The sequence below is a fragment of the Pseudoglutamicibacter albus genome, from assembly GCF_022346425.1.
Taxonomy (GTDB): Bacteria; Actinomycetota; Actinomycetes; order Actinomycetales; family Micrococcaceae; genus Pseudoglutamicibacter; species Pseudoglutamicibacter albus.
The window spans coordinates 1-40,891 of the sequence record NZ_JAKRCW010000016.1 but is presented as its reverse complement, the minus strand read 5'-3'; the positions used below and the strand labels follow the sequence as shown (position 1 = coordinate 40,891).

Annotated in this window: 38 protein-coding genes; 7 read left to right on the top strand and 31 right to left on the bottom strand. The window is 58.6% G+C overall.

From position 1 onward, the window contains the following. Positions 1-277: 277 nt before the first annotated feature. From qcrB to ctaE, 4 genes are all read right to left on the bottom strand, one after another. A complete protein-coding gene (qcrB, locus tag MHJ63_RS09175; protein WP_035755241.1) occupies positions 278-1,945 on the bottom strand; it encodes a cytochrome bc1 complex cytochrome b subunit in 1,668 nt (555 codons plus the stop codon). A 5-nt stretch (positions 1,946-1,950) separates the two neighbouring features. Beyond that, positions 1,951-3,006: a cytochrome bc1 complex Rieske iron-sulfur subunit gene (gene qcrA, locus MHJ63_RS09170; RefSeq protein ID WP_035755244.1), complete on the bottom strand. Its 1,056-nt coding sequence runs from the start codon at positions 3,004-3,006 to the stop codon at positions 1,951-1,953. Positions 3,007-3,088: 82 nt separating this feature from the next. Continuing rightward, positions 3,089-3,889, bottom strand: coding sequence for a cytochrome bc1 complex diheme cytochrome c subunit (qcrC, locus tag MHJ63_RS09165; protein ID WP_035755245.1), 801 nt, complete (start codon positions 3,887-3,889; stop codon positions 3,089-3,091). A 58-nt stretch (positions 3,890-3,947) separates the two neighbouring features. Further along, on the bottom strand, positions 3,948-4,598 hold the full coding sequence (ctaE, locus tag MHJ63_RS09160) for an aa3-type cytochrome oxidase subunit III (protein WP_035755248.1): 651 nt from the start codon (positions 4,596-4,598) through the stop codon (positions 3,948-3,950). Positions 4,599-4,829: 231 nt separating this feature from the next. Here ctaE and trpD point away from each other — a divergent pair, with 231 nt between their 5' ends. Continuing rightward, positions 4,830-5,873: an anthranilate phosphoribosyltransferase gene (trpD, locus tag MHJ63_RS09155; protein ID WP_239447241.1), complete on the top strand. Its 1,044-nt coding sequence runs from the start codon at positions 4,830-4,832 to the stop codon at positions 5,871-5,873. Positions 5,874-5,951: 78 nt separating this feature from the next. Here trpD and MHJ63_RS09150 read toward each other — a convergent pair whose 3' ends face one another. Then, on the bottom strand, positions 5,952-6,233 hold the full coding sequence (locus MHJ63_RS09150) for an Lrp/AsnC family transcriptional regulator (RefSeq protein ID WP_070492119.1): 282 nt from the start codon (positions 6,231-6,233) through the stop codon (positions 5,952-5,954). A gap of 163 nt (positions 6,234-6,396) precedes the next feature. Beyond that, the gene (locus MHJ63_RS09145) at positions 6,397-6,762 is read right to left on the bottom strand and encodes a DUF3054 domain-containing protein (RefSeq protein ID WP_052048320.1); all 366 of its coding nucleotides are present in this window, start codon (positions 6,760-6,762) and stop codon (positions 6,397-6,399) included. 172 nt (positions 6,763-6,934) lie between these two features. On the opposite strand from MHJ63_RS09145, the gene MHJ63_RS09140 reads away from it, so the two are divergent. The 5 genes from MHJ63_RS09140 to MHJ63_RS09120 all read left to right on the top strand — a co-directional run bounded on the left by MHJ63_RS09140 (position 6,935) and on the right by MHJ63_RS09120 (position 10,631). Beyond that, positions 6,935-7,588, top strand: coding sequence for a peptide deformylase (locus MHJ63_RS09140; RefSeq protein ID WP_239447240.1), 654 nt, complete (start codon positions 6,935-6,937; stop codon positions 7,586-7,588). A gap of 50 nt (positions 7,589-7,638) precedes the next feature. Then, on the top strand, positions 7,639-8,610 hold the full coding sequence (locus MHJ63_RS09135) for a methyltransferase domain-containing protein (protein WP_420876152.1): 972 nt from the start codon (positions 7,639-7,641) through the stop codon (positions 8,608-8,610). Positions 8,611-8,721: 111 nt separating this feature from the next. Next, positions 8,722-9,183: an NfeD family protein gene (locus MHJ63_RS09130; protein ID WP_035755257.1), complete on the top strand. Its 462-nt coding sequence runs from the start codon at positions 8,722-8,724 to the stop codon at positions 9,181-9,183. Positions 9,184-9,186: 3 nt separating this feature from the next. Beyond that, a complete protein-coding gene (locus MHJ63_RS09125) occupies positions 9,187-10,161 on the top strand; it encodes an SPFH domain-containing protein (protein WP_035755260.1) in 975 nt (324 codons plus the stop codon). 122 nt (positions 10,162-10,283) lie between these two features. Further along, positions 10,284-10,631: an RNA polymerase-binding protein RbpA gene (locus MHJ63_RS09120; RefSeq protein ID WP_035755262.1), complete on the top strand. Its 348-nt coding sequence runs from the start codon at positions 10,284-10,286 to the stop codon at positions 10,629-10,631. 116 nt (positions 10,632-10,747) lie between these two features. Here the strand turns inward: MHJ63_RS09120 and MHJ63_RS09115 are convergent, their stop codons facing one another. The 15 genes from MHJ63_RS09115 to MHJ63_RS09045 all read right to left on the bottom strand — a co-directional run bounded on the left by MHJ63_RS09115 (position 10,748) and on the right by MHJ63_RS09045 (position 29,251). After that, on the bottom strand, positions 10,748-11,482 hold the full coding sequence (locus MHJ63_RS09115; protein WP_035755266.1) for a polyprenol monophosphomannose synthase: 735 nt from the start codon (positions 11,480-11,482) through the stop codon (positions 10,748-10,750). Between the two features lie 82 nt (positions 11,483-11,564). Then, entirely contained in the window at positions 11,565-13,250 is a 1,686-nt protein-coding gene (locus MHJ63_RS09110) for an amidohydrolase (RefSeq protein ID WP_239447238.1), read from the bottom strand. Next, the gene (locus tag MHJ63_RS09105) at positions 13,243-16,245 is read right to left on the bottom strand and encodes a DEAD/DEAH box helicase (protein WP_239447237.1); all 3,003 of its coding nucleotides are present in this window, start codon (positions 16,243-16,245) and stop codon (positions 13,243-13,245) included. The genes MHJ63_RS09110 and MHJ63_RS09105 overlap by 8 nt, the downstream gene beginning before the upstream one ends. Positions 16,246-16,317: 72 nt before the next feature. Continuing rightward, positions 16,318-17,103 carry a twin-arginine translocase subunit TatC gene (gene tatC, locus MHJ63_RS09100; protein ID WP_070492097.1) on the bottom strand — a complete coding sequence of 262 codons (786 nt, stop codon included), beginning with the start codon at positions 17,101-17,103 and terminating at the stop codon, positions 16,318-16,320. Positions 17,104-17,149: 46 nt separating this feature from the next. After that, complete coding sequence (gene tatA / locus MHJ63_RS09095) at positions 17,150-17,422, bottom strand: Sec-independent protein translocase subunit TatA (RefSeq protein WP_239447236.1); 273 nt, start codon at positions 17,420-17,422, stop codon at positions 17,150-17,152. A gap of 229 nt (positions 17,423-17,651) precedes the next feature. Further along, positions 17,652-18,023: a hypothetical protein gene (locus MHJ63_RS09090; RefSeq protein ID WP_239447235.1), complete on the bottom strand. Its 372-nt coding sequence runs from the start codon at positions 18,021-18,023 to the stop codon at positions 17,652-17,654. A 58-nt stretch (positions 18,024-18,081) separates the two neighbouring features. Further along, entirely contained in the window at positions 18,082-20,196 is a 2,115-nt protein-coding gene (locus MHJ63_RS09085) for a helix-turn-helix transcriptional regulator (RefSeq protein ID WP_239447234.1), read from the bottom strand. 55 nt (positions 20,197-20,251) lie between these two features. Then, entirely contained in the window at positions 20,252-20,653 is a 402-nt protein-coding gene (locus MHJ63_RS09080) for an FKBP-type peptidyl-prolyl cis-trans isomerase (RefSeq protein WP_035755282.1), read from the bottom strand. 62 nt (positions 20,654-20,715) lie between these two features. Then, positions 20,716-21,531, bottom strand: coding sequence for an FKBP-type peptidyl-prolyl cis-trans isomerase (locus tag MHJ63_RS10075; RefSeq protein ID WP_141739764.1), 816 nt, complete (start codon positions 21,529-21,531; stop codon positions 20,716-20,718). 228 nt (positions 21,532-21,759) lie between these two features. Continuing rightward, positions 21,760-23,271 (bottom strand): proteasome accessory factor PafA2 family protein, encoded by a 1,512-nt coding sequence (locus tag MHJ63_RS09070; RefSeq protein WP_239447233.1) that lies wholly within the window; start codon positions 23,269-23,271, stop codon positions 21,760-21,762. Further along, complete coding sequence (locus MHJ63_RS09065; RefSeq protein ID WP_035755288.1) at positions 23,268-23,459, bottom strand: ubiquitin-like protein Pup; 192 nt, start codon at positions 23,457-23,459, stop codon at positions 23,268-23,270. The genes MHJ63_RS09070 and MHJ63_RS09065 overlap by 4 nt, the downstream gene beginning before the upstream one ends. Positions 23,460-23,548: 89 nt before the next feature. Then, positions 23,549-25,213, bottom strand: a complete 1,665-nt coding sequence (gene dop, locus MHJ63_RS09060; RefSeq protein WP_239447232.1) for a depupylase/deamidase Dop — start codon at positions 25,211-25,213, stop codon at positions 23,549-23,551. Positions 25,214-25,239: 26 nt separating this feature from the next. Next, positions 25,240-26,931: a proteasome ATPase gene (gene arc, locus MHJ63_RS09055; protein WP_239447231.1), complete on the bottom strand. Its 1,692-nt coding sequence runs from the start codon at positions 26,929-26,931 to the stop codon at positions 25,240-25,242. Positions 26,932-27,020: 89 nt separating this feature from the next. Beyond that, entirely contained in the window at positions 27,021-28,094 is a 1,074-nt protein-coding gene (locus MHJ63_RS09050; RefSeq protein WP_070492080.1) for a tRNA (adenine-N1)-methyltransferase, read from the bottom strand. Between the two features lie 14 nt (positions 28,095-28,108). Beyond that, a complete protein-coding gene (locus tag MHJ63_RS09045; protein WP_052048325.1) occupies positions 28,109-29,251 on the bottom strand; it encodes a site-2 protease family protein in 1,143 nt (380 codons plus the stop codon). A 112-nt stretch (positions 29,252-29,363) separates the two neighbouring features. Between MHJ63_RS09045 and MHJ63_RS09040 the strand changes: the two genes are divergently transcribed. After that, positions 29,364-30,317, top strand: coding sequence for a PAC2 family protein (locus tag MHJ63_RS09040; RefSeq protein ID WP_239447230.1), 954 nt, complete (start codon positions 29,364-29,366; stop codon positions 30,315-30,317). A gap of 6 nt (positions 30,318-30,323) precedes the next feature. Here the strand turns inward: MHJ63_RS09040 and mshC are convergent, their stop codons facing one another. From mshC to MHJ63_RS08990, 10 genes are all read right to left on the bottom strand, one after another. Next, on the bottom strand, positions 30,324-31,598 hold the full coding sequence (gene mshC / locus MHJ63_RS09035) for a cysteine--1-D-myo-inosityl 2-amino-2-deoxy-alpha-D-glucopyranoside ligase (protein WP_239447229.1): 1,275 nt from the start codon (positions 31,596-31,598) through the stop codon (positions 30,324-30,326). A 74-nt stretch (positions 31,599-31,672) separates the two neighbouring features. Then, the gene (locus MHJ63_RS09030) at positions 31,673-32,509 is read right to left on the bottom strand and encodes an undecaprenyl-diphosphate phosphatase (protein WP_035755390.1); all 837 of its coding nucleotides are present in this window, start codon (positions 32,507-32,509) and stop codon (positions 31,673-31,675) included. Positions 32,510-32,541: 32 nt separating this feature from the next. After that, positions 32,542-33,693 (bottom strand): acyl-CoA dehydrogenase family protein, encoded by a 1,152-nt coding sequence (locus tag MHJ63_RS09025; protein WP_239447228.1) that lies wholly within the window; start codon positions 33,691-33,693, stop codon positions 32,542-32,544. 47 nt (positions 33,694-33,740) lie between these two features. Further along, complete coding sequence (locus tag MHJ63_RS09020; protein WP_083289535.1) at positions 33,741-35,117, bottom strand: M20/M25/M40 family metallo-hydrolase; 1,377 nt, start codon at positions 35,115-35,117, stop codon at positions 33,741-33,743. 134 nt (positions 35,118-35,251) lie between these two features. Beyond that, positions 35,252-35,680, bottom strand: coding sequence for a hypothetical protein (locus tag MHJ63_RS09015; protein WP_141739762.1), 429 nt, complete (start codon positions 35,678-35,680; stop codon positions 35,252-35,254). Positions 35,681-37,229: 1,549 nt separating this feature from the next. After that, positions 37,230-37,658, bottom strand: coding sequence for a hypothetical protein (locus MHJ63_RS09010; RefSeq protein WP_239447227.1), 429 nt, complete (start codon positions 37,656-37,658; stop codon positions 37,230-37,232). A 20-nt stretch (positions 37,659-37,678) separates the two neighbouring features. Further along, complete coding sequence (locus tag MHJ63_RS09005; protein ID WP_239447226.1) at positions 37,679-38,272, bottom strand: hypothetical protein; 594 nt, start codon at positions 38,270-38,272, stop codon at positions 37,679-37,681. A 191-nt stretch (positions 38,273-38,463) separates the two neighbouring features. Beyond that, a complete protein-coding gene (locus MHJ63_RS09000; RefSeq protein ID WP_070492061.1) occupies positions 38,464-38,967 on the bottom strand; it encodes a hypothetical protein in 504 nt (167 codons plus the stop codon). A gap of 103 nt (positions 38,968-39,070) precedes the next feature. Next, positions 39,071-40,381, bottom strand: coding sequence for a hypothetical protein (locus tag MHJ63_RS08995; protein WP_239447242.1), 1,311 nt, complete (start codon positions 40,379-40,381; stop codon positions 39,071-39,073). Positions 40,382-40,386: 5 nt separating this feature from the next. Then, a complete protein-coding gene (locus tag MHJ63_RS08990; RefSeq protein ID WP_070492055.1) occupies positions 40,387-40,710 on the bottom strand; it encodes a hypothetical protein in 324 nt (107 codons plus the stop codon). Positions 40,711-40,891: the final 181 nt, after the last annotated feature.

Below are 40,891 nucleotides of genomic sequence, written 5' to 3'. Positions count from 1 at the left end.
CATCACCAAAGCCAGTTGGAAGACTGAGGTCCTCACAGCTGAGGTCGAAGACGCGAAACAGAACCGACGGAAACGACAAACCGGTGGGGTGAAACTCCATACTGCCTAAGCAGGGCTACGCAATCAATCTCTGTGAGGCACGACTAGGGCTACGCGATCAACTTGACATGAGGCACTACGGGCTACAAGGATGCTGTCGAAAGAACCGGGTAACGCAAAAGGGTGGGTCCGAAACTTTCGTTTCGAACCCACCCTCAGCTGTTGTGTGGAGTGAAGCTTACTTCTCTACCGAACGGTGATCAGATCCTTCGATCTCATCGTGGTGTTCGTGAGCTGCTTCGAGTTCTGCCGGGGTGACCGGTGCAACACGGTCCTCGAGGAAGAACTTGGCCCACTTGGCGCGGCGGCGCTCCTTCTTGGAGATCTTGCCGTCTTCATCCGGCTGGGCCGGGATGTAGGCAGGGGAGTTGTAGGAGACCAAGCGCCAACGGTCGTATTCGCTGAGCTCGTTGTGCTTCTCGTGGAAACCACCGTCTGGGCTCATCAGAACGATGCCGGATTCGCTACCGTGCAGGACGGTCTCGCGGTCCTTACGCTGAAGCGCGATGCAGATTCGGCGGGTAATGATGAAACCGAGGATTGGGCCCAGGAAGAACAGGACACGCAACCAGTAGGTGACGTCGTTGAGCGAAACCTTGAAGTGCGTTGCTACGAGGTCAGAGGACGCTGCAGCCCACATGACGCAGTAGAAGATCACACCTGCAACACCAACGGCCGTACGGAACGGAGCGTTACGTGGACGGTCGAGGATGTGGTGCTCGCGGTTATCCTTGGTGATCCAGCGTTCGATCCATGGCCAGCCGAACATCAGCGCGAACAGGAACAGAGCCGGGCCAAGCGCTGGCAAGAGCACTGCGAATGCGAAGGTGTTGTCACCCCATGGGAGCGATACGACGCGCTCGAACGAGAAGTCGCCGAGCATACCTGGCATGAGACGCAACGCGCCGTCAACCCAACCGATGTACCAGTCAGGCTGAGTACCCGCGGAGACCGGCGATGGGTCGTATGGGCCGTAGTGCCAGATCGCGTTGATCTGGAAGACACCCGAGATGAATGCCAAGGCACCGAAGACGACGAAGAAGAAGCCGCCAGCCTTAGCTGCGTAGACAGGACCAACCGGGTAGCCGACCACGTTGTTGTTGGTGCGGCCCGGGCCAGGGTACTGGGTGTGCTTGTGAACGACGACCATCATCAAGTGGACGACAATCATCGCGAGGATCATCGCTGGAACCACGAGGATGTGGAGCACGTAGAGGCGAGGAATAATGTGCTCGCCTGGGAACTCGCCGCCGAACAGGAACATCGAGATGTACGTGCCAACGATCGGGATGGCCTTGATAACGCCATCGATAATGCGCAGACCGTTACCGGAAAGCAGATCGTCTGGTAGCGAGTAGCCGGTGAAGCCAGCTGCGAGACCAAGGATCAACAGGACGCAACCGACAACCCAGTTGAGTTCACGTGGACGGCGGAACGCGCCGGTGAAGAACACGCGCAACATGTGCACGGACATCGCTGCTACAAACAGCAGTGCAGACCAGTGGTGTAGCTGACGCATGAACAGGCCGCCACGCACATCGAAGGAAAGGTCCAACGCGGTGTGGTAGGCAGCGGACATTCCGATTCCCTGGAGACCAGGGTAGGAGCCATCGTAAGTGACGTGCGTCATCGACGGATCGAAGAAGAACGTCAGGAACGTACCGGACAGAAGGAGGATCACGAACGAGTAGAGGGCTACCTCACCGAACATGAACGACCAGTGGTCAGGGAAGACCTTGCGGCCGAACTCCTTGACGAGCGACTGAGCGCCCGTGCGGGTGTTCACAAAGTTGGCAATACGACCAGTTTTGGTCTTTGCCTCGTATTCAGTGACCGTATTAGTCATAGTGATCAACCACGCTCCCAGTAGCTCGGGCCAACAGGCTCCTGGAAGTCGCTACGCGCAACAAGGAAGCCTTCGTCGTCAACGGTGATTGGAAGCTGCGGCAGAGCGTGCGACGCTGGGCCGAAGACAACCTTGCACTCCTGCGTGAGGTCGAACGTCGACTGGTGGCATGGGCACAGCAAGTGGTGCGTGTGCTGCTCGTACAGTGCGATAGGGCAACCAACGTGGGTGCAAATCTTGGAGTATGCAACGATGCCGTTGACATGCCAGTCTTCACGACCAGGGGAGATGTGCATCCGGTCTTCAGACAGGCGCATGACAAGCACAACAGCCTTGGCTTTCTCATTGAGCTTGTCTTCCTTGAGCTCATTGAGGCCCTCAGGAATAACGTGCACTGCAGAACCGATCTGGATATCGGATGCCTTAATCGGCAGACCTGAAGGGTCACGAACGAGGCGGACACCTTCGTGCCACATAGTGTGACGCAGAGAGTCAACCATCTGGTTCGCGGTCTTCTTGGTGCGATCAAGGTCGCGGAACATGAAGATTGCTGGAAGCGGCGCGATAGCAGCTGCGCCGATGAGCGTGCCGGTGAGGACCTTACGGCGGCTCATGCCGGACTCTTCGATGATCTCCTCGATCATCTGCTGAGCTTCAGCTCGGCCAGCCTCAGGAGCGATCTCGTGGCGCTCTTCAACAACTTCATGGTCTGGCATCAGGGACTTAGCCCAGTGGATGACGCCAAGACCGATACCGAGCATCGCGAATGCGGTACCCAGACCGATCAGCGTGTTCTGCAAGCGCAGCTTGGTGCCGATTTCGATGCCGGTGTGGCCGACTCCGAAGTAACCGAAGAAGAACAGGATTGTTCCCAAGATGGAGATCAGGAACAAGACGAAGACTTGACGAGAAGCGCGCTTCTCGGCCTTCGGATCTACGTCGGTGATACGCGGGGTGTGCGGCGGTAGACCGGGGTTCTGGAACTCCTTAGGAGTTCCCCCCTGACCGACCGGATCGACGGCACCCGACGTGTGCGGGTTGCCGTGACGTTCGTCGCTCATAGTGGCTTACTACCTTCTCTTAGATGTGCAAGTGGAGATGACATGATGCGTCCCCAACATTAGTTGGGGAGCACGTGGATCATTAGGCGCGACGCGACGTGATCCAGATGGTGAACGAAATGATCAGGGCGAGACCTGCAGTCCAGATGAACAGACCTTCAGCCACCGGACCCAAACCACCGAGCGGGAAGCCGCCTGGGTTGCCCTCGTTCTCAAGCATCTTGAGGTAGCCGAGAACCTGGCGCTTCTGATCAGGTGGGAGGTTGGTGTCGTTGAAGACTGGCATGTTCTGAGGACCAGTGACCATGGCCTCATAGATGTGCTTTTCAGAAACACCGTGAATGGTTGGCGCGAACTTACCACGGGTCAGAGCACCACCAGATGCACCGGCGTTGTGGCACATAGCGCAGTTAACGCGGAAGATCGTGCCGCCGTCAGCGATCTCTTCTGGAGTCAGGTTGGAGTGATCCAGGGTCTCCTTGGATGGGACAGCTGGTCCTGCACCGAGGGATGCAACATATGCCGCAAGGTCAGCGGTCTGCTGCTCGGAGAACTGCTTCGGTTTGATCTGAGCCTGTGGGCCCTGCATCTGCATAGGCATGCGGCCGGTACCGACCTGGAAGTCAACCGATGCAGCGCCAACACCAATCAGGCTTGGGCCAGCAGGGGAGCCTTCAGCGTTAGCACCGTGGCAGGTTGCGCAGTTGGCGGAGAAAAGCTTGCTGCCGTTTTCTACGTCGCCCTCGGCGGTTGCCTGAGCTTCAGCATTGGCGGAAGTTACGGAACCGGCAACTGTATATACGCCACCAGTCACAACCAAGCCGAGCACAAGCAGGGCGAGGAGTGCTAGCGGGGAGCGCCGGCGCTGGGACAAAGCCTTCACGTGCGGATCCTCAATTCGGGTTTATGGGCAATGAAGTGATGACGGTGGGAGCCGTTGACTACTTCAGGATGTAAATGATGATGAACAGGGCCACCCACACTACGTCGACGAAGTGCCAGTAGTAGGAGACGACCATGGCAGAGGACGCTTCATGGGCACCGAAGTTGCGTGCCATGTAGGTACGTCCAATGACGATCAGGAAGGCAATCAGACCGCCGATCACGTGCAGGCCGTGGAAGCCTGTGGTGATGAAGAATGCGGAACCGAAGGCCGAGGACGAGAACGTCACGCCTGCCTGTACCAATTCGGTGTATTCGAAGGCCTGGACGGCAACGAAGATGGCACCCATCAGGAACGAGAGGATGAACCATTCCGCCAGCCCCCACTTGCCAATCTCGAAGATGCCGCCGGTACGCCGCGGAACCGCAGGCTTACCGTGCGCTTCGACCTTGTTCACGCCGATCTGGCAGGTGAAGGACGAAAGCACAAGGATCGTCGAGTTGATCAAGGCAAGAGGGAAGGCCAAATGCTGGGTATCCGCTGCCCAGACGTCTGGCCTTGTGGCCTTGAGGGAGAAATACATGGCGAATAGAGCCGCGAAGAACATCAGTTCGGACGACAACCAAACGATGGTTCCGACGGCCACCATGTTGGGGCGGCGAGGAATGGCCTGCCCCTGCTTGCTGAGTGATGAAGTCGCAGTGGTCACAGACCCATTATCCCTATTTCGACCCGTTTTGCCCAACGGCACGCCGCCTCTGGTGTCGTACATGCCCTATTAACCGCTTGCTCTCGGGGTTCTCGTGGTTACGAAACAAACAACCAGGCAAGGCGGTGTCCGTCTCAGAGAATCCGAGTTCAGTGTGAGGAACAGAGTTACGTGCTTAGCGTCACGTTCACCGATTGTTTCGCTTCGACCTTGTAACCTGGCCACGTGACGATGACTAGTGAAGTTTTTACCTGGCCCCAGATCCTCGCGCCCCTCATGGAGGGTCGTGACATCACGACAAGCCAAGCAGCGTGGGCGATGCGTGAGATTATGCAGGGATCTGCAACCGATGCGCAGGTTGCCGGCTTCCTCATCGCGTTGCGCACCAAAGGTGAGACTGTCGATGAGTTCACTGGGCTTGTGGATTCGATGGTCGCCGCGGCCCGACCGCTCAACGTGGAGGGGGAGACCCTCGACATCGTAGGTACGGGCGGTGACCGCCAGAACACAGTCAACATTTCAACGATGGCCTCGCTTGTGTGCGCGGGTGCTGGCGCGCGTGTGGTGAAGCACGGCAACCGGGCCGCGTCGAGCTCTTCAGGTTCAGCTGACGTGATCGGCGCGCTTGGCGTTCGGCTGGATGTTCAGCCTGAGCATTTGCTTCCGGTTCTTGAAAAGGCTGGCCTCACGTTCTGTTTCGCGCAAGTTTTTCACCCCTCGATGCGGTTCGCGGCTCCAGCACGTGCACAACTAGGGGTGCCTACGGCTTTCAACTTCATGGGTCCTCTCACAAACCCGTCTGACCCGAGCGCTTCGGTTATTGGTTGCGCGATCGCCCCGATGGCTCCGATCATGGCTGGTGTTCTTGCCAAGCGAGGCAAGCGTGGGCTGGTTTTCCGTGGCGAGGATGGCCTTGATGAGTTCACGACCACCACTTCAAACAAAGTATGGGAGGTCCGTGACGGCAACATCGAAACCTTCATGTTTGATGCCCAAGACATCGGTGTTCCACGAGCTACCTTGGATGATCTGCGCGGAGCTGACGCCGAACACAACGCACAGGTGGTTCGCGAGGTTTTGGCGGGGGAGAAGGGGCCTATCAGGGATGCAGTCCTGCTCAACGCAGCCGCTGCGTTGGTCGCCTTTGACAAGGAAGCCTCAGGCTCTTTCAAAGAGCGAATTGCCGCGAAGTACGCAGTAGCCGAGCAATCGACTGATTCGGGTGCCGCTCAGAAGGTTCTCGAAGCCTGGGTTGCCGCGACACAAGAGGCATAAAGAGGAAATCCTTAAACGCGTGAGGCGTACCTGGTCTGGCCAACGGCTAGGTACGCCTCACGCGTATATAGGGATCTATTATTCGAGACCCAGCGAAAACGCTGCCTCAAGATCGTGTTGAGAGAAGGCTCGAAAAGCGATGTTGGTGGTCGTGGAGACCACACCTTCGACCTTATTGAGATGGTTTGGGATAACCTCAGCAAGGTCTTCGTGATTCATGACACGCACGATAGCGATGAGGTCCCATTCACCACCAGCAACCGAGTACACCTCAGCCACGCCATCGAGCTCTGAAATCTCCTGGGCGGTTTCCGGGATCCGTTCGGCCTCAACATCGATCATCACAAAAGCGGTAATCATGACCCTCCTTATCCGTGGCAACTTATTCAGGGCATCTAGACAGGGCAACCTAGACAGGGCATCTAGGACTCGCAGACCACTGTACGCGCGGGGGAGTCACACAACCTATATGCCCATACATTTTTAGACAAACATGAACACTGAAGTGGCACACCAATGGTGTTCAGACGCGGTGGCGCATGAAGAGGCCGCTGATCATGCGGCGGCCAATCAAGAACAGGAACAGCACACCGGCTGTCACGAGAATGAACGGCAGTGCTGCAGTGGCTCCGCCGACGATCCGTAGCAGAACGCCAATCACGACGACCAACGCCCAATAGATGAAACCGTGCGGCCAGATCTTCCAGTAGGTTTGCCATCCGCGGGTCACTGCGAATGCGATCAGGACCGCAACCATGAACGGCCACGCGACCTGGAAGATCCCGCCGGCGCTGAGTTCTTCATTATGAGAGCTACGCCCTGTAGTTGCGAAGACAAGCATGAGGGCGAGATCGACGATGAGCCACAGGATCCACACGAAACGTTGCATACACATCAGTCTATGCCGGGCAGAGCCCGGTGGGGCGTGGGCACCACAACATTACTTGACATAATGTAGATTATCGGCGCTTTTTATATAGGTGCCGCGACGACGCCGCAATACAGTCCATCCAGTCCATGCAGCCCATCGTGAACCATTTCCCAGTGCGATAATGATGCACATGTCCTCTGAGTCAAACAATCACTCCAGCACCCACTCCAACGAGCCCCAAGCTGACGCCCCAGAACGCGCGCCGTTTTCTTCAGAGCCTCTGCCGCTTGTGCATGTTGGCGACCCTGTCTTGCGTCAGGTCTGCGATGACTGGGATGGATCTGATACGCCTGAGTTACGCGAACTCGTTGAACGCATGGTCGCCACAATGCACGACGCGCCGGGCGTCGGCGTTGCCGCACCCCAGGTCGGCGTGAATCTTCGCTTGGCGGTGCTCGAGGATCTCTACGAAATACCGGCTAGCTTCGCCGAGGCACGTGAACGGGAAAAGCTCGAGCTCATGGTCGTACTCAATCCGTCCTATGAACCGATCGGCGATCGAACGGCTACGCATTACGAGGGCTGCCTTTCGATGCCAGGCTATACGGCTGCAGTCGAGCGCCCTGCTGACATCCGCGCAACATGGCAAGACCTTGACGGGAATCTACACACTCGCGATCTTTCAGGTTGGCAGGCTCGCATCTTCCAGCATGAGGCCGACCACTTGGCCGGCATCATCTATATCGACAAAGCCCACATCCGTAGCATCTGCACCGATGAGAACTACGCGGGGCTGTGGGCCGAGCCGACACCTCATGAAGTCCGCGAGGCGTTGCAGTTTTGAGTCGCCCTTCACCGCACCTCTCCCCTGCTGACAACAACACTAGCATAACAATGCATGATACAAAAGAGGTCGCCCCTCAAGATTCACACGGATTTTCGTGGACCTTGACCTGCCCTGTATGTGGCATCGAGCCCTCGCCATTGACCATCGAGTACAAGGGCAATGGGAAGCCAGCTACCGCATCGTGTGCTTCAGGCCACCGCTTCGATGCCGCCCGCCAAGGACACATCAATCTACTGACCGGCCGCGGCACCTCGTTCACACCGGATAGCCGCGACATGGTGGCCTCACGCATTCAGTTCCTTGAAGCGGGGCACTACGAACCGATCGCGCGCACCATCCGGGAGGCCATAACAAAGCACGCCAGCCTTGACCACACAAGCGATACGAAAGAGAGAGCGGATCATTGCTCCGCTCCCCTTGTGCTCGATGCCGGATGCGGCACAGGCTATTACCTCGCCCACGCAATCGCCGGGCTGGGCGCTGGCGCACGCGGCATCGGGTTCGACATTTCTCCCGCCGCAGCGCAGCGTGCCGCGCACATCGACAATGTTTTGGCCCTCGTGTGGGATGTGTGGCGCACTTGGCCTATCCCCACACATTCAGCCGATGCAATCCTCAATGTATTTGCTCCTCGCAACTGGGAGGAATTCGACCGAGCACTCAAACCATCCGGCGCGCTGATCGTGGTGACTCCCCTACCTGAGCATCTGGCTGAGATACGCGATCTCGCAGGCCTCTTAGCGATCCAAGAAGGAAAACAGGAATACCTGCTCGCTGATGCCGCTCGCCACGGTTTCCGTCTTGTGGGCGAACACAGCCTCAAAGAAACGATGCTGCTAGAGCCTCAGGCGGTATCGGCTCTAGCGCACATGGGTCCAGCCGGGCATCATCACAGCCGCGATGAGATCCGTGCGCGCGTCGAAAGCGAATGGGACAGGCACGTTCCCGAAACGGCCCAGACCCATTCAGCCTTGCAGGTCACATGCAACGTCATGATCAGCGCCTTCAAGAAACAGTGAACATTCTTTTCAAACTGATCATTCTGCTCAAACAGTGAGCGTCCCCAGCGAACCAGCAGCCATGAGACCAGTGAAATCCACTAATTCCCTAACTCATGCGAAGATAGGGTCATGATGCATTGGATCATGGAAAACGGTTGGGCGTTTTGGCTCATCGTGATGCTCGTCATGCTCGGAATCGAGATGCTCTCGCTCGATTTATGGTTCGCGATGCTCGCAGGTGGGGCCCTCGCCGCTACCCTCACATCGCTGGCCGACGCTGAATTTTGGTTGCAGCTCATCGTGTTCAGTGTGGTTTCTTTGATCCTGATGACAACGTTGCGGCCCTTCGCGATGCGGATGTTGCGCAAACGAACCACAGACGCCCGCTCCAACGTTTCCCGGCTCATCAACAGTGAAGCCCTCGTCCTTGAACGAGTCACTAAGCAGACCGGGCTCATCCGCGTTGAAGGCGACGAATGGAGCGCCCGCACCAATCTTGCTCAAGGCATCGCACCAGGTGAATACGTCACGATTGACAGCATCCAGGGTGCAACGGCCTACATCTCCCCTGTCCGGACACACGAAAGCTAACCTATGTCATCAGTAGACTCCTCGGAGCCGTTCCTCTCCCCGGCGCTCGTTGTGGCGCTCGTGGTTGTGGTGATTGCGCTCATCGTTTTAGTCAAGTCCATCCACATCATCCCGCAGGCTCGTGAACGCATCGTTGAACGTTTGGGCCGTTACCACCGCACCGCGAAAGCGGGCCTGACCCTGGTGGTGCCGTTCATCGACCGTCTCGGCCCGGTCATCGACTTGCGTGAACAGGTTCAGACCTTCCCGCCGCAGCCGGTGATTACCGAAGATAACCTCGTGGTCAACATTGACACCGTTGTCTACTACCAAGTCACTAACGCGAAGGATGCCACCTACGAGATCGCGAACTATATTCGCGCCGTTGAGCAGCTGACCACCACGACGCTACGTAACGTGGTCGGCGGCATGAACCTTGAAGAAGCCCTGACTTCGCGTGACCGCATCAACGGTCAGCTGCGCGGTGTTCTCGATGAGGCGACCGGCCGCTGGGGTATCCGCGTATCCCGCGTTGAGCTCAAGGCGATTGATCCGCCGATGTCCATCCAGGACTCGATGGAAAAGCAGATGCGTGCTGAACGTGACCGCCGTGCCGCGATCCTCACCGCAGAAGGCGTCAAGCAGTCCCAGATTCTGACTGCTGAGGGTGAACGCCAGGCTCAGATCCTCAAGGCTGAGGGTGAAGCGAAGGCCGCTGTTTTGCGTGCACAAGGTGAAGCTGAAGCGATCCGCAACGTCTTCGAAGCGGTCCACACAGCTGACGCCTCCCCTAAGCTGCTGGCGTACCAGTACCTGCAGCAGCTACCAAAGATCGCCGAAGGTGAATCGAACAAGCTCTGGTTCATCCCGACCGATGTCACTGATGCAATGAAGGGCCTCGGCAACGCCTTCGGCAGCCCTGGCGCTTCATTCGGTAGCGCTTTCGCCTCGGATTCCTCCGAAGCCAGCGGGACGGCTGGAACGGACGCGAAGAACTAACCTGCCTGGCTCGCAGGGTGCACCATGATGTGCGGGAATAATTCCGCCGGCATCGTTGTTGCACCCTGCGAATCATTTTTCACTGGAATTAAACAACGACAAGCAAACACTGAGGAGAATGTGTGAGCGATCGCAGCCTACGCGGTATGCGTCTTGGATCTCAGTCGATGGAGTCTGAGGCAGGTGTCGAGCCTGCAGCTCGTCAGACCGTAACCTACGAGACTGAAGACGGCGAACGCATGGATGTCGTTTTCGCCCTCGAAGCCGACGTCCCGACCGTTTGGTACACCAAGACCGGCAAGAAGGCTAAGCGGATTGACGGTGGCGAAGAGGAACCAACCAAGGAAAAACCGGTTCGAACCCACTGGGACATGCTGCTGGAGCGTCGCTCTTTCGACGAACTCGAAGTTATCCTCAAAGACCGCTTGAACCAGTTGCGTGAGGCCCGCGGAGAAAAGCCGAAGAAATAAGGCTCACCCGACCGGCTGAACGCTAGAAGGCCGAGTACATACACGGTGAGGGGCGGTACCGAGAACATCGGTACCGCCCCTCACCGTGTATGTTGGGTTGCTCAGCAGATTTACGCTTAGCCCTTGAACAAGCTAACGAGCTTTTTCGCCCGAGCCTTCAGGCCCCATCGAACAACGTTGAGCAACGCTTCGACGATGATGTTGCCGCTCATCTTCGATTCGCCCAGCTCACGGTCGATGAAGGTCACGGGAACCTCAACGATCTTGTGTCCAGCCAGTGCTATCTGGAAGGTCATGTCGATCTGGAAACCGTAGCCGACAGACTCAATCGAGCCGAGCAGCTCATCCGTGAGAATCTCCACCCTATATGCGCGCAAGCCAGCCGTGATGTCTTTCAAGTTCAGGCCCAAGAAGAAGCGGGAGACGAACGATCCGGCCTTCGAAAGCAGCTTGCGGGACGCCGGCCAGTTCTTGACCTCGCCCCCAGGAACCCAACGGGAACCAATCACGGCATCCGCGCCGCGTTCGATCGCACGCAGCAAGCGAGGCAACTGCTCTGGCTGATGCGAGCCGTCAGCGTCCATCTCCACCAAGACGTCATAGCCGCGCTCTTTACCCCACCCGAAACCAGCGAGGTATGCGGCACCCAAGCCCTGCTTACCCGGACGGTGCAGAACGAAAACCTGCTCATCGTGCTCGGCGATCTCGTCAGCGAGCTTGCCGGTACCGTCAGGAGAGTTGTCATCGGCGATCAAAACGTCCACGTGTGGAACCGCGGCACGAACACGCTTAACGATGCTTTCGAGCGTCTCAATCTCGTTGTATGTAGGGATGATAGTCAATACACGCACAGTGTTTAGTCTAACCTTTCACGATCCTCATCCACGCTTAGGCGGCCGTTGCACAGCACTGACTGCGCAACGGCCCACACCATTATGGGTGCAAACCTTGAGCGTCCCATAAAACTTCGCCATGCCGCAGCGTCGCCCAGCACTCCGGCAGCTTCTCACCGTCAAGGTCCGGAAGCATCGGGGTCCGTGCCCGCGCATCCGTTGAGAAACTGGTTCGCGACTGATCAGCAGAACCGACCACGAGCTCGCTCGGTTCCCAGATCGCAAACGTGGCTGAAGCTCCCCAACGCAAGACGCCCGCCGTAGGGTCAGGACTATTCAAGGCGCGGTAGCCGGCGCGCGTATGAGCGAGGAATCCCGCGCGTGCAGGCAGAGTCTGTTGCGCATCGTGGTGATGCATCGCCGCACGAATCGCCTTCCACGGATGAGCCTGGGTCACCGGGGCATCCGAGCCGAACACGAGCGGAACCCCCGCCGCAGAGAGCGAACCGAACGGGTTCATACCGCCAGCCCGCTCGACGCCTAGGCGGGCCTCATACATGTCGCCTGTATGACCCCACAACTCATCGAAGCGCGGCTGAACACTCGCGGTGAGGCCGTAGTCCAGCATCGTCTCAATGTGTGCAGCATCCAGCATTTCAGCATGTTCGATGCGGTGCCGTTGCTGCCGGATCGCACGGGCACCCACCACATCAGCGGCGAGCCGATACCCTTCCAGGAGCGCGTCCAGCGCCACATCGCCGATCGCGTGGAAGCCTGTCGAGACGCCCGCGGTAACGCACGCGATCACGTGCGCCGCTACCTGCCGAGGGGTTAGCAGCAACTGCCCCTTCTCCCCCGGCGCGTCCGCATAATCCTGGCGAAGCGCCGCGGTATAGGCGCCAATCGAACCATCCATCGACAAATCCCCGCCGATGCCAGCTAAACGCCTGTAACGGCTGTTGGAGCTGAAAGACGCCACGAGCTCGCGCGCCTGCTCTTCAGTCTCGACAAGCTGCGCCCAGAACGCATCCACCGAAGGGAAAGCCCGAGCCTCTTGTTCGCACGTTGCCAGAAGAACCTCGAGGTCACGCCCGCCCGAAACGTGCGGTGCCGCCATCTCCGTCACCAGCGCATGCCCCGTCTGAGCGAAACTGCTCAAAGCTCTCCGTTGCCAATCACGCAGTTCATCATCGCTAGCTGTGAGCGCCCATTCTCGCAACGCATGATGCTCTTGTTCACTCATCCACGCACCATCAAGATCACCCGATGGAACGTCCAGGCCAGCCGCGGTGAGTGCCGCACTCGAGGCCAGAGCCGTGTGCAAGTCTCGACGCAGAATATAGGCCGGGCGGGACCCCACCGCACGGTCCAGTTCCGCTACGGTCGGCAAAGCTGCCCCGTCCGCTACTCCAGCGTCACCTTCACAAGCCGCCTCATCCCACAGCGTCTCATCCCAACCGGACGCCAAAACACGCTGTTTCTCGCCCAAGCCGGCCGCGTAGCGGGACAATTCATCCAGAAACTCAGTCTTGGAGCGCACATGATCCAGCTGCAGAGTCGAAAGATGCCTGCCGGTCTCAGTGATATGAGCGTGAGAGTCCACGAAAGCCGGCGCGATGAGTGCGCCTTCAACATCAACGACCGTCATGGCATCAGAGATGATCGTCTTCGCAGCAGCGTGGGTACCCATCCACGCGATCGTTCCGTCCTCAACCAACATTGCAGTGGCGAACGGATCCTCCGGCGCATAAATCGCAGCGCCCACATACATGACCGGCTTAGTCATGCGTCTCCTTTTCTTCTAACGCTTCCTCGACCACCGAGGAGGCCTCCACGATGCCTCGCGAGATCAGATCCGCCGCAGCCGCCGCACTCGCACACACATCCGGGGCAATCGCCTCGTTGCTAGCAACCTGACCTAAAAAGTCGATGGTCTGCTTAGCCCAACGTACAAAATCGCCGGCCTCAATCGGGGACGCAAAAAGCGCATCAGCAAGGTCCTCGCCCGTCGCCCAACTGTGCATCGGCTGAACAAGCGAACAATCCGGGGCGGGCGTCGGCTCGATGTGGTGCTTCTTCTCCAAGTGAGAAAGCTCCTCAGCGATGCTCACGGCTTCATCCCAGATCGGGCGAACACCGGTAGGCCACACGTGCGGAACCACATCCGCATCCCGTTTAGGCATGAACACGAACATCGTCGCAGCCGCGGCCATCGCCGCAGGGGAAAGACCAGAGAACAACCCCGTATTAGCTACCAGGCACGTCAACAGATCGCGCTCGCCGTACATCCGCAGCATCACAGTGCCCGCGTCAGTGACCCGCGCATCTTGGCCGCGTCCCTTGACGTAGCCGACCTCCTCCAAGACGTGCAGAACACGGTCGAAGGTTCGCGCGATCGAGTTGGTGCGTGCCTGAATCTCTCCGTGGAGGCGGTCTGTTTCTCTTTTGAGGCGCTGATAGCGCTCGGCCCAACGCGCATGCTGTTCACGGTCAGGGCACTGGTGGCACGGGTGGTCTTTGAGCTTGGCACGCAGTTCTTCGATGCGTTCGTTCGCATCCTGCTGACCCGGGAACGTGAAGCCCACAGTCCGCGGGCGGTGCTTGGGCGACCTGTTGGCCGCTGCGTTACGTGCCCGGCGAGCCAACTCGATGCGTTCCTTCGGGGAAGCTCCCTTAAAAGACTTAGGAACCTTGACCCGCGCCACAACCTCAACCGGAGCGTCGAGGTCATTGACGCTCAGGCGGCGGCTCGCCCCTTCCATCGTGACCACGAACGGACGCGGGTCGCGCAAGGACGGGCTGGGTTGGGTCACCACAACAACGCCAAGCCCGCGCCGGCCACCCACCTCAACGATGTCGCCGCGAACTAGCGATTCCAGCGACATCTCGATAGCGCTCTTGCGGGCACGGTTACGTCCCGAGGAAGCCGCTTTCTCCGCGGCAGAAAGCTCGGCACGAAGTTGCGCGTATTCCTTGAAATCACCCAAGTGACACTGCATGGCTTCCGCGTAGCCATCGAGGGATTCTTCACGCGAATCCAGCTGGCGGGCAAGCCCCACAACAGAAGCATCGGCCTGGTATTGAGCGAAAGACCGTTCAAGGACTTCACGCGCTTTCGGAGCCCCCAACCGACGAACCAGGTTGAGGCTCATGTTGTAGGTTGGGCGGAAACTTGAATTCAGCGGATACGTGCGCTTCGAGGCAAGCCCGGCAACCTCGCCCGGCTCCATCCCTCGATGCCACGTCACTACCGCGTGCCCTTCAACATCGATTCCGCGGCGCCCGGCCCGTCCGGTGAGCTGGGTGTACTCCCCCGGGGTGATCGGGACATGTGTTTCGCCGTTGAACTTATCGAGCTTCTCCAACACCACTGAACGTGCGGGCATGTTGATACCCAGAGCGAGGGTTTCCGTCGCGTAAACGACCTTAACCACCCCGCGCACGAACAGGCGCTCCACGGCTTCCTTAAACACTGGAACCATGCCGGCGTGATGCGCGGCAATGCCTCGCAGCAAGCCCTCACGTAGCTGCCAATAGCCGAGCACATCGAGGTCTTCGGCAGGCAGATTCTGCGCTACTTCATCCAGCTCGGCACGGATGATCCTCTGTTCGTGTTGGTCCGTAAGCCTCAGACCCGCGTTGATGCACTGCTGGACAGCGAGATCGCATTGCTTCCGCGAGAAAATGAACACGATCGCTGGCAACAGGTGCGTTTTCTTCAGCGTCATCACCACGTCAGGCCGTTGGGCCTTTGCCGGAACGAGGTGATGTTCTTCATGCTGTTCATGCCCAATGCGAGCATGAGCGCTCCCCTCAGCACGGTGCGCCGAGTAGCTTTCCCCACGGCTATAACGCCGCGCATCTTCCTTGAACTCTTTAGAACGCTTAGCGCGCCCGCCTTGACGGCCACGCCCGCCACGACGGTTGCGGCCACGCCGCTCGCGCTCATTTCGACCATGTGAACGGCTACCTCGTGGCGCGCGCCAATCCCTCAAACCGCCACGGGAGTTTTGCTGCTGAGCAAGCCGCAGCAGGTGCGGATTCACCAGTTGGTCAACACCGGCGGTCTCCTCGAAGGAAACATCTTCAGCGAACAGATCCACCAGCTGCTTGCCCACCAGAACATGCTGACTGAGCGGGACAGGCCTGTGCTCGGTCACCACCACATCGGTGGCCCCGCGCACTGAGTTCAGCCACCCGCCGAACTCTTCAGCGTTGGAAACCGTAGCCGAAAGCGAAACCACCTGGACCCGTTGCGGCAAATGCAGAATAACCTCTTCCCACACCGCGCCCCGGTCTTTATCCGCCAGGTAGTGGACCTCGTCCATGACCACATATTCAAGTCCCTCGAGGGTTGTGGAGCCCGCATACAGCATGTTCCTGAGAACCTCGGTGGTCATCACAACTACCGGGGCCTCAGAGTTGATGCTCGTGTCCCCCGTCAGCAACCCGACGTTATGGGCGCCATACGTGTGGGCGAAGTCAGAGAACTTCTGGTTCGACAACGCCTTGATCGGGGTCGTATAGAACGCCTTAGTGCCGCGGGCCAGCGCCAAGTGCACCGCGAACTCACCTACGATGGTCTTACCGGCACCTGTCGGAGCGGCAACCAGGACATCGCGCCCGGCTTCAAGCGCGTCACAAGCCGTGAGCTGGAACTCATCCAAATCGAACGAGAATTGCGACGTGAACCGGCCGACCTCGTTCCGGTTACGGCGTTGCCTGGCTGCTGCTGCTTGGAAGCGCTCGGCGGGGCTGAGTCCCTCTACTTCAGATGACACGTCTTGTCCTCGATGCTTTCTTGACTCCTGCTGGGGTCGGTTGACGCGGTGGGCGGGTTTCCGCGGTGTCGTCTAAAGCTCATCACTTCCTTTGGGCGCCGATACGGCCCGAGCGGCCTCGACCTCGGTTGGTGCCGCTTCGCGGTTCTTGACCTCGCGTTTGGCCCGCCGCCGGTCCAGGATCCAACAGAACAGTGTGGCCGCGATGAACAGCACCAGCATGGGACCGGCGATGAAGAACATGCTCAACGCGTCACCACCCGGTGCGGCCACAGCTGAGAACACGGTGATCAGAAACACCGTGATCCGCCAATGCTTCAGAATCGACTTAGCAGGCAAAATACCCACCAAGTTGAGCCCAACCATCCCGACCGGTAGGACCATCGCGATCCCGAACGCGAGAGTCAGGCGGGTCACGAACGGCAAGAAGTCCATGACCGGGATGATGTTGTCCGCCTGGTCAGGGGTTAGCGAGAGGAAGAACCGGAGCGCATGCGGGATCACATAGATGCCGAGCGCCACACCCATCAGAAACAGCGGGATCGCCGCCGCCATGAAGGAAACCGTGAGACGTTTTTCCTTCCGTAACAGGCCAGGGACGATGAACGCCCAGATCTGCCAGATGAACATCGGTGCCGCCAAGACCATACCGATCCACAGGGCGACCCTGATCATGACATCGAGCGGGGCGATCGCTGAACCGAAGTTGATGGTTCCACCAAGATCGGAAACGAGCTCGATCATGAACGCCATGACTGGCTTATACAGGAAAAAGCCAACGATGGACGTGACCAGTAGCGTGATAACGCAAACAATGAGCCGGTTGCGGAACTCTTTAAAGTGCCGCTTTAAGGGCATGTGCCCGCCGGTGTTCTTCCGCCGAGTGCTCGACACCACTGAAGGTTTACTTGTTCTCTTCCCGAGCCTGCGGGGTGTCTACGATGCGGCCTTCAAGAGGCTCTTTGGGCTGGTTCTCAGCCGAGCTGGATTCCGCCTTGCCATCCTTCTCGGAAGCCTTGGCCGCTTCTTCGTCCTTCTTCATCTGCCGCATCTCGGATTTGAAGATGCGGGTAGATTCACCCAGGCTGCGCGCGATGGTCGGCAACTTGGGCAGCGCGAAGAGCACAAGAATGACGACAATGATGATCGCCCAGGCCATGGGTGACGGCGGATGCATAGTTGCTGCTCCTTCAAGCGTTCGGTGAGACAACCCGCCAAACATGGGTTGTCATCTAACTTCTCTTATTCTAGTGCAGGGGTCTACCCAGGCAGGTGAGCAACGGCCGCGGTTGCGAGACCGCCGTGATTGCGAGACGCCCGCGGTTCCGAGACGTCGGCACTCAGGCTTGGCGGAGTGTGGCTTGAGGTTTCGCCGTTGTGCCTGGGCATAGCCGGCATCGTTGGCGCTAGCGGACTGCGGTGTCCTCATCGACGTCCTGGATGTCTTCCCAACGGCGTGGCCGTCCTGTGGCCCACAGCATGTCGATGCGGCGCTTCCGGCGCGCTTCAACGCGATGATCGCGTTGGTTGGCTCGAGCCGCGCGCACCACGGCGGGGTCAGCAAAGGTGGCGTCCCAGCCGACGGGCGTTCCGTGGCGGCCTTCCGCGCTCAGCGAGGCGACCGGTTCAGCGTCAGTCTGTAACGCATCGGCGATCTTCTCACTTGCTTGAGACACATCAACGAGCGAAGCACGCACTTTACGCCATAAGTGCAGGGCGCCCCAGGCGAGCATCGCGATCAGCCCCAGGGAAAGTGCGAGCCATAACAAGGTCCACATGAACCAATTCACTTCTGCTCCTGATGGTTGGGGTTTGGATCGTGTGCCGGGATCTGCTTCAATGCGCGCATCCCGTCACGCCACGAATCAGTTCAGTGCCCACTGTACGGCACTTCCGTGAGCGATCGAGTAACCCCTCGAGCGCTAAGCTGACGTCGTGCCGCAATTGGGTCGGCGCGATGATGCGCATGTCCCCGCCTGCTGCAGCGACCGAACGCGCGACCCATTCAGCACTGATCACCTCGATGCGGCCGATGAGTTCATGCTCGGTGCGCTTGGTGGCACTGGGACGGAAGGCGGGCGCCATCCACTCTGCATTCGGGCCGAACACGACCAGGGCGTCGATCCCTTCGCCCTGCTCTTGGGTACCGCGCGCTTGAACGCCGTACGGGCGTACCGGAGTGTGGGTTGCTTCGCGCTCGGTGATGTTCATATGCACGATGCGCTCCAACAGGAAGGTACGCTCGTCGCTTCGAAGATGGCACCACGCCCGCACATAGAGCTTGTCATCAACCCTGATCAGAGTGAGCGGATCGATGCTGCGTTCCGTGGTGGCGTCAAGGCCCGCATATTCGAGCTCAACGGTTCGCCGGTCTGCGATCGCTTGGCCTAGTTTCTGGGCAAAACCTGCCGTTTCGTGGCCGGGTTCTCCTGCCTCGATGGCGACGACCTTATCGAAGGCGCCGAGCTGTTCGCGTGCTTGCATCAGTTTGTGCATCACAGTCTGCGCCGCTGCATGGACAGTGGGGGCAATGCCTGGGATCGAAACCAACAGTTGACAGCCCAAAAGTAATGCAGTGGCTTCTTGCAATGACACGTTGAGCGGGTACCTCAACGCATCACCTCCGGTGAGTTGAACGTTTCCGTTCTCGATGCTCAACGCAAAGTTCTCTTGAGATCCCGCTGCGTCTTCGGTCAGCTGCGCACCTAACTCAAGGGTTGCAACCCGTCGCTGGATTTCGCTGACGCTCACACCGAAGCGATGCGCCAGGTCTTCCAGGCCGGTGATCCCTTCGCCCTGGATCACAGCAACCAAGCTCACAACATCAGCCAGGACGTGATCTGTTGAAGGCCTTCCGCCTGCTGATATACGCACTCTCGGAGCCGCGGCATCAGCGCCTGTTGGGTCAGCATTCGCGGCAATGGCTGCCTCGATCAACGCTTCAACATCCTCGAGCGCTGCGCGTTCGGGCTGATCGGTTTCTGTCACATCAAGCTCCGGGACACCGATGTCAGCTTCCGCATCGACCACGGCAGCCCCGATAGCCGCGCATTCCCGCACCACATCGGGATAGACGCCCTGGATCTCGATGACCTCTACCCCACCACCGTGAGCCACGCTGCGGCCGCGAGCCTTCATCTCAGCTCCCGTACCTTCAGCAACAGCGATCAGCACCGTATGGCGAGGCTCACGCTCGCTCAACCTGCCGAGCTCTTGACGCATCGAAAACTTACCCGGGCGCCCATAGATCTCGTGGACCATTTCGGTTTTGCGTGCGTTGGCTTGCGCGACATGCCCTTGGACGCGGTCGAGCCTGAACATCCGTTCGCCCCCGCGTTCGATGTCCCCACCGAACATGTACCAACGGCCCGCTTTCTGCCCCACACCCCACGGCATGATTCTGCGTGAGGTCAGTTCACCGTTGGCCGCACGGTAATCGAACGCGACCGGATATTCGCATAAGGCTGCCAGGATCAACGCTTCAGCGGCCTCTGGCGGGTTGCTCAGCTCGACACGTGCTCCGAGCCCCGAGGTTTCCCTACCACTGAGGCGATCGGATGCACCACCAACGAGCCGAGCGGATGCTCGACGCGCGTGGGATCCCCAACTGCTACCCCCAACAGCGGCCGCGGCAAGAGAGGTCACAAGCCGTTCAGTCTCGCTCAAATGAAGCTCAGGTAGCCTGTGCGCGGGCAGGTCGATGCGGTAGCGCACCTCCCCTAAGCCGTCAGCTTCGAGCCTTTCCACAGTGAGTTCAAGCCCGAGCGCGCGCAGACGGCTCTTATCGCGTTCAAATGCACGTTCAAAAGCGGCGTCGCTGACGCCGCGATACTCAGGGATACGTTCCCGGAGCATGGCTGCAGTGAGTCCTATGCGAGTCGAGGTAAGCACGCGCATGAGCCCCACGGCTTTCGCCGCAGGGCTCACGGGCTTAACGTTGCTTCTGCTCACTGTTGCTTCTTAGCCTCGTGCGCTAGATTCTCTCCGGGCTTCTAACACGCCTTTTCTAGCGCACTGCCAGAAGATCAACCACGAAGATGAGGGCTTCGTTAGGGCCGATCGCGGGAGGTGCTCCGTGTTCGCCGTATGCGAGGTTGGCTGGGATTTCGAGTCGGCGGCGCCCGCCAACCTTCATGCCGAGCAGGCCTTCGTCCCAACCCTGAATAACCTGACCGATGCCTGCGGTGAATTCGAGTGGCTGGCCACGGTTCCAGGACGCGTCGAACTCTTCTCCAGTGGAGAAAGCAACGCCGACGTAGTGGGTTGTCACGTGCGAGCCGCGTGCGACTTCCGAGCCGGTGCCTTCGATCTCATCGATGATTTTCAGCTCAGTTGGTACCTCGCTACCTGGGAAGTCGATTTCTGGTTTCTCGCGGTCGATATCAAAGTTCCGCTGTCCAAAAGACATACTGCTTTTCTCCTGCGTCTTGGAGGTCGGTGTTTAGGCTGTGAGGTCGATGTTTTGACTGGTTAGTCGTTGTCGGTTGCGTCCCGCTGGGTTTCAACCTTCTCGATGGTCACGAGGAACACGAGCGTGCCCTTTGGTGGGTTGCCGGTGTCCCCTGGGGATTCCTCGCCGTAGGCTTTATCCCCCGGGATCGTGAGCAATACCGTGGTGCCGGCCTTGAGGCCTTCGAGGCCTTCCGTCCAGCCTTGAATAACCTGGTTGAGCCCGAACGTGCTTGGTTCAGGTGCGTCGAAGTTACCGTCGAACTGTTTGGCATCGGACCATTTAGCGCCGGAGTAGCGCACCGTCAGCATGGATTCCTTGGTGGCCTTAGGCCCCTTAGTGCCTTCGTCGATGACGTCGACCTGGAGTTTCTTAGGTGCGTCAGATTCAGGGATGGTTACCGTGTAGGTGTCTTTCTTACCCTTGTCTAAGCTTGGCTTATCGCCCTTTTCCGAAGACTTCTTCCACTTCACTGACGGGTCTTTCGCATCCTCAACATGGATGACCCACAACTGCGGGCTGTCAACGCTAGGCGAGGTGATGAAGTAAGCGATGTCGGAGCCTACGGTCGCTTCTTTGAGACCGTCGTAGAGCCCTTCAACACCAACGAGTGCGTCCTTGTCGAGTGTGAGCGCTTGCGGCTGCTTGAAGCTACCCGGCTGCAGTTCCTTGCCCGTTTCTGCATCGAAGGTCGCCAGACGCAACTGGACGCTCTGACCGTCCTTAAGCTTGGCGCCATCACCCTTGTTGACGAGCTTGGCTGTGGCTTTTTCGCCCTTGAGCGGGTTCTTGAAGTCCGCTGCGACTTTGTCTTTGCCCTCATGGGTGATCTTCACGGAGTCCAAGTCAGCAGGTGCGCCAGTGTTTCCCTTGTCCGTGTCTTGTTCTGTTGTTTGAAGTTGACTATCTCCGGACGCCGAGCTAGCGGGTTCATCTTTGGAGCCCGAGCATGCGGCCAAAGACAGGGCCAGGGTGCCGACTAGGGTTGCAGTCGCTAGTTTGCGCACTGAAAACCTTCCTTCGCAGTATGAGCAGAGACGAGGGTGGATATTCGTGGGTTAACTCTACAGTCCACCTGGGACCATGTTTCGCGCGGGAAGTGAAGCGAAAACTGTGTCGATGTCGGTGGCGGTGTTCTCTACGCCACGCACGTGTTCGCCGGAGCCAAGCGATTCCCGGTTCAGAGGAAGTGCACCGATCAGCTCCGCCGCTGCCTGCGATGTCGCCTCAAGCGGGTCTGGCATGAGCACTTTCGTTTCGGCAGTATCTGTGAGCCGGAAGCTCATCCAATCAGCTTTATACCCCGCCCCGCACGTCTTAGCTGCAGCGATCAATGCACCGCGTGAGAATGCCCGTGTGGTGCGCGGTGGATTGGTACGTGCGTGTTCAACCGCATCGGGTGCTGTTATCCGCTCCAAGAGACCAGCGGCTTCCAGTTTTTCTTGCAACGAGGAACTACCCGGTTGGGCCAGCTCATGATAAGCGAGTTCGAGGCGGCGCATGGAGGCATGGCTCCAGTCCACTCCGCGGCGGGCAGCATTGCGTTCTAGGAGTCTGCGTTTAGCCTCAAAATCTAAAGTTGTGGCAACAGTGCTGAGGTCTTCGGCCTGCCACGCATCCAAGGTTCGGCGCCACAACGTCAGTGCGGTGGCCATTAGCGGGTCACGCTCCACAGCCCCACTTCGTTGAGCGTGAGCTGCGGCTTGTTCATAGAAATACTCCTGAACATCTACAGCGCTGAGCCGGCGGCCGTTGTCGAAGTTCACAAGCGTGTGCCCGTCCGCGTCATCAGACACGGCACGTAGCGCATCCACCGGATGCGCTATCTCGCCAAGATCAGACCCGCCACCGGCCTCGAGCCAATCCAAAACAAGCCACGTCGAAGCGACCTTCAATAAGGTGGAAGCCTCAGACACATTGGTGTCGCCCACAATCACGTGCAGACGCCGGTGCTTAGCCGCATCCGCATGTGGTTCATCGCGGGTGTTGATCATCGGGCGGGAACGGGTCGAACCTGAGGAAACGGCCTCCCACATGTGCCGGGCGCGCGGAGAGAGCACATAGCGGGGTTTGTCATCGAACAAACGGATATGGCCTGAGCCGCATAGCAACGGGCGTGTTACCAAAAAAGGGATGAGCGTATGGGCCAGCCGGGCAGCAGCCAGCTTACGCGGGATCATATAGTTCTCGTGGCAACCGAAAGCGTTACCGGCGGAGTCCACGTTATTACGCAACAGGTGCACGGTCCCTGGATGGGGTGAATCCTCCCAGGAGTCCTCGGCTATCTGTGCAAGCTGTTCCAGGGTCCGCGCCCCTGCACGGTCCTGTTCGAGCACCTCGCCCAGCATCGAGCATTCGGCGGTAGCAACCTCGGGGTGGGACCCGACATCCAGATAGAGCCGCGAACCGTTCGGTAGGAACACCGAGGTCGCTCGTCCCCATTCGATCACCGGCTGAAATAAATGCTTGGCAACCTCATCGACCTCAGGGGCACGCCCGCTACGAGCGCTGTAGGCAAGACCGTATTCGGTTTCCAAGCCCACAATCCGGTTCGCGGCAGGGTACTGCTGGCTCACTGCCCGCCCTTTTGCACGTAGCCGGAAACGAACTCGGAAGCGTTGCTTTCCAATAATCCGTCGATCTCATCGAGGATCGAATCCACGCCTGCGTCCTGACCCTGCGTGTTGATCTGCGGGGTGTCCGCGGTTTCGTTGCTCTGTTCCGCGGGTGATTCGCTCTGTTGGTTGATGCGTTCCTGGGCCATGTTCTACTCCCTACTTCCCTATGCCGTTTCAGTTCCCGGTGGTCTTTGCATGCCGGTTGCTGTGTGCCTCCATGCTACAAACCCGCCTGTTAGAGGGCGTGCGGGTCGCTCGCGCTCGCCGTGTGTGCGTTCATTGATGCGTTGATGGATGCACAGAATTCGCTCAAGCGGAATTCGTTCGGGGATGTGGCGCTGACTTCCTCGCGGGTGCCCGCCCACGGCACGGGCATGTCGATGCGTTCGATGCGGCCGTTGGTTTCGAAGGTCAGGCTCTCCCACGATGCGGCGTTCAGTTGGCTGCCGAAGGTTGTCACGGCCTGTCCACGGGCCCACGCGCGTGTGTTGGCAGGTGGTGTGGTCATTGCCGTAACGATATGGGCCTCCGCAAGCACGGTTTCTGCTTTGCCGGCGCGCTCAAGTGCCCACGCTAGGCCTTTACCTTCCCTCATGTCAGACCATTGCAGGTCGATGAGCTTGAGCTGGTCTGCTTCCCAGGCGTCCGGATCCTCAACGTCGAGCCCGCCACGAGCGGCATAGGCCCGCAGTAGCGCGTATTTACCGCGCCATTCAACTAACCGGTCAGCGACAGTGTCGTTAGCACGCAACGCATCGATCACCCGCCGCCATAGTGGCAACACCTCGCGCTCCGCTCCGGTAGCCTCGGCGTCGCTTGCGGCGTAGGCTTCTGCCGCTTCGAGATAGCTCTCCTGGATATCAAGCGCACTCACTCGCTGGCCATCAATCGTTGGCACCTGAACGTGCAATGCAGGGTCGTGGGAGAAAATTTTCACCGCGGCCACCGGATCAACAATCTCAACGCGCGGGCATCGGCCTGCTTCGATGAGACGCAAAACCCAGTTGGTTGCACCCATACGGAGGCGAGCGGAAACACCCCAACAATTCGCATCCCCCACAATCACGTGCAAGCGGCGAAAACGACTATGTTGAGCATGCGGCTCATCCCGCGTGTTCACCAGTGGGCGGCGCAGAGTGGTTTCCAACCCTACGCGCTGCTCAAAATAGTCGGCACGCTGGGAGACCTGAAAACCCGGTTTCTCACCGAACTGCCCCAACCCAACCCGGCCGGAGCCGCAGACGATATGCCGAGTAGCGAAGAACGGCAGCAGGCCTGACACGAGGGCATCGAACGGTAACGCACGCGGGGTCAGATAATTCTCGTGCGTTCCATACGAGGCACCCTTACCGTCCACATTGTTCTTGTGCAGAAGAATCTCGTGCCCGATGCGCCCGCTAGCGATCCGCGCCGCCGCGCCCGCCAGGCGGTCACCTGCCTGATCCCACACCGCGGCATCGTAGGAGTTCGTGCTCTCCGGGGAGGAATATTCGGGGTGAGCGTGATCAACATAGAAGCGGGCACCGTTACCCAAAACCGAGTTCATCAGAATCCTGCCCGAACCACCCTTAGCCGCAGCCCCTGGGGCAACTGAGGTGCCTTCATGGGTCAGCTGGGATTCGTGGGCGTCTGCGCGTCTCATCGAAAAGCCGCGGGCGTCATCAAGCGGCCGCTCATGCAGGTAATCCCACGGGGCGGCAGCGCTTGCTGAGCCGAGCTGTTCGAGTGCCTCCCCCATCGCGGTCACTACCGCCGCGGAGAGCTGTGTTGGTGTCAGCCCGGAACCGGGGGCGATGACCCCGTATTCGGTCTCGGTGCCCATGATCCGTTCACCGGGTGCCCGCCCTACTAGTCCGGCGGCTACTAAACCATCCGGGACGTGTTGCTGGATCGTACTCACGCGTGTGGTCTCTGCTTTTTGGTTCCTCACTGATCCCCTGCCGGTTCCGTTTCTTCGCCGTTTTCTTCACCGTTCTCTAGGCGGCGCACGCTCACGATGCGGGTTCCGGTTGGTGTGTTTAGCCCCAGGATGCGGGCCCATTCGTCCGGTGAGCCTTGCGTTGGCATGTGGCCGGAGTGCGTGAACTCGTCTTGGACCGCTGAACGCAGAAGGCCCGCGTCGAGGCCGGTCTCGCCGCCGTTGATCTCGCGTTTGATGGCGGCACGCTTTGCGCGGTCAACGATTGCTTTGACAACTGCGCCGGAGATCAGCTGGGCTCGGCCGATGTAGTGGGGTTGGCCGTCGGTATCGAGACATTCGAACAATGGAGCGTCAGCATCGAAGATTTCGTGTGCCACCACCTCACACAGATGCGCTGCCGCCGCCGCTGCATCGACGTATTGGGTGAGCTCAGTCCGTGCGATTGGTGTGTCTTCGTTCAGGTAGCGCTGCAAAATATCGAGTGTCGCGGCGCGGTCGGGCCTCTCGATACGCACTTTGACGTCCAGGCGTCCAGGCCGCAACACCGCTGGGTCAAGCATGTCGGCGCGGTTGGTCGCGCCGATCACGAGCACATTCGATAGCTTCTCTACCCCATCGATCTCCGCGAGCAACTGCGGGACGATCGTGGTTTCAACGTCTGAGGACACGCCGGTGCCGCGGGTGCGGAAGAGCGCGTCCATCTCGTCAAAGAACACCACGACGGGGTGGCCGGCTGCCGCTTGATCGCGGGCTTGGTCGAAAATCAACCGGATGTGGCGTTCGGTTTCACCTACGAACTTGTCGAGCAGTTCGGGGCCTTTGACATTGAGGAAGTAAGCGGATGATCCGGTTTGTTCGCTCAAGGCATGGGCGACCGCTTGGGCGATCATCGTCTTGCCTGTCCCCGGAGGCCCGTAGAGCAAAACCCCGCGTGGGGCTTCAAGCCCGTAGGCTGCGAATTTCTCGCGGTGAATGAACGGCAGCTCGATCGCATCGCGAACCTGGGTGATCTGCTGATCCAGTCCGCCGATCATCTGGTAGGTCGTTTGTGGAACCTCGGCCAATTGCAGGCCTGACGTGCCTGAGTCCACCGTGACCGTGGAGAGGGCCATGTCCGTCTTCGGGTCAACGACCACGAGCTCACCGGCCCGGACTCCGCGGCGGGCCAGCTCGGTAGCCGCGCGGACTACGAGCCGTTCGCCTGTGCGGGTTGAAACGACAATCTTATCCGCGCCCAGAGTATCGGCCACGGTCATGACAGTCCCGGTTTCTCGCCGCCCAAGAACAGCCACGACTATGAGGGACTCGTTGACTAGAACATCCGCACCAGGAACTACATACTCATCTTCCAGCAGGGGTGAAATGCTGGTGCGCACGGTTCTTCCGGCGTGCAGGATGTCCACCCCGGCAGCTGCTGCCCCTGGGATTGCACGCGTGCGGTCCGTGATCGCTTCGTGGCGAGCCAGCACTACCGCGTGAGTCAGCGGGAAGTCCCCGTCCCGCTCCAGCGAAGCTCGTAAACCGTCGATTGCTTCGCGTGAGCGGCGCAACGCATCTACTAGCCGCGCGTTTTGTCGGCTCAGGTCCTCTGCCCTGCGCGATAACTCGACGTTGCGGCTACGCACGTCGGCGAGTTCGTTGGAAGAACTCTCCCTGGGTTCCGGCGAAGGTGGCGGTGTTGATGCTTGATCGCTCATGCATCCACCCTACGTGTTGCCCAGCAAAGCAAGCACGATGGTGAGTGTAGCTTCGGCAGTCGATGCGCCGTGCCGTGAAAGGATGCAGCCTAGTCTTCGGGCTGGGTGGCGTGGGTTCCGTTGACTTCGCTTCCGCTGCCTGCATCTGGAAGATCAGCGCCGGCGGCTCGGCCCATCGCTACCGCGTCGCGCGCTGAGCGGCGCAATTTCTTGGCTGAAAGACCCCGCTCCCCTAGCCCTTCGGCTGTCCAGGCTTCTGGGTCGTGATCAGCGGTCCAAGCGGAAACATCTTCAGCCGGGAAGGTCACGTCTTTGACGCGCCGAGACCCTGGAATGCCTACGGCCCCGTCAGCGAGCCGGCGGGTAGTCATCAGAAAACCGGTGTGGGCAACCATGCGGTGATCAGGCCGGACAGCCAAACCTTCAACGTGCCAGCCGCGCACCATCGATTCGAAAGCCTCAGGTTCGGTGAAACGGCCGTCGGAGCGGATCGCTTCGATCACGCGGGAAAGCTGCGTTACGGTCGCAACATAGTTAACCCATACCCCACCTGGAGCCAGAACGGTGGCTACCGCATCCAGGCATTCCCAAGGCGAGAGCATATCCAGCACCACGCGGTCCACACTGCCTGGCTTGTGCTCTTCGACCACACGATCCTGGAAGTCCCCCAAGGATAGTCGGAAAGAGGGCGGAACTTCACCGAACATCGCGGCGATGTTGCCGCGAGCGATATCCGCGAACTCTTCACGGCGCTCAAAGGAATGCACAAGGCCCGTATCGCCAACCGCACGCAACAAAGAAATCGTCAACGCGCCCGAACCGATGCCGGCTTCCACCACGCGCGCGCCCGGGTAGATGTCCCCCATCGTCACGATCTGGCCGGCGTCTTTCGGGTACACCACTGTCGCGCCGCGCGGCATCGACAAAACGAAATCTTTCAAAAGTGGACGCAACGCCTGATACCGAACACCTTCGGAGTTCTCGATGACGCTGCCTTCTGGTTGGCCGAGCAACTGATCGTGGAACAAAACACCAACGTGGGTGTGGAACTCCCCGCCCTCTTTGAGGGTCAGTGTGTGTACGCGGCGGCGCTCGTCTGTGACTTGCACCCTGTCGCCCACTTTGAACGGTCCGCGACGGTGCTGGGCACCTACAGCCACTATTTAAGTCCTTTCGCTCAGCGCCCTTCGAGCGCCTTGACAACGCTTTCGCGACGCACAGCACCAATGCATTGCTGCTGCGAGTCCACTACCAGCACCGTCCCCGTCTCAGAATCAAGTGCGGCACGAGCCAAAATATCACCATCTGATTCAGCGGAGACTACATGGGCGTCCATCGCGTCCATCACAACATGCATCACTGGCGTGCCTGCATACACAGCAGGAAGCATGTTCTGAAGCGGTTCCGGACGCACACGGTACAAGTGCGTTCCGTCTTGGCTTAGGACCAGGACAACGGTGTCGTCAAAGACCCCTGCCTCAACCGCATCGGCCACTGAAGCGTGAGGTGCGAGGCGCACGACGGGGCTGATCAACTGCCCGGCCTGCATTCCTTCGATCCGCAAACGGAAGTGTCCCAACCGAACTGACTTGACCGCTCCATCAAGCAACGGAACGATCATGACCAACAGCATCAGAAGCGTCACGAACTTGGTGTTGTGCTGGGCTTGCACCAAGAAGACGATGACGCTGACCCCGCCGGCCAAAGCGAGGATCCCGCCGATCCATCCGGCAACGATCGTGCCGATCGGCTGACGCCCGGCGATACCCCACACGATTGACTCAACTACCCTGCCGCCATCCAGGGGTAGGCCTGGCAAGAGGTTGAATACGCCGATCGCGAGGTTCGCGATGACCGTCATCATGATGAAGAACTTCAGCGGCCCATCGGGAAGTTGGGCTCCGAGCCAGATGGGTGAATAGATGATCGCGGCAAGGGCAAGGTTGGTGAGCGGCCCCACGATCGAGACGAAGAACGATTGCGACGCTTTTGGTTTCGTCGTATCGAAGCTCGTGTGCCCGCCCCACAGCGTGACTTCGATGCCCGTGGTTTTCCAACCGAGTGCCTTAGCGACGAGCGCGTGGGCGACCTCGTGGATGAGAACCGAGAACATGAGGGCGACTGTCTGTAGAAGCCCCAAGATGATCGCTACCGCGGTAGTGGTTCCTGGCAGCCAGTCTTGGACCACCACAACCACGGCGATGGGAAGGACTAAGGCTACGAAGAACCAGGATGTGGATAGTGAAACGGGTACGCCACCGATACTCCCGAGCGGGAGCGGACGGTTGTACCACGGCTGGGTGGCACCTTCGGTAGGCATGACTCATATCTTAGGTCCTAAAACGCGAACCGATTAATCGGTTGGTCTTTTCACTCGCCGAGAGGGTGACTAGGGTAACGAATAAATGCTTGAAGGTGAGGAGACTGAGCACGTGAGCAGTGACCGTGAGAGCACTCAACCGCTCGAATCATTACCGTATGAGTCGGTGCCTTTTGATTCGGTCAAGGAGTGGGTGCGCGCCCAGCCAGTCTCGGGTTCGAGTACGGATAAGTTGCGTCCGGCTGTTTTGATCGCGGCTTTCGGTGGCTTTGAGAACGCTGGCCACGCCGCGACCAGCGCCGCGGAATGGATCCTTGAACATGTCGATTCAACCTTGGCGGCCAAGTTAGAGCCTGAGGAATATTACGACTTCCTCGTCAATCGACCTTCACGTGTTGCAGGTGTCAACGGAAACCTTAAACTCGCTTGGCCTACTACGCGGTTGTATCGGTTCCGCACCCCTACCGGTTTGGACGTCGTGGTTGCTCTGGGCCCGGAACCTAACATGCGGTGGATCTCGTTTGTTGGTGAGGTTTTGATGCATGCCGAAGCCCTGAACGTTGTTATGGTCACGGCCTTGCACGCCACCGCTGAACAGATACCTCATTCAGCGAATGCCCAGGCGCGCTTGACCTCTGACTCGCGGGCTCTGCGTTCGCTGACCTCAGCGGATCGTTCGGTGGATGTGGGCCCTGCCGGCATTGTTTCGGTGCTTTCGGATACCGCGTGGGCGGCGGGTCTACCTGTTCTGGATGTGTGGGTTGATGTGCCGCGCTATGTTGCCGCGCTACAGGATCCGAAGGCCCAGATCGCTCTGATTGCGGCGCTCGATGAGCATTTCGGTTTGGATCTGCCAACCGATAGTTTGCGCGTGCACGCCGAAGAGTGGGAAGAAGCCCTCGATGCCGCGGCCGCTGAAGACCCGCGGCTGGCGACTCTCTTTTCAGAGCTTAAACAACAACATGCACAGGCCGAACACGAGACTCCGCAGGAGCGCATCGATGGGGAGGCCATCGCGGAAGAGCTCCGCCGCTACCTTTCCGGCCGCGACGACCTCACGTCCTAGACAGTCCTAGTTCCCGGCAGGCTGCAGTTCGATACCCAGTAGAGCGTTGACGGCGTCTGCAACCAAGCGAGCGGCCGCATCGGAAGTAGCTGGCCCATCGTGCGTTGCCGCGGCCCATTCATCTAGTGCGGCCAAGGCAGCTGGCGCATCGAGGTCGTTGGCAAGTGCGGCCCGCACGCGAGCCACCACATCCTCGGCCTGCTGCTGGGTGCTACGGCCCAGTGCGCTCTCCCACGTTGCGATGCGCTGATCAGCGCGTTCCAGATCTTCGTGTTCGAAAGACCAGTCGTCACGGTAGTGATGATCCAGGATGACCGCGCGGATCGCTCGTGGATCGCGCCCTTCGGCGGTCAGCTTTGAGACGAGAACGAGGTTCCCAAGCGATTTCGACATCTTGACCCCGTCAAGGCCAACCATGCCAGTGTGTGCGTAGTGTTCGGCAAGACGGTGACCGGAGACAGCGGCAGTATGGCCTGCAGAGAACTCGTGGTGCGGGAAGATGAGGTCGTTACCGCCGGCCTGGACGGTGAGCGGGCCGTCGTTGAGGCGGGCCGCCATGACGGAGCATTCGATGTGCCAGCCGGGCCGGCCGTCACCGAGGGTCCTGCCGTCCCAGGATGGTTCCCCTTCGCGGGCCACCCGCCACAGCAACGGATCCAACGGGTCGCGTTTACCTGGGCGGTCCGGGTCGCCGCCTCGTTCAGCGAAGAACTCGTTCATGGTTTCGGCGTCGTAGTGAGACACATCCCCCAACCGCCATGCATCCGTTGCTGCAGCCGCGGAGTCGAAGTAGACGTCCCCGTCTGGCTCGCCGGCCGTACCGTGCACACGGTAGGCGACACCGTCGGCGAGCATCTTCTCAACGCCTTCAACAACCCACGGGATCGCGGCAACTGCGCCCATGTAGTGCTGCGGCGGGATGACCCGCAGCGCCTCCATGTCGCCGCGGAACAGGTTGGTCTGGTCTTCAGCGAGCCATTCCCAATCCACGCCGGTATCGTCGGCCCGCTCCAGGAGCGGGTCATCGATGTCGGTCACGTTTTGAATGTAGTTCACCTCAAGGCCAGCATCGAGCCACTGCCGAATCAGCAGGTCAAAGGTCACATACGTTGAGGCGTGCCCTAAGTGTGTGGCGTCATACGGGGTGATGCCACACACGTAGATGGATGCATGCTCGTTCGTCTTGACCTCTTCGATCTTTCCTGTCGAGGTATCGAACAACCGCATCGCTGGTGGTTGTCCGGGGACCTGAGGGACGTGTGGTCGTGGCCAAGACTGCACGGGCTCTCCTTACGTTACGGGGCGGAACGCGGGCACAACACTTATCATTCGAGGCTACCGTGTGGCTCGCCCGTTTAGACCGTTGGGTCGATGAGGTTAAGACCGAGCAGGACGAACAGGATGAAGCCCAGCGCGATGCGGTACCACACGAACAGGCGGAACGAGTGGGTTGAGATGTAGCGCAGCAGCCATCCGATCACTACGAAACCGACGATGAACGCGATGACGGTGGCCAACGCGGTGGGGCCTGCACCGTATGGGCCGTCGAAACCGTCTTTGAGTGCTTTCGCGAGTTTGTAGCCGCCGGAGATCATGACCGCGGGAATCGCTAGCAGGAACGAGTAGCGGGTAGCGGCTTCACGCGAATAGCCGAGGGCCAAACCACCCGTGATGGTTCCGCCTGAACGGGATACGCCAGGGATCAACGCGAGCGCTTGGAAGAAACCATAGAAAATACCGTGTTTGACGGTGAGGTCTTGTAGCTGTCGGCGTTGTTTACCCAAGGAGTCCGCGGCCGCAAGCAAGAGGCCGAAGAACACGAGCATGAACGCCACGATCCACAGACTGCGGAAGGTTGTGTCGATCTGTTCTTCCAGTAGCAGACCGAGCACGCCGATCGGGATCGAACCGATGATGATCAGCCAACCCATGCGCGCATCGGGGTCATTGCGCGGCATCTTCCCCACGAGTGCCAGGCACCAGTGCTTGATGATCCGCACGATGTCTCGCCAGAAGAACAGCAAGACCGCGGTCTCGGTGCCTAACTGGGTGATCGCGGTGAATGCCGCGCCAGGGTCAGACCCACCAGGCAGGAAAGACCCCGTGATGCGCAAGTGCGCGGATGAAGAGATCGGAAGAAACTCAGTCAGCCCTTGAACGAGGCCGAGGATCGCTGCGTATAACCATTCCACCACTGCAGGGTATCGTGCCGAGCGGACACAACCTAGCTGTTAGTGGTGTGTTCCACCGGACCAACCAGCCAGTTAGCCACAGATTCCATCGCCGATGGGCGTTGCGACGGATGGTGCATACCTGCCGCAACGTCGCGGTAAAGACGCGAGATCTCTGAGGTACGCGTGAACCCGGCTCCACCAGAGAGCGCTCGGGCGGTCTCGATGTGGGCTTGGGCGGTGTCGGTAGCCATCGTGCGCAATGTCACCCACCGTGCGACTGTTGCCGGGCTCGGGCTGAGTCCAGCATCCAGTTCGTTGACGACTGATTCGACCACTGCATCGAGCGCGATCTGTTTCATGCCGGCCTCCGCGATAAGCGTACGCGGCGCCGGTTGTTGTGAGAGCGCCAGCCCGGTTGAGCGGGATGTGCGTTCATTCGCGCTGGTACGTGCGAGCTCGAGCGCGCGGTCTGCGATGCCGACGTACACCGAACCTGTGAGGGTCAGGAAGGAGGCGAAGATCGCCGCAACCAGCGGCTCGGTGGCATCCCACGGCTCAAAACGGGTGTGGATGGTTTCTTCTTTCATCCACGCGTCGGTGAGTTTGGTGGCAAACGATCCGGAAGCCCGCATGCCGAGTGCGTCCCACTCCCCGACTCGCTGCACGCCTTCCTGTGGTTCCACGAACCCGTAGAGCAGCTGGCCGTCATGTTTACCCATGACGCCCAGCCGCGTCCACGCCGGACCTAGGGAGGTGAACACTTTCAAGCCGTTGAGGGTATAGCCGCCTTGCCCTGGGGTCGCTTGAGTGTAGGAGTCCAGCAGCACGGCGTCGTTGCCTGGTTCGGAGACCCCAAAGGCCAATAGTTCACCTTCGGAAACCCACTGGCGCATGAACGCGAGCCGATCATCGCCCCAGGAACGCAGGATCTTGTCGACGCCGCACCACACCTGGTGCATGTTCACGGCCAGCGCGGTGGCAGGTACCGCGGCTGCCAGCATCCTTTCGGCGCGCACCAGGTCTGCGAAGCTCCACCCTGCCCCGCCTTCTTCAACTGGCAACGTAGCGGTGAAGTAGCCGGCTTCTGCGAGGTCGCGCACATCCTGGGCCGCGAACTCGTTGTTCTGGTCGTATTCAGGTGCGCGCTCACGCAGGGTTTCTAGCAGGCCGGGAGTCAGGATTGCTGTGACTCGATCAGACACGGTGATGTCCTTTCGTTCGTTGGTGGGGGCTCTATGGGTTGTGGGCGCTAGTAGTCGAGGAGGAATTCGGAGAGTACGGCGCGGCCGAAAGTGATCGATTCGATGGGTACTCGTTCATCGATCCCGTGGAACATGCCGGTGAAGTCCAGTTCAGCGGGAAGTAGCAGTGGGGCGAAACCGTATCCGTTGATTCCGAGGTCGGCTAGAGCGTTGTTATCGGTTCCTGCGCCGAGCATGTATGGCAGTACGTGGCAGCCGGAGTCGTGGCGGTTCAGGGCCTCCCGCATCGCATCGAAGATGGGGGCATCGATCGGGGCGCTGACTGATGGCCTGTGGTGGTCGATGCTGTAGGTGACGTGTTCGCCTGCGAGTTCAGCGATGCGTTCAAGCGTGGATTCGTGTTTGCCCGGTAGCGTGCGCACATCGAGCCGCGCTTGGGCTTCTTGTGGGATGACGTTGTCTTTGTAGCCGGCTTTCAGGACGGTCGGGTTGCTTGTGGTCTGTAGTGTGTTCGCGATGAACTTCACGGTGGGCCCGAGGGCTTCTAGTTGCGGCTGGGGGTTGGCGGGGTCGAATTCTGTGCCGGTGATGTGCGCGATGCCTTCAAGTAGGGCGGTGGTGGCTTCGTTGTATTCGCGGGGCCAGTCATCGCCTGCGATGCGGGCGATAGCGGTGGCCAGGTGCACGATCGGGTTTTCGTGTGTTACGGCGGATCCGTGCCCGGCGCGCCCGTGGGCGGTGAGTGCGCCCCAGGCGCGGCCTTTCTCGGCGGTTTGGACGAGGTAGAGGCGTTCGCCGTTGATGGTGGTTGAGTAGCCTCCGACTTCGCTGATGGCTTCGGTTGCGCCAGCGAATACTTCTGGGTGGTTTTTGACCATCCATAGTGCACCGTATTCGCCTCCTGCTTCTTCGTCTGCGAAGAACGCGACGATGAGGTCTCTGCGTGGTTTGAGTCCGCGGCGTGCCATGTCTCGCACGGTGGTGAGGATCATCGCGTTCATGTTTTTCATGTCTACGGCTCCGCGGCCCCAGATCATGTCGTCTTTGATGACTGCTTCGAACGGGTTGACGGACCAGTCTTCGGGTTGGGCTGGTACGACGTCGAGGTGACCGTGCACTACGAGCGCGGGCAGGTCGGGTTCGCGGCCCTCGATACGGGCCACGACGCTGGCGCGTCCTGGCGCGGATTCGTACATTGTGGGTTCGAGGCCGACTTCCTGGAGCAGCTCCATGACGTATTCGGCTGCAGGACGTTCATTGGCGGCGTCTGGATAGCTGCCGAGGTTGGTGGTGTCGATGCGGATCAGGTCTCGGCAGATCCTCACTACTTCTTGATCCAGGGATTCCCGTGTACGGGCATCAGGGGCGTGTTCGCTGGAGTATCGCGGTTCGGGATTCTGAGGCGTGAGCACGGAGTCTGGCATGCTCTCAAGTCTAGAACCCTGAAGCGCCCTGGGAATGGTGCGCACTTCGGCTCGCGAAGGATTGAACTATGCCCGGGAGGTACTCCGGCGAGTTCAAGGGGAAGAAGCGGGTTGTTCTCTACAGGGACTGTGCATTACTTTCTTTTGCGGCGACGTCTACGTTCACGCCGCTTTCGTACGCGACCTTTCAGCCAGGCGATAGCAGTTGCCCATTCTTCTTTCTGTTTCTTCACCGCCCACTTAGGTAAGAACGGATAAGGAAGAGGGACACCGCCCGCCCCGAGAAAACCAATAAATCCAATAGCTATGCCAGCGTACATTGGCACCCCTACGAACCAGAACAGCACGAACTTCGGCATATCTAGCTGAGCGAGCAATAGCGCCGCCGAAACAGAACCTGCAGCGAGCCATCCATACGGAAATATATACAGGCTTCCAAGACTCCAGACTGAGTCATACCACGCATCAGATTTCGGTTTACGCACAACCTTGACATAGTAAATCCAATACAACACCGCACAAACCAGCAAGACACCCCAGAGTAGATTGTCTTCTGCAGACACTGTCCCTTACCTTCCCGGACTCATTTAGCTCTCCGCCAAGCCGGTTTTCGAATCACTGAGTGGCCTACTTTCTTCTGCGGGAACGCAGGCGGTCCCGCAATTTCTGCATGTACTCTTTGATATAACCTATGGTTCTAACCAAGTCCTCTTTCTGTTTCATCACCGCCCACTTGGGTAAGAACGGATAAGGAAGTGGGACACCGGCTAACCCGAGAAAAGCAATAGCCACACAAAGGATGACACCCCACGGGACCAACTTCAGGAGCCAATATCCCACAACCTTAGGCAAACCGAGCTGCACAAGCAGGAATGTAGCCGAGAGAGAACCAAACATGAGCGCAAGGTAGGGATATAGGTAAAAGCTAAAGACACTCCAGGGCGATTCCCACCACGACTCATTTTTCGGGTTACGTACAACCTTGACATAGTAAATCCAATACAATATCGCCCAAGTAAGCATGGCGACCCAGAATAGATTGTCCCCTAGAGACACTGTCCCCTACCTCCCCGGACTCATTTAGCTCTCCGCCAAGCCGGTTTTCGAATCAGCGAGGGGGCCACTTCCTCTTGCGGAGACGCCTACGTTCACGCCTAATTCGTGCCCGTACCTTTCGCCTGGCTCTGCTCCTCGCCCATTCCTCTCGACGCTGCTTCACAAACCACTTAGGCACCAACGGATAAGGAAGAGGAACACCGCCTGCCCCAAGAAGCCCAATAAAAGAAAGAGCTATGCTGGCGTACATTGGCACCCCTACGAACCAGAACAGCACATACTTCGGTATATCCAGTTGAGCGAGTAATACCGCAGCCGAAATAGATCCGAGCATGAGCGAAACGTATGGATATAAGTGCAGATTCCTGATGCACCAGCCGGAGTCGTCATACCGCCAGGAATTCTTCGGATGACGCACAACCTTGACATAGTAAATCCAATACAAGACCGCCCATGTAAGTATGGCAACACAAAGTAGATTGTCCTCTACAGACACTGTCCCCTACCTCCCCGGACTCATTTAGCTCTCCGCCAAGCCGGTTTTCGAATCATTGAGGGGGCCATTTTCTTTTGCGGAGACGCCTACGTTCACGCCGTATTCGTGTCCGTTCCTTCCGCCTTGCTCTGCTCCTAGCCCATTCCTCTCGACGCTGCTTCACAAACCACTTAGGCACCAACGGATAAGGGAGAGGAACACCGCCTGCCCCAAGAAGCCCAATAAAACAAAGAGCTATGCTCGCGTACATTGGCACCCCTACGAACCAGAACAGCACGAACTTAGGCATATTCAGTTGGACGAGCAATACCGCCGCCGAAATAGAACCAAGCATGAGCAAAACGTATGGATATAAATGCAAATGTGTCATGCACCAGCCGGAGTCGTCATACCGCCAAGAGTTCTTCGGATGACGCACAACCCTGACATAGTAAATCCAATACAAGACCGCCCAAACCAGCAAGGCAACACAAAGTAGATTGTCCCCTACGGACACTGTCCCCCACCTCCCCGGGCTCAATTAGAATTCAACAATGCCGGTTTTCGAATCATTGAGGGGTCTACTTTCTTCTGCGGGAACGTAGGCGGTCCCGCAATTTCTGCATGTACTCTTTGACATAACCTATGGTTCTAGCCCATTCCTCTTTCTGTTTCTTCACCGCCCACTTAGGTAAGAACGGATAAGGAAGAGGGACACCGCCCGCCCCGAGAAAACCAATAAATCCAATAGCTATGCCAGCGTACATTGGCACCCCTACGAACCAGAACAGCACGAACTTCGGCATATCCAGCTGAGCGAGCAATAGCGCCGCCGAAACAGAACCTGCAGCGAGCCATCCATACGGAAATATATACAGGCTTCCAAGACTCCAGACTGAGTCATACCACGTATCAGATTTCGGTTTACGTACAACCTTGACATAGTAAATCCAATACAACACCGCACAAACCAGCAAGGCACCCCAGAGTAGATTGTCTCCTACAGACACTGTCCCCTACCTCCCCGGACTCAGCTAGCCGCTGGTTCGGATTCGTCTTGCCAGACTTCTATGAGCCATTGAGGTGGAAGCAGAGCCACAGCGTGTTGAAGGATGTACCAGCCGGGTGCAGGGTGTAGCTGGTGCTCTTTACGCAACATGCGGCGCTCGGTGTCATAGAGCAGATATCCGTGTGGAGTATCAAGATAGATCACCACACCGGCCTCGTCACGATCACCTGCTTGATAGGTTCCTTCGACCACGATCATCTCGTATTGGCCATCCACCAGATCTTTGGCCATCTCAGGCTGAATGTGGTTCACGGAATCAGCGAGGGCTTTCACAGAGTCGGCGAGCTCAGAAGCCGGTAGATCATCAGGGATGAGAACAGTCAGGAAGTCTTTCTTCTTAATCACTCCATGCCCTGGCTCATAGTCCCGCCGGAAGTTACGCCGCCCTAAAACCATACTGTCAATCAAAAGCGTGAACCGGCTGTCACGATCTGCAGCCATCATCGTCACGATGCCATCAGTGTGATTCTCTACCGTAGAGATAACGCCTTCCGGGCCTGTCCACACGTGAGCAACATTAACGGTGCCGTCGGCACGTCGACGCCCTACTTTCACCGCACCTAGCGTGGCGTGAAAGATCTTCCAGAACTGCTCATAGCCCGGTTCTGCTTCACCATTAGTCAACACACAAGTGCCGGTTACATCATGAAGTGTGGGACCATACCCTTCGTATTCACCACCAACCATGTACTGGTATTGTTCCCAGCTTAGAACGATTCTGGTTTCTTGTTCCTTGTGATTGTTCTCTACACTGCCCATTCGAATTCCTTCGCCCACATATATGCAACGTCTGCCCACGCGAAAAGTAGTGCCGCATGGAATGTCAACGCCACATTCATCTCAATACCGCCGCGTATCGCATTCCACTGATACAACACCACCGGTGTACCTTCCTCATTGCGGTAAGAAGCCACACGCAACACGGCCGCAGTATCATCCCCACCCAGAGTGTCCCAACCCAGGTGAATATTGCGGTATTCCGCCAGTTGGTCTGCTAACCCAGCATCCGTGGCGAGGATCTCGTTGTAATAGCCCTCATCCGTGGCGTGCCGCTGATCATAAGCCCTCTGGATGATCACGAAATTAGAACGAAACCCCTCAACACTCCAGAGTTCAGAAGGCCGTCCTTTATAGATGAACACCCCATTATCACTACCGGAGTCATCGACCTCCCAGTCCTCCGGGATAGGCAACCTGAACTTCGCATCAGGATGCTCCGGAATCTTAATCTCAACATCTGGAAAATCCATAAACAACGCCACCCTTCACGTTTCTCACCTTTACCTAAAATCCAGCCACCACACCAAAGCAGCAGCACAACAGGCCCCGCTAACCAGGCGAAAACGGGCCCAGTCAGAACAGATTCTTAAACCAGTCCATTCCTTCTTTAAACCTGTCACCAACCCAACTGCCCACATTCCCTCCAACAACACCGCCGACGACACCGCCAATAACGGCACCGGCAGCAGTGCCCACGGGGCCGCCGAAGGAGCCGATTGCGGCGCCGAGAGCTGCACCCCCTTTGGCTCCAAGTGCAGCCCCACCGGCAGTTACCCCAGCGGTTGCCCCCGCCCGCAACCCCTTCTCAACGTTGCCCATACTTGGGTATTTCCTGGAGTCTTCCTGCCAACTGCTCGCGAAGTTGACGCCACCAGCGAGCAAAACGGAGGAGCGACCAACCCACTTCGAGGCTGTAATGAGTTTGGCTTTCCGTTTGGCTTGATACTTGTTCGCTTTGCGGTTCTTTACTTCACTGACTCCGTAAATGGTTCGTCCTACCAGTAGACGTAGGAAGTCCCTAAAGCTCTCTGGCTTACGCGCGATGTTGCCAGGGTGCTTTCCCTTGATGAAACTGCTCGCAGTTCGTCTCCCGACTCTTACGAGGAGCGCTGGTTCCCATCCGGTCGTCCATTTAACGAGGCGCTCACCTAATTTGCTGCTTTTTGCAATCCACTGCAGCCACCCAGGTGCCCAATTATTTCGAACCTGAAGCGTGGTGTACTTCACCCCTGCAAAGGTCAACGCATTTTCAGTTCTACTCAACCCAAACGCGACGCTTTGCGTGATCCCACCAGCAACGCCCTCTAGATCATTCGCTCCGGTGAATTCATTCAACGTCTGTTGAAAGAAGTTCGAGTCTGCCCCGCCGTTGGCTTCATGTGCTTGCGGGGCCTTGTCTTGTGCATTCTTAGCTGATTTACCGTCAATGTTGATAGCTAGCAGGCTGTCACGGCATCGGTTCTGGACATCGTCCTTATCCTGCGCCAACACAGAAGCATCAGCTTCGATTTCCTTACGCAGACTCTCTTTCTCGTCACGCCCCGCGTCATCGTCATCATCAGGATTCATCGCCTCATAGTTACTGATTTTGTCCATGAGTGCTCTACGGCGTTGCATCAGGCCATCAAGATTAGTCGCATAGTCTCCCAGCACCCTCTTGATAGATTCGCCGGCGTCATCAAACTCACCGACCGTCTTTTCAGGGACCTTCATCGCCTCGACCACGGTAGGAGCCTCAGGCGCTACATACTGGCCTTGAATAGGACGCCACCGAGCATGCACGGTTTTCATGGCATCAGCTGCATCACCAAACCTCGAGTGCAAACCAGATACCCGTGTCCGGATCTCATCCGGATCATCAACCTCTACGACGTTGAAGCTCACTCACCTCACCCCGGCATGTCGATATTGCCTGGGACTGGGCACACGTTGGCAGTCATCTGCTGGTCCCCACCCCAATACAGCTTCAACGCATCACTCGTGGAGCCTGTTGCGGTACGGATCTTAGACATCACACCATCCGCGGTAGGCTCAACAGCACCCTCTTTAACAGCAACTAACGCCCCAGCAACAGCAGGAGAATGCTTCAACACCTCCTGCATACCATCCAACCCAGCTTTCACATCAGCGAAAGCATCATCCAGATCATCAGCGGCGCTGTTGGTTGCTGTAACAGTCTGCGTAGCGGCCGCGTGATGGATATCAAAGTGCATGTGTCACAACTTTCTGAAAGAACAGTCCATCTACCCCCCTTAGAAGAGGGGGCACACCCTTGGCTAGCCGATATTCGCTACAGCATTACGAGCACGCGACTGCGTAGACACAGCCGTCTCATCATTACTAGCCAACGTCTCACGCACCAAACTAATAATCCCCCGCACCTCATTCGAAGCG

What these genes read in the sequence shown, in the direction of transcription:
- qcrB (WP_035755241.1), bottom strand. Translation starts at nt 1,945, where the DNA reads ATGACTAATACGGTCACTGAATACGAGGCAAAGACCAAAACTGGTCGT.
- qcrA (WP_035755244.1), bottom strand. Translation starts at nt 3,006, where the DNA reads ATGAGCGACGAACGTCACGGCAACCCGCACACGTCGGGTGCCGTCGAT.
- trpD (WP_239447241.1), top strand. Translation starts at nt 4,830, where the DNA reads ATGACTAGTGAAGTTTTTACCTGGCCCCAGATCCTCGCGCCCCTCATG.
- MHJ63_RS09150 (WP_070492119.1), bottom strand. Translation starts at nt 6,233, where the DNA reads ATGATTACCGCTTTTGTGATGATCGATGTTGAGGCCGAACGGATCCCG.
- MHJ63_RS09145 (WP_052048320.1), bottom strand. Translation starts at nt 6,762, where the DNA reads ATGCAACGTTTCGTGTGGATCCTGTGGCTCATCGTCGATCTCGCCCTC.
- MHJ63_RS09140 (WP_239447240.1), top strand. Translation starts at nt 6,935, where the DNA reads ATGTCCTCTGAGTCAAACAATCACTCCAGCACCCACTCCAACGAGCCC.
- MHJ63_RS09135 (WP_420876152.1), top strand. Translation starts at nt 7,639, where the DNA reads ATGCATGATACAAAAGAGGTCGCCCCTCAAGATTCACACGGATTTTCG.
- MHJ63_RS09130 (WP_035755257.1), top strand. Translation starts at nt 8,722, where the DNA reads ATGATGCATTGGATCATGGAAAACGGTTGGGCGTTTTGGCTCATCGTG.
- MHJ63_RS09125 (WP_035755260.1), top strand. Translation starts at nt 9,187, where the DNA reads ATGTCATCAGTAGACTCCTCGGAGCCGTTCCTCTCCCCGGCGCTCGTT.
- MHJ63_RS09110 (WP_239447238.1), bottom strand. Translation starts at nt 13,250, where the DNA reads ATGACTAAGCCGGTCATGTATGTGGGCGCTGCGATTTATGCGCCGGAG.
- tatC (WP_070492097.1), bottom strand. Translation starts at nt 17,103, where the DNA reads ATGCCCTTAAAGCGGCACTTTAAAGAGTTCCGCAACCGGCTCATTGTT.
- tatA (WP_239447236.1), bottom strand. Translation starts at nt 17,422, where the DNA reads ATGCATCCGCCGTCACCCATGGCCTGGGCGATCATCATTGTCGTCATT.
- MHJ63_RS09090 (WP_239447235.1), bottom strand. Translation starts at nt 18,023, where the DNA reads ATGTGGACCTTGTTATGGCTCGCACTTTCCCTGGGGCTGATCGCGATG.
- MHJ63_RS09080 (WP_035755282.1), bottom strand. Translation starts at nt 20,653, where the DNA reads ATGTCTTTTGGACAGCGGAACTTTGATATCGACCGCGAGAAACCAGAA.
- MHJ63_RS09065 (WP_035755288.1), bottom strand. Translation starts at nt 23,459, where the DNA reads ATGGCCCAGGAACGCATCAACCAACAGAGCGAATCACCCGCGGAACAG.
- arc (WP_239447231.1), bottom strand. Translation starts at nt 26,931, where the DNA reads ATGAGCGATCAAGCATCAACACCGCCACCTTCGCCGGAACCCAGGGAG.
- MHJ63_RS09045 (WP_052048325.1), bottom strand. Translation starts at nt 29,251, where the DNA reads ATGCCTACCGAAGGTGCCACCCAGCCGTGGTACAACCGTCCGCTCCCG.
- MHJ63_RS09020 (WP_083289535.1), bottom strand. Translation starts at nt 35,117, where the DNA reads ATGCCAGACTCCGTGCTCACGCCTCAGAATCCCGAACCGCGATACTCC.
- MHJ63_RS09000 (WP_070492061.1), bottom strand. Translation starts at nt 38,967, where the DNA reads ATGGATTTTCCAGATGTTGAGATTAAGATTCCGGAGCATCCTGATGCG.
- MHJ63_RS08990 (WP_070492055.1), bottom strand. Translation starts at nt 40,710, where the DNA reads ATGCACTTTGATATCCATCACGCGGCCGCTACGCAGACTGTTACAGCA.